At 71.1% G+C, this 57,008-nt stretch carries 49 protein-coding genes and 1 pseudogene (1 of these 50 running past the window's edge); 15 read left to right on the forward strand and 35 right to left on the reverse strand.

Going from position 1 to position 57,008, the window contains the following annotated elements; genetic code table 11:
• The first annotated feature begins 275 nt into the window (after window positions 1-275).
• Window positions 276-872 carry an aminoacyl-tRNA hydrolase gene (pth, locus tag ACZ7LS_RS29765; protein WP_129767007.1) on the forward strand — a complete coding sequence of 199 codons (597 nt, stop codon included), beginning with the start codon at window positions 276-278 and terminating at the stop codon, window positions 870-872.
• Between the two features lie 98 nt (window positions 873-970).
• Here the strand turns inward: pth and ACZ7LS_RS29770 are convergent, their stop codons facing one another.
• Entirely contained in the window at window positions 971-1,408 is a 438-nt protein-coding gene (locus tag ACZ7LS_RS29770) for a VOC family protein (RefSeq protein ID WP_382521935.1), read from the reverse strand.
• 96 nt (window positions 1,409-1,504) lie between these two features.
• Window positions 1,505-2,938, reverse strand: a complete 1,434-nt coding sequence (locus ACZ7LS_RS29775) for a diacylglycerol kinase family protein (protein ID WP_385131491.1) — start codon at window positions 2,936-2,938, stop codon at window positions 1,505-1,507.
• 197 nt (window positions 2,939-3,135) lie between these two features.
• Here ACZ7LS_RS29775 and ACZ7LS_RS29780 point away from each other — a divergent pair.
• A pseudogene (locus ACZ7LS_RS29780) lies at window positions 3,136-3,618 on the forward strand (helix-turn-helix transcriptional regulator); the annotation flags it as partial.
• A gap of 50 nt (window positions 3,619-3,668) precedes the next feature.
• A complete protein-coding gene (locus ACZ7LS_RS29785) occupies window positions 3,669-4,166 on the forward strand; it encodes a hypothetical protein (protein WP_382671525.1) in 498 nt (165 codons plus the stop codon).
• Window positions 4,167-4,259: 93 nt separating this feature from the next.
• Here the strand turns inward: ACZ7LS_RS29785 and ppc are convergent, their stop codons facing one another.
• On the reverse strand, window positions 4,260-6,989 hold the full coding sequence (gene ppc, locus ACZ7LS_RS29790; protein ID WP_385131494.1) for a phosphoenolpyruvate carboxylase: 2,730 nt from the start codon (window positions 6,987-6,989) through the stop codon (window positions 4,260-4,262).
• Between the two features lie 253 nt (window positions 6,990-7,242).
• On the opposite strand from ppc, the gene ACZ7LS_RS29795 reads away from it, so the two are divergent.
• Together ACZ7LS_RS29795 and ACZ7LS_RS29800 are read left to right on the forward strand one after the other, a co-directional pair.
• A complete protein-coding gene (locus ACZ7LS_RS29795; RefSeq protein WP_382521947.1) occupies window positions 7,243-8,250 on the forward strand; it encodes an acyl-CoA desaturase in 1,008 nt (335 codons plus the stop codon).
• Window positions 8,250-8,945, forward strand: coding sequence for a TetR/AcrR family transcriptional regulator (locus tag ACZ7LS_RS29800; protein ID WP_385317640.1), 696 nt, complete (start codon window positions 8,250-8,252; stop codon window positions 8,943-8,945). Before ACZ7LS_RS29795 ends, ACZ7LS_RS29800 begins: the two co-directional genes overlap by 1 nt.
• A 30-nt stretch (window positions 8,946-8,975) precedes the next feature.
• On the opposite strand, the gene ACZ7LS_RS29805 is transcribed toward ACZ7LS_RS29800, so the two are convergent.
• Window positions 8,976-9,845 (reverse strand): trans-aconitate 2-methyltransferase, encoded by an 870-nt coding sequence (locus ACZ7LS_RS29805; protein WP_385131498.1) that lies wholly within the window; start codon window positions 9,843-9,845, stop codon window positions 8,976-8,978.
• A 129-nt stretch (window positions 9,846-9,974) separates the two neighbouring features.
• On the opposite strand from ACZ7LS_RS29805, the gene ACZ7LS_RS29810 reads away from it, so the two are divergent.
• The gene (locus ACZ7LS_RS29810) at window positions 9,975-10,469 is read left to right on the forward strand and encodes a MarR family winged helix-turn-helix transcriptional regulator (protein WP_129766999.1); all 495 of its coding nucleotides are present in this window, start codon (window positions 9,975-9,977) and stop codon (window positions 10,467-10,469) included.
• Here the strand turns inward: ACZ7LS_RS29810 and ACZ7LS_RS29815 are convergent.
• Window positions 10,431-11,360, reverse strand: coding sequence for a LuxR C-terminal-related transcriptional regulator (locus ACZ7LS_RS29815; protein WP_382970236.1), 930 nt, complete (start codon window positions 11,358-11,360; stop codon window positions 10,431-10,433). The genes ACZ7LS_RS29810 and ACZ7LS_RS29815 overlap by 39 nt on opposite strands.
• Before the next feature lie 245 nt (window positions 11,361-11,605).
• Between ACZ7LS_RS29815 and ACZ7LS_RS29820 the strand changes: the two genes are divergently transcribed.
• Entirely contained in the window at window positions 11,606-12,052 is a 447-nt protein-coding gene (locus tag ACZ7LS_RS29820) for a GNAT family N-acetyltransferase (protein ID WP_382521959.1), read from the forward strand.
• On the opposite strand, the gene ACZ7LS_RS29825 is transcribed toward ACZ7LS_RS29820, so the two are convergent.
• The 4 genes from ACZ7LS_RS29825 to galT form a co-directional block, all read right to left on the reverse strand.
• Window positions 12,036-12,242, reverse strand: coding sequence for a type II toxin-antitoxin system Phd/YefM family antitoxin (locus tag ACZ7LS_RS29825; protein WP_382882310.1), 207 nt, complete (start codon window positions 12,240-12,242; stop codon window positions 12,036-12,038). The genes ACZ7LS_RS29820 and ACZ7LS_RS29825 overlap by 17 nt on opposite strands.
• A gap of 168 nt (window positions 12,243-12,410) precedes the next feature.
• Window positions 12,411-13,559, reverse strand: coding sequence for a galactokinase (gene galK / locus ACZ7LS_RS29830; RefSeq protein ID WP_385131672.1), 1,149 nt, complete (start codon window positions 13,557-13,559; stop codon window positions 12,411-12,413).
• 119 nt (window positions 13,560-13,678) lie between these two features.
• Window positions 13,679-14,683: a UDP-glucose 4-epimerase GalE gene (gene galE / locus ACZ7LS_RS29835; RefSeq protein WP_382521965.1), complete on the reverse strand. Its 1,005-nt coding sequence runs from the start codon at window positions 14,681-14,683 to the stop codon at window positions 13,679-13,681.
• Complete coding sequence (gene galT, locus ACZ7LS_RS29840) at window positions 14,680-15,723, reverse strand: galactose-1-phosphate uridylyltransferase (protein ID WP_385131504.1); 1,044 nt, start codon at window positions 15,721-15,723, stop codon at window positions 14,680-14,682. Before galT ends, galE begins: the two co-directional genes overlap by 4 nt.
• Window positions 15,724-15,994: 271 nt before the next feature.
• Here galT and ACZ7LS_RS29845 point away from each other — a divergent pair, with 271 nt between their 5' ends.
• Together ACZ7LS_RS29845 and ACZ7LS_RS29850 are read left to right on the forward strand one after the other, a co-directional pair.
• Entirely contained in the window at window positions 15,995-17,665 is a 1,671-nt protein-coding gene (locus ACZ7LS_RS29845) for a sodium:solute symporter family protein (protein WP_382521972.1), read from the forward strand.
• A 54-nt stretch (window positions 17,666-17,719) separates the two neighbouring features.
• On the forward strand, window positions 17,720-18,049 hold the full coding sequence (locus ACZ7LS_RS29850) for a hypothetical protein (RefSeq protein WP_385131507.1): 330 nt from the start codon (window positions 17,720-17,722) through the stop codon (window positions 18,047-18,049).
• Between the two features lie 22 nt (window positions 18,050-18,071).
• Here ACZ7LS_RS29850 and ACZ7LS_RS29855 read toward each other — a convergent pair whose 3' ends face one another.
• The 15 genes from ACZ7LS_RS29855 to rsmI all read right to left on the reverse strand — a co-directional run bounded on the left by ACZ7LS_RS29855 (window position 18,072) and on the right by rsmI (window position 35,736).
• The gene (locus ACZ7LS_RS29855) at window positions 18,072-18,791 is read right to left on the reverse strand and encodes a response regulator transcription factor (RefSeq protein WP_382521976.1); all 720 of its coding nucleotides are present in this window, start codon (window positions 18,789-18,791) and stop codon (window positions 18,072-18,074) included.
• 247 nt (window positions 18,792-19,038) lie between these two features.
• Window positions 19,039-21,027 (reverse strand): outer membrane protein assembly factor BamB family protein, encoded by a 1,989-nt coding sequence (locus tag ACZ7LS_RS29860; RefSeq protein ID WP_385131510.1) that lies wholly within the window; start codon window positions 21,025-21,027, stop codon window positions 19,039-19,041.
• A 142-nt stretch (window positions 21,028-21,169) separates the two neighbouring features.
• On the reverse strand, window positions 21,170-23,029 hold the full coding sequence (locus ACZ7LS_RS29865) for an outer membrane protein assembly factor BamB family protein (protein WP_385131513.1): 1,860 nt from the start codon (window positions 23,027-23,029) through the stop codon (window positions 21,170-21,172).
• Between the two features lie 239 nt (window positions 23,030-23,268).
• Window positions 23,269-25,128 (reverse strand): ABC-F family ATP-binding cassette domain-containing protein, encoded by a 1,860-nt coding sequence (locus ACZ7LS_RS29870; protein WP_385131516.1) that lies wholly within the window; start codon window positions 25,126-25,128, stop codon window positions 23,269-23,271.
• Window positions 25,129-25,287: 159 nt separating this feature from the next.
• A complete protein-coding gene (locus ACZ7LS_RS29875) occupies window positions 25,288-25,980 on the reverse strand; it encodes a methionyl-tRNA formyltransferase (RefSeq protein ID WP_385131519.1) in 693 nt (230 codons plus the stop codon).
• A 183-nt stretch (window positions 25,981-26,163) separates the two neighbouring features.
• Complete coding sequence (locus ACZ7LS_RS29880) at window positions 26,164-26,787, reverse strand: DUF6879 family protein (protein WP_382521991.1); 624 nt, start codon at window positions 26,785-26,787, stop codon at window positions 26,164-26,166.
• Complete coding sequence (locus ACZ7LS_RS29885; protein ID WP_382521994.1) at window positions 26,780-27,049, reverse strand: hypothetical protein; 270 nt, start codon at window positions 27,047-27,049, stop codon at window positions 26,780-26,782. Before ACZ7LS_RS29885 ends, ACZ7LS_RS29880 begins: the two co-directional genes overlap by 8 nt.
• A gap of 119 nt (window positions 27,050-27,168) precedes the next feature.
• Window positions 27,169-29,313 carry a tetratricopeptide repeat protein gene (locus ACZ7LS_RS29890; protein WP_385131523.1) on the reverse strand — a complete coding sequence of 715 codons (2,145 nt, stop codon included), beginning with the start codon at window positions 29,311-29,313 and terminating at the stop codon, window positions 27,169-27,171.
• Window positions 29,310-29,720, reverse strand: a complete 411-nt coding sequence (locus tag ACZ7LS_RS29895) for a hypothetical protein (protein WP_382521999.1) — start codon at window positions 29,718-29,720, stop codon at window positions 29,310-29,312. The genes ACZ7LS_RS29890 and ACZ7LS_RS29895 overlap by 4 nt, the downstream gene beginning before the upstream one ends.
• 102 nt (window positions 29,721-29,822) lie before the next feature.
• Window positions 29,823-30,761, reverse strand: coding sequence for a 4-(cytidine 5'-diphospho)-2-C-methyl-D-erythritol kinase (locus tag ACZ7LS_RS29900; protein WP_385131526.1), 939 nt, complete (start codon window positions 30,759-30,761; stop codon window positions 29,823-29,825).
• Window positions 30,762-30,802: 41 nt separating this feature from the next.
• Window positions 30,803-31,675: a 16S rRNA (adenine(1518)-N(6)/adenine(1519)-N(6))-dimethyltransferase RsmA gene (gene rsmA, locus ACZ7LS_RS29905; protein WP_382522263.1), complete on the reverse strand. Its 873-nt coding sequence runs from the start codon at window positions 31,673-31,675 to the stop codon at window positions 30,803-30,805.
• Between the two features lie 77 nt (window positions 31,676-31,752).
• Window positions 31,753-33,042 (reverse strand): ubiquitin-like domain-containing protein, encoded by a 1,290-nt coding sequence (locus tag ACZ7LS_RS29910; protein WP_385131528.1) that lies wholly within the window; start codon window positions 33,040-33,042, stop codon window positions 31,753-31,755.
• A gap of 231 nt (window positions 33,043-33,273) precedes the next feature.
• Window positions 33,274-34,143 carry a TatD family hydrolase gene (locus tag ACZ7LS_RS29915; RefSeq protein WP_382522005.1) on the reverse strand — a complete coding sequence of 290 codons (870 nt, stop codon included), beginning with the start codon at window positions 34,141-34,143 and terminating at the stop codon, window positions 33,274-33,276.
• Between the two features lie 74 nt (window positions 34,144-34,217).
• On the reverse strand, window positions 34,218-34,703 hold the full coding sequence (locus ACZ7LS_RS29920) for a hypothetical protein (protein WP_382522008.1): 486 nt from the start codon (window positions 34,701-34,703) through the stop codon (window positions 34,218-34,220).
• Between the two features lie 127 nt (window positions 34,704-34,830).
• Window positions 34,831-35,736, reverse strand: coding sequence for a 16S rRNA (cytidine(1402)-2'-O)-methyltransferase (gene rsmI / locus ACZ7LS_RS29925; protein WP_382522011.1), 906 nt, complete (start codon window positions 35,734-35,736; stop codon window positions 34,831-34,833).
• A 62-nt stretch (window positions 35,737-35,798) separates the two neighbouring features.
• On the opposite strand from rsmI, the gene ACZ7LS_RS29930 reads away from it, so the two are divergent.
• From ACZ7LS_RS29930 to ACZ7LS_RS29945, 4 genes are all read left to right on the forward strand, one after another.
• Window positions 35,799-37,517, forward strand: a complete 1,719-nt coding sequence (locus ACZ7LS_RS29930) for a dolichyl-phosphate-mannose--protein mannosyltransferase (RefSeq protein ID WP_382522014.1) — start codon at window positions 35,799-35,801, stop codon at window positions 37,515-37,517.
• A 206-nt stretch (window positions 37,518-37,723) separates the two neighbouring features.
• The gene (locus ACZ7LS_RS29935; protein ID WP_385131533.1) at window positions 37,724-39,367 is read left to right on the forward strand and encodes a penicillin-binding transpeptidase domain-containing protein; all 1,644 of its coding nucleotides are present in this window, start codon (window positions 37,724-37,726) and stop codon (window positions 39,365-39,367) included.
• The gene (locus tag ACZ7LS_RS29940; RefSeq protein WP_382522020.1) at window positions 39,364-40,215 is read left to right on the forward strand and encodes an EamA family transporter; all 852 of its coding nucleotides are present in this window, start codon (window positions 39,364-39,366) and stop codon (window positions 40,213-40,215) included. Before ACZ7LS_RS29935 ends, ACZ7LS_RS29940 begins: the two co-directional genes overlap by 4 nt.
• 233 nt (window positions 40,216-40,448) lie before the next feature.
• The gene (locus tag ACZ7LS_RS29945; RefSeq protein ID WP_385131537.1) at window positions 40,449-41,564 is read left to right on the forward strand and encodes a DUF1259 domain-containing protein; all 1,116 of its coding nucleotides are present in this window, start codon (window positions 40,449-40,451) and stop codon (window positions 41,562-41,564) included.
• 200 nt (window positions 41,565-41,764) lie between these two features.
• On the opposite strand, the gene ACZ7LS_RS29950 is transcribed toward ACZ7LS_RS29945, so the two are convergent.
• The 5 genes from ACZ7LS_RS29950 to ACZ7LS_RS29970 all read right to left on the reverse strand — a co-directional run bounded on the left by ACZ7LS_RS29950 (window position 41,765) and on the right by ACZ7LS_RS29970 (window position 46,411).
• Complete coding sequence (locus ACZ7LS_RS29950) at window positions 41,765-42,535, reverse strand: SDR family NAD(P)-dependent oxidoreductase (RefSeq protein WP_385131540.1); 771 nt, start codon at window positions 42,533-42,535, stop codon at window positions 41,765-41,767.
• Complete coding sequence (locus ACZ7LS_RS29955; protein WP_385131542.1) at window positions 42,522-43,736, reverse strand: serine hydrolase domain-containing protein; 1,215 nt, start codon at window positions 43,734-43,736, stop codon at window positions 42,522-42,524. The genes ACZ7LS_RS29950 and ACZ7LS_RS29955 overlap by 14 nt, the downstream gene beginning before the upstream one ends.
• Window positions 43,737-43,813: 77 nt before the next feature.
• Window positions 43,814-44,596 carry an energy-coupling factor ABC transporter ATP-binding protein gene (locus tag ACZ7LS_RS29960; RefSeq protein ID WP_382522032.1) on the reverse strand — a complete coding sequence of 261 codons (783 nt, stop codon included), beginning with the start codon at window positions 44,594-44,596 and terminating at the stop codon, window positions 43,814-43,816.
• Entirely contained in the window at window positions 44,593-45,354 is a 762-nt protein-coding gene (gene cbiQ / locus ACZ7LS_RS29965) for a cobalt ECF transporter T component CbiQ (RefSeq protein ID WP_382522035.1), read from the reverse strand. The genes ACZ7LS_RS29960 and cbiQ overlap by 4 nt, the downstream gene beginning before the upstream one ends.
• Before the next feature lies 1 nt (window position 45,355).
• Entirely contained in the window at window positions 45,356-46,411 is a 1,056-nt protein-coding gene (locus ACZ7LS_RS29970; RefSeq protein WP_382522037.1) for an energy-coupling factor ABC transporter permease, read from the reverse strand.
• 270 nt (window positions 46,412-46,681) lie between these two features.
• Here ACZ7LS_RS29970 and ACZ7LS_RS29975 point away from each other — a divergent pair, with 270 nt between their 5' ends.
• Window positions 46,682-47,095: an SsgA family sporulation/cell division regulator gene (locus ACZ7LS_RS29975; RefSeq protein WP_382522040.1), complete on the forward strand. Its 414-nt coding sequence runs from the start codon at window positions 46,682-46,684 to the stop codon at window positions 47,093-47,095.
• Between the two features lie 134 nt (window positions 47,096-47,229).
• On the opposite strand, the gene ACZ7LS_RS29980 is transcribed toward ACZ7LS_RS29975, so the two are convergent.
• Window positions 47,230-49,467, reverse strand: coding sequence for an MMPL family transporter (locus ACZ7LS_RS29980; RefSeq protein ID WP_385131546.1), 2,238 nt, complete (start codon window positions 49,465-49,467; stop codon window positions 47,230-47,232).
• Window positions 49,468-49,574: 107 nt separating this feature from the next.
• On the reverse strand, window positions 49,575-50,147 hold the full coding sequence (locus ACZ7LS_RS29985; RefSeq protein WP_382522045.1) for a TetR/AcrR family transcriptional regulator: 573 nt from the start codon (window positions 50,145-50,147) through the stop codon (window positions 49,575-49,577).
• Between the two features lie 198 nt (window positions 50,148-50,345).
• On the opposite strand from ACZ7LS_RS29985, the gene ACZ7LS_RS29990 reads away from it, so the two are divergent.
• Window positions 50,346-53,786 (forward strand): S41 family peptidase, encoded by a 3,441-nt coding sequence (locus tag ACZ7LS_RS29990; RefSeq protein WP_385131548.1) that lies wholly within the window; start codon window positions 50,346-50,348, stop codon window positions 53,784-53,786.
• Between the two features lie 119 nt (window positions 53,787-53,905).
• Here ACZ7LS_RS29990 and ACZ7LS_RS29995 read toward each other — a convergent pair whose 3' ends face one another.
• The 4 genes from ACZ7LS_RS29995 to ACZ7LS_RS30010 all read right to left on the reverse strand — a co-directional run.
• Complete coding sequence (locus ACZ7LS_RS29995) at window positions 53,906-54,244, reverse strand: hypothetical protein (RefSeq protein WP_382522051.1); 339 nt, start codon at window positions 54,242-54,244, stop codon at window positions 53,906-53,908.
• 93 nt (window positions 54,245-54,337) lie between these two features.
• Window positions 54,338-55,273 (reverse strand): SDR family oxidoreductase, encoded by a 936-nt coding sequence (locus ACZ7LS_RS30000; protein ID WP_382872127.1) that lies wholly within the window; start codon window positions 55,271-55,273, stop codon window positions 54,338-54,340.
• Entirely contained in the window at window positions 55,270-56,217 is a 948-nt protein-coding gene (locus tag ACZ7LS_RS30005; protein WP_382671591.1) for an alpha/beta fold hydrolase, read from the reverse strand. The genes ACZ7LS_RS30000 and ACZ7LS_RS30005 overlap by 4 nt, the downstream gene beginning before the upstream one ends.
• Window positions 56,214-57,008, reverse strand: partial view of a flavin-containing monooxygenase gene (locus ACZ7LS_RS30010; protein ID WP_385131552.1) — the 3' end only. It continues 885 nt past the right edge of the window; the window shows 795 of its 1,680 coding nt (coding positions 886-1,680); its start codon lies beyond the right edge, outside the window; its stop codon occupies window positions 56,214-56,216. Before ACZ7LS_RS30010 ends, ACZ7LS_RS30005 begins: the two co-directional genes overlap by 4 nt.

The following is a 57,008-nucleotide window of genomic DNA, read 5'->3' on the forward strand; positions in this document are numbered from 1 at the left end:
CCTCCATCCCGCCTCTGCCCAAAAAGGCGGAGGAACCGCCCGGAGACAAGCCCGAGGCGGCCGGGGGCGCCGAGGGCTGATCCGTACGCTGTGCCCCACGGGGTGGCGGGCCGAGGCCCCGCCACCCCGTTCGGCTGTCCGTACGCCCGGTCGACCCTGGTCCACGCCGGGTCCACCCGGTCCACTTGATCCAGCCGACGCACCTTGATCAACCTGATCCACCCTGATCCACCTGATGCACCTGATGCACCTGATCCAGAGGAGACGCAGCGCGGATGACCACGGATGCCAACGCCCCCTGGCTGATCGTCGGCCTGGGGAACCCCGGGCCCGGTTACGCGGCCAACCGGCACAATGTCGGGTTCATGGTGGCCGATCTGCTGGCGGAGCGCATCGGCGGCTCCTTCAAGCGGGCGCAGAAGGCACAGGCGCAGGTGATCGAGGGCCGGATCGGGCCGCCGGGTCCCGCCAATCGCCGGGTCGTGCTCGCCAAGCCCGCCTCGTACATGAATCTGTCCGGTGGTCCGGTCACCGGGCTGCGTGATTTCTACAAGGTCCCGACGGCGAACATCGTCGCGATCCATGACGAGCTGGACATCGACTACGGCGTGCTGCGGCTGAAGCTGGGCGGTGGGGACAACGGCCACAACGGTCTGAAGTCGATGACGAAGGCGATGGGCCCGGACTACCACCGGGTACGGTTCGGGATCGGCCGGCCGCCGGGCCGGATGCAGGTCGCGGACTTCGTCCTGAAGGACTTCTCGTCGGTGGAGCGCAAGGAACTGGGGTACTTCGTGGACCGCGCAGCGGACGCGGTGGAGGCCCTGGTGATCGAGGGACTTGAGCGCGCGCAGAGCACGTACAACTCCTGACGTACGTACGACTCCTGACGCGGCTCCCGACTCGACTCCTGGCACGGTTCCTGACACGACTCCTGACGCGGCTCCTGTCGGGCTGCCGAATTCCGCTGTCAGACCAGGCAGAACTCGTTTCCTTCCGGATCGGCCATCAGCACATGATCGGGCCTGCCCGCCAGGTCCTCCTCACGAACCACGGTCGCCCCCGCGGCGGTCAGCCGCTCCACCGCCTCGACCACGCGCGGCCATCGCACCTCCCACGGTGTCTCACGGCCGCCACCGACGTGTATGTCCAGGTGCACGCGGTTCTTCACCGCCTTCGGCTCCGGCACTTTCAGGAAGGACATGGTGGGGCCCGTCCCCTCGGGATCACAGAGGTAGGCGCCGTCGTCCCACTCGTCCTCCGGGACCCCGTGCTCGGAGAGCCATTCCTCCCAGCTCCCGAACCCTGTGGGCGCGGGCTTCTCCGCGTAGCCCAGTGCCCGAGCCCAGAACTCCGCCAGCTTCGCCGGGTGCGCGCAGTCGATCGTCAAGCTCCAGGTGGTCGCCATGCGGCCCTCCTTGGTCGGATGCGATGACCGTATCGGGCACCTCTGACATCCGGTTCGGCGAGCCCTCCCGCCGGTGGGCGGCGAGGCCGTCGCCGGTCAGCGCGGGGCACGCCCCGCCGCGGCCCGTCCCACCGTCAGGGCCTGCTCGCGCACCCTGCGCCAGTTCAGCGGGGGCGTACCGCGCGGCACACCCGGACGGTGACGGGGCAGCCGTACGCGCAGCGCGCCCGGCTCGATCCGGCAGCGTACGGGAACGGACACGGTGAGGGCCTCGCCATCGACGCCGGCCGGGACGCGGGGCGCGTCGGCGTCGATGACGACCTGACGAGCGGTGGCCGAGGTCAGCCCGGACCCGCGTCGGCCGCGCAGCATCGAGGCCGCCTGGACCGCGTTGTCGACCTTGACACCGAGCACTCCCAGGACGCCGGAGTCCAGCCGGTCCCGGTATCCCAGGCCCGCGGGATCCCCCAGCCGGTAAGGGTTGTTGCTCACCAGGACGGCCTGGGGTCCGTCGATGGCCACGGAATCGGCGCGCACCGTCAGGCGCGGACCGGTGTGGTGGGTGAGCAGGTCCGGCAGCAGCTGAAGGGTCGTACGGGCCTTGTCGTCGCGATAGCCCGGACTCTGCACCACGGCCGCGTACGCCCCGAAGGAGGCGTTGTTGACGAAGACGCGCTCCCGGCCCGCTGCCGAGGGCCCTCCCGCATCTCCCGCATCTCCCACGTCACCTACGTCACCTACGTCTCCCGCGTCTCCCCCGGCGATGAAGCCGAGGTCGACGCGGATCTCGACCCCGTCGGTGAGCGCCTGGAGGCACGCCGACGGGTCCTCTCGGTCGAGGCCGAGGTCCATGGCGAAGTGGTTACGGGTCCCGGCGCAGATGACGACGAACGGAACGTCGAACTCCATCGCCACGCCCGCGACGAGGGCCTGCGTACCGTCGCCGCCCGCGACGCCGAGGAGATCCGCGCCGTCGTCCACGGCCCGCCTCGCCAGCTCGGCCACGTCCTGCGGATGCGCGGGGTCCAGCACGACGACTTCGGCGCCGAGAGCCCTGGCCCTGTCCACCAAGCGGAACCTCTCGACCTTCCCGCCGCCCGAGCGCGGGTTCATGATGAGGAACGGCCGTCGTGGAGGATCGACCCGGCGTTCCGGCGTGCGCGGCGGGCCGGGCTCAGCAAGTGCCGTTCTGCCCGCGGATACGGCCAGCGTCCACAGGGCGAGCGAGACGAGCACCACCCACAGCACGCCGGCGACCGCGTAGAACACCAGGACGGCGACCGGTGCGCCCGTCGCCAGTACGAGAGCGAGCGCCCTGACCACACCCGTGCGCGCGAGCACCCACCACACGGCGGCGGCCGTGACCGCCAGTCCTGCCAGCCCCACCCCCACCAGCGCGACGCTCCGCAGCCCGGCGGACACCAGGAGAACCAGCAGGGCCGCGGTGCCCGCCACGAGTGCGAGGCGTGCGGCCCACCGCCTGTCCACGCGATCAAGCCTCCCGCCGATCAGACCGCTCTTGTCATTCATTCCACCGGCTCGTCCATTCCACCGGCCCGTCCATTCCACCGGCCCGGTCCGCGGAACGCAACGCCCGGCACGGGTGACCCGTCTTCGGGCAGCCGCGTGGCGATCAACGGCTGAGCGCATGACCATGGAAAGGGCGGTTTCCCGGCCGTGAGCCGTCCGAGGGCCAGAGCCGTCCATCGCCACCTGGGGTGGTACGTATGCTTCCAGCCCGTGCCACAGGCGCGGAAGACGACGGAAACGCTCTCGTCGCGTCGTCCGGCGCAGCCGGGGCGCTGGATCCGTCCGGTGACCCCCTGCTCGCGGCCACGTTCTCGGTCCCGCCGGTCGCCCGCGGCCTCCTCCGCAGGAAGCGGCTTCTGGACCGGCTCACCGAGGGCACGAACGGGCCGCTGACGCTCGTCACGGGCCCGGCGGGAGCCGGCAGGACGACCCTCGTCTCTTCCTGGACACGGTGGGGCACGGCCCCCGGCCCGGTGGTGTGGGTGACCCTGGACTCCGGCGACACCCCGGGCGTCTTCTGGACCTACGTCGTGGACGCGTTCCGTCGTGGACTCGCCGGGCTCACCGGTGACATCGGCGCGCCCGTCTCCGCCGGGGCTGTCGGTCATTCGCTGCTGGTCCGCCTCTGCTCCGCCCTGGAGCGGCTGCCCGAGCCGGTGGTCCTGGTGCTCGACGGCATGGACAAGGTGGAGTTGACCGGGCGCATGCCTATGGCCAAAGATCCCGCCCTATGGGACGGACGACAGAGCGGAAGCGGCGCAAGAGGCACCCCTCCGGGCGCGTGCTCTCCTTCGGCCGGCGGGCCGCGATGGGCTGCGTCGCCGCGCTGCTGCTCGTCGCGGCCGTCTGGACCTCCTGGGACTCCGCCCACCACATCGTGCTCTCCAAGGGCCGTGAGCACGGCACGCTCACGGTGTCCCGCTGCGCCGACGGGACCTGCACCGGGCCGTACGATCCCGACGGCCCGGACGGGCCCCGCGCGGGGATGGCCATCGAGCAGTCGGTCGCCGTCAAGAAGGGCGAGCGGCTCCCGGTCGTCGTGAAGCCGGGCACCGATGAGCTGGTCCGTACCGGCACGGCGGGGCTGCTGTACGCGTGGGTGCCGCTGGGCGGGGCGCTGCTGCTGGCCTCGCTCGTCATCGGCGGCGGTCTGCGGATGACCCGGACGGCGTGGGGGACGGCGCTGGCGGGCGCCGCGCTGCTGCTGGCCACGTTCTTCGCGCTCTGAACAGCGGGCACGTCGTGGGTACGACGCCGCCCCCGGCCGGGAGACCCGGGCCGGGGGCGGTCGTCGCGTCCGCGCGTACCGCGGCAAGCCGGATCAGCCGGTGTTGCGCAGCCCCGCCGCGACGCCGTTGACCGTCAGCAGCAGCGCCCGCGCCAGCAGCGGATCGGGCGCCTCCTGCCGTTCCGCCGCCGCGCGCTGGCGGGCGAGCAGCGAGACCTGGAGGTAGGAGATCGGGTCGAGGTAGGCGTCCCGGATCGCGAAGGTCTGCTGGAGCGCCGGGTTGGAGTCGAGGAGCTTATCGCCGCCGGTGATCCGCAGCACCTCCTGGACGGTGAGCGCGTGCTCGGCCTCGATGGCGCCGAAGACGTGCTTCAGCTCGTCGGGCACGAGGGTGTCCACGTAGTGGCGTGCGATGCGCAGGTCGGTCTTGGCGAGCGTCATCTCGACGTTCGACAGGAAGTTCTGGAAGAAGTGCCAGTGCTCGTACATCTCGTCGAGCACCGTGTCGGGTCCGGCCTCGCGCAGGGCCTTCAGGCCCGAGCCGACCCCGTACCAGCCGGGCACGATCTGCCGCGACTGCGTCCAGCCGAAGACCCAGGGGATGGCGCGCAGTCCGTCGAGACCCGCGCCGGAGTCGGGCCGCCGGGAGGGCCGGGAGCCCAGGTGGAGGTCGGCGAGCTGGTCGACGGGGGTGGAGGCGAAGAAGTACGCGGGCAGGTCGGGGTCCTCGACCAGCGCGCGGTACGTGGCGTGCGCGGCGTCCGAGACGGTGTCCATCGCCGAGTCCCAGCGGGCCAGCGCCTCGTCGGACTGGCGCGGCGCGGTGTGCAGGGCCGAGGCCTGGAGTGTGGCGGCGACGGTCAGTTCCAGGTTCTCCCTGGCCAGGGAGGGGATCAGATACTTGTCGGAGATGACCTCGCCCTGCTCGGTGACCTTGATCTCGCCCTCCAGCGTGCCCCAGGGCTGGGCGAGGATCGCGTCGTGCGAGGGGCCGCCGCCGCGGCCGACGGTGCCGCCGCGGCCGTGGAAGAGGCGCAGCCGTACGCCGTGCCGGTGGGCGACGTCGCGGAGCCTGCGCTGTGCGCGGTGGATCTCCCACTGCGAGGTGGTGATGCCGCCGAACTTGGACGAGTCGGAGTAGCCGAGCATGACCTCCTGGACGTCGCCGCGCAGCGAGACGAGCCGGCGGTAGGAGGGGTCGGCGAGCATCTCGTCGAGGATGACGTCGGCGGCGCGCAGCTCGTCCGTGGTCTCCAGCAGCGGCACGATGCCGATCTTGGCCCAGCCGCCGTGCAGGTCGAGGAGTCCGGCCTCGCGGGCCAGTACGGCCGCCGCGAAGACGTCGTCCGCGCCCTGGCACATGGAGATGATGTACGACTCGATGACCTCGGGCCCGAACCGTTCGAAGGCCTGGCGGACGGTGTGGAAGACGCCGAGGGTCTTCTCGCCCGCCGCGTCGAGCGGCGCGGGGGTGGGGGCGAGCGGCCGGCGGGAGCGCAGTTCCTTGGCGAGGAGCTTCTGCCGGTATTCGCGCGGCATGTCGGTGTAGCGCCAGGACTCCTCGCCGAGGCGGTCGAAGAGCTGTCCGAGCGCGTGGTGGTGGGCGTCGGCGTGTTCGCGTACGTCCATGGTGGCGAGCTGGAGGCCGAAGGCGGCGAGCGTACGGATCGTACGGTCCATGCGGCCGTCGGCGAAGAGGCCGCCGCGGTGCTGGCGCAGCGAGGTCTGGATGAGGGTGAGGTCGTCGAGGAGCTCGGCGGTGCCGAGGAAGTCGCGGCCGGGCTCGTGCGGGGTGCCCTTGGCGAGGCGTTCGCGGGTGTTGACGAGCTTCTGGCGGATGCAGGTGGCCTTGAGGCGGTAGGGCTCTTCGGCGTTGAGCCGCTTGTAGCGGGGGCTGATCTCCGGGAGGCGTGCCAGGTCGGTCTGGAGCGAGTCGAGCAGTTCGTCCGTGGCGCCGGTGTAGCGGATGGAATTGGAGAGCAGGCCGCGCAGGTAGTCGATGAGTTCGAGCGCGTCGGTGATGCCGTGCTCGTGCTGGAGGATCAGGACCTCGCGGGTGACCTCGGGGGTGACATTCGGGTTGCCGTCGCGGTCGCCGCCGATCCAGGTGCCGAAGGTGAGCGGCCGGGTGCCGGAGGGCAGTTCGACGCCGACGCGTTCCAGTTCGGCGACAAGGTCTTCGAGGACGTCGCCGACGGCGCCGACGTGGAGTTCGTCGAGGTAGTAGATGGCGTTGCGGGCCTCGTCGGCCGGTTCGGGCCGTACGACGCGCAGTTCGTCGGTCTGCCAGATCAGGTCGATGGACTCGGCGAGCCGCAGATCGTGGCGGCGCCGGTCGGAGGCGATGACGGGTGCTTCGAGCAGTTCGGCGATGCGGCGGAGCTTGTTGAGTACGGAGCGGCGCGCGGCCTCGGTGGGGTGCGCGGTGAACACGGGCCGTACGTTCAGGTTCTTGACGGTTTCGCGCAGATGCTCGGGATCGGCGTCCTTGAGGCGGTCCGCGGTGCGGGCGAGCAGGCCGCCCTCGGCGGCGCGCCGTTCGCGCATTTCCCTGCCGCGGTGTACCTGTTCGGTGACGTTGGCCAGGTGGAAGTAGGTGGAGAAGGCGCGCACCAGCTTGGCGGCGGTCTCCAGGTCGGTGTCACCGAGCAGCTCGGCGGCGGCTTCTCCGTTCTCGCGCGTCAACGCGCGTACTCGCTCGACGAGGTCGAGGAGCTCCGGGCCTTCCTGCCGTACGAGGGTCTCGCCCAGGAGGTCACCGAGACGGCGGATGTCTGAGCGCAGCTCCGCGCTGGCGGATGAGGTCTGGTCGGCACTGCTCACAGGTGCGGCTCCTTGCAGTGTTTAAGCACGTCTGGAGGGTTCTGGAGGCGTCAGACCTTCCGGGAGAAGGTCTCGCGGACCGCGCTGTCCGACGACAACAAGGATAGGTGCCCTTCGCTTGGTGTTATCCACAGGCCTCTTGCCGCGCCGTGCGGCGCTGCCATACTTACGATGCCGTAGGTTACGCACCCGTATCCAACGTTCTGCCCTATTCGTACTTCTGACCTACTCCTCACCCCCAGGGGACCCCCTCATGCCCACACCCCCCGATGTGATCGACGATCCCTCCACTCCCCCCACCCCTTCCACCGCCGTGGGCGCCGATGGCCCCGCGCTCCCCTCCGCCACGCTCGGCGGGGACAGCAAGGGGACCATCGAGCAGATCGCCCTGCTGCTCTTCATCGCCGTGCCCTTCGTGGCCCTGCTCGCCGCCGTGCCGCTGGCGTTCGCCTGGGGCGGCGTGAGCTGGCTCGATCTGGGTCTGATGGTGGCGATGTACTACATCGGCTGCCACGGCATCACGATCGGCTTCCACCGCTACTTCACCCATGGCTCCTTCAAGGCGAAGCGCCCGCTGCGGATCCTGCTCGCCGTGGCCGGTTCGCTCGCCGTGGAGGGCCCGCTGGTCCGCTGGGTGGCGGACCACCGCAAACACCACAAGTACTCGGACGCGGAAGGCGACCCGCACTCCCCGTGGCGGTTCGGCGAGACCCTTCCCGCGCTGATGAAGGGCTTGTGGTGGGCGCACATCGGCTGGCTCTTCGACGAGGAGCAGACGCCGCAGCACACATACGCGCCCGATCTGATCAAGGACCCGGCGATCCGCGCGGTCTCGCGTCAGTTCGCGCTGTGGACGGTCGTCTCGCTGTCGATCCCGCCGCTGGTGGGCGGGCTGGTGACGATGTCCTGGTGGGGGGCGTTCACGGCGTTCTTCTGGGGCTCGCTGGTGCGGGTGGCGCTGCTGCACCACGTCACGTGGTCGATCAACTCGATCTGTCACGCGGTCGGCAAGCGTCCCTTCAAGTCCCGGGACCGCTCGGGGAATGTCTGGTGGCTCGCGGTGCTGTCCTGCGGCGAGTCCTGGCACAACCTGCACCACGCGGACCCGACCAGCGCGCGGCACGGCGTGCTCAGGGGCCAGCTCGACTCCAGCGCCCGGATCATCCGCTGGTTCGAGCTGCTGGGCTGGGCGTCGGACGTCCGCTGGCCGAGCGCTTCCCGGCTGGACACCCGCCGCAAGAGCGCACCCGCCAAGGCATGATGGGCACCGTGGCGATCGACGGCAGTACGAGCGGCAAGGGCAGCACCGACAAGGGCCGGACCACGGGAGGGCGGCGGACCCGCAGGGTCCGGATGACCGGTGCGGAACGACGCGAACAGCTGCTGGACATCGGCCGCACCGTCTTCGCCGAGAAGGGCTTCGAGGCCGCGTCGGTCGAGGAGATCGCGGCGAAGGCCGGGGTCTCCAAGCCCGTCGTCTACGAGCACTTCGGCGGCAAGGAGGGCCTGTACGCGGTGGTCGTGGACCGCGAGATGCGCCAGCTGCTGGACATGGTCACCAGCGCCCTCACCGCCGGCCACCCCCGTGAGCTGCTGGAACAGGCCGCGTTCGCCCTGCTCGACTACATCGAGATGTATACGGACGGCTTCCGCATCCTGGTCCGCGACTCTCCGGTGGCGCAGTCCACGGGCACGTTCGCCTCGCTGATCAGCGATATCGCCACGCAGGTCGAGGACATCCTCGGCATGGAGTTCAAGGCCCGCGGCTTCGACCCGAAGCTGGCGCCGCTGTACGCCCAGGCGCTGGTGGGCATGGTGGCGCTGACGGGCCAGTGGTGGGTGGACGCGCGCCGCCCGAAGAAGTCGGAGGTGGCGGCGCATCTGGTGAACCTGGCCTGGCACGGCCTGGAGAACCTGGAACCGAAGCCGCGGCTCATAGGCCACCGCAAGATCTGAGACGACGGCGCCGCCGGCGCCCACGAGGCCTCACCCCGCCCTGTGCGCCACCGCGAAGACGCGGCGGAACGGGAAGACCGTGCCGTGCGGGCCCGGGGGGTAGGCGGCGCGGAGCAGGTCGCGGTATTGGGCCGTGAATTCCTCCGTGGCCGCCTCGTCGCCCTCCAGCGCGGTGAGGACGGGCCGCAGGGCGGTGCCCTTCACCCAGTCGAGTACCGGGTCCTCGCCGGTGAGGAGCTGCAGGTACGTCGTCTCCCAGACGTCCGCCGCGCAGCCGAGGTCCGAGAGGCGCATGAGGTAGTCCGCGGGCTCCAGGACGCGCACGGACCGCAGGGCCGGGAGGTCGAGCCGGTCGCGCCAGCGCGGGGTGGCGCACAGTTCGGCGAGCAGGGTGTGGCTGGGGGCGGTGAAGTTGCCGGGGACCTGGAAGGCGAAGGTGCCGCCGGGGGCGAGGGCGTCGATCCAGCCGGCGAAGGACTCGGGGTGGTTCGGCACCCACTGGAGGGCCGCGTTGGAGACGATCAGGCCGTACGGTTCGCCCGGCGTCCAGTGCGCGGCGTCGCCCTCCCGGAAGTCCAGCGCACCGCCGCCCGGGGTGGGGCCCTCGTACCCCTCGCGGGCCCGGTCGAGCATCTCGGGCGAGTTGTCGAAGCCGGTGATCCTGGCCGCGGGCCAGCGGTCGGCGAGGAGCGCGGTGACATTGCCGGGGCCGCAGCCGAGGTCGGCGATCCTGACGGCGCCGCCGCCCGCGGGCGGCTCGGGGATACGGGCCAGCAGATCGAGGAACGGACGGCCGCGGTGGCCGGCGTGCCTGAGGTACTGGCCCGGGTCCCAGGTCGGGGCGGGCGGCCCGGCGGGCGGCTGGTCGGACGAGGAGGAACGGGACGGTGCGGAGTGCATGGTGGAGCCCCCATCGCGGTCGCGGAGTACACCGCGGGAGCGGCCCACGGCGGTCGCCTCCCACCCTGCACCGCCATATATCTTGACGTCAAGAGACTTCATGTCGAGGCACCCTCTACACTGATCGTCATGGAGGACGAGGTCGACCGACTGGTCGCAGCATGGCGCCGAGAGCGCCCCGACCTCGACGTGGAACCACTCGAGGTGCTCAGCCGCGTGAGCAGGCTGGCCCGCCATCTCGACCGCGCGCGCCGTATCGCGTTCTCGGAGCACGGCCTGGAGCCGTGGGAGTTCGACGTCCTGACCTCGCTGCGGCGCGCGGGCGCCCCGTATCAGCTCTCGCCCGGCCAGTTGCTGACGCAGACCCTGGTCACCTCGGGCACGATGACGAACCGTATCGACCGGCTCGCCAAGAAGGGGCTGGTCGAGCGGTTGCCCGACCCCAGCGACCGGCGCGGCGTGCTGGTACGGCTCACCGCCGAGGGGCGGGACCGCGCGGATCAGGCGCTCGCCGGGCTGCTCGCCCAGGAGCGCGCGATCCTCGCCGAGCTGTCCCGCGCCCAGCGCGGTGAACTGGCGGGGCTGCTACGCCAGTTGACCGCCCCGTTCGACAACGTTCCCTAGCGGCGGCACCAGATCGACCGGCCCGACGCCCGCCCGGCGGGCCAGGGCGACGGCGGCCAGCGTGGAGTGCACGCCCAGCTTCCCCAGCACGTTCTGCATATGCGTACGGACGGTGTGCGGGGAGAGGAAGAGGCGTTCGGCGACGGCCTTGCGGCCCAGCCCCGCGACCATGCAGCGCAGCACCTCGCGCTCGCGCGGCGTCAGCGACTCGACCAGCCGCTCGCTCTCCGTACGGTGTTTGCGCGCGGCCGTCAGCTCGCGCAGGACGCCCGTGAGCAGCGCGGGCGGCAGATGCGTCTCGTCCCGCAGGACGCCCCGCATCACGGCGAGGAGCCGTTGCAGCGAGCAGTCCTTCGCGACCCATCCGGAGGCGCCCGCCTGGAGCGCCAGCGCGGCGCGGTGCGGGTCGTCCTTCTCGGCGAGCACGACCGTACGGACGGACGGCTGGGCCGAACGGACCCCGGCGACCAGCGAGATGCCGTCGACCAGGACGGCTTCGCCGTGGTCGGGCACGGCACGGGCGACCGGCACCTGAACCGGCCCGCCGCCCGAAGCGGAAGCCGGCCCCGTCACCGAAGCCGGTCCCGCCGTCCCGTTGGCCGAGCCGTTGAGCGAGCCGTTGAACGAGCCGTTGACCGAACCGCCCGCAGTCCCGTTGAGCGCGCCGTTGACCGAACCGCCGGCCGCGCCCGGGACCGCGCCCAGATCGGCGTCGACCAGCATCACATCGAACCTGCGCCCCTCCGTCGCCGCGCGTTCGAGACAGCGCAGCGCGGCGGGGCCGCTGCCCGCGGCCGACACGTCCACGTCGGACTCGGCCGCGAGCGCGGCGGCGAGCGACTCGGCGAAGATGCGATGGTCGTCCACCACGAGAACCCGGATACGTACCAATGGACACCCCCTGAAGGCGGGTGGCCGACATCGCGGGCACGGCGCCCGGTATGCGGGGCGACAGGTCAACGGCACGGCCGCCGCCGCCTGATGACCGCTGCCCCACCCCGGGCGTCGTACCCGACTTGTCTCCACCCCTGAACAGCACCGGCCCCCACCGGTGCTTTTCCCCAGCGTACGGGCGCGGGCCCGAAGCGGAAGGAAATTCGCAGAACTCGTTGCCCGCCCTGTTTATGGTGGGCCTCATGTTTCGTATGGAGACAGAAGTCGACAACGAACGGCACGCGGCGCTCGGCGAACGGCTGGGCGCGGCCAACTCGCGGCGCTCACCGGTCCTGCGCGCGCTGCGTACCAGTCCGCTGGGCGAGGAAGTCCCCCTCCACGTCTGGCTGCTGGACGACAGGACGGGCGAGCTGGCCGGCGGCCTGGCGGGACGCACCTGGGCCCGCTGGCTCCATGTGGATCTGCTCTGGGTCGACGACCGCCACCGCGGCGGCCGTCTGGGCAGCCGGCTGCTGGCCCAGGCGGAGCGTGTGGCCAGAACGGAACGCGCGTGCGCGCGGGCGCGGCTGGAGACCTGGGACTTCCAGGCCCCGGACTTCTACCGCAAGCAGGGCTACCAGGTCGTCGGCGAGGTCACGGACTACCCGCCGGGCGTGACGGAGTACATCCTGATCAAGTCGCTGGCCTGAGCAGGACACTCGCCTGAATCGTGCGCGCACCGACCGGCCGCACAAGCATGACCCGCACGCCGTAGTGCGGAATCCAGTTGTCGCGGGGCACGAGTGTCATCACGACTTCTTCGCCGGCGGCCACCTGCTCCGGGACGCGTGAAAAGTGCGTCTTCGCCTCGTGCACGGTGTGGTGACGCGCTGCTTCCATGGCTGCTGCCTCGCAGGCGTTCAAGGGCGGACCAAGCACTGGACCACGTCCAGCCGAGGCCCGGCGTACGTGGACGTACACAGACGTCACCCACCGTACGTGGAGGACTGAGACTCGGCGCTCCCCTCCCGTCCCCGGACCACCCCTCCCTGCCACCCGGCAGGTCTCTCAGGCCAGCCGGTGCGCGCCCCTCGACGGGATCGCCGGGAAGACGCGCGGGGCCGTGTGGCCCGCCGCCGTGAAGGCCTCCGTGACCGCCTTCGTCACGGACTCCGCGTCCGGCTCCTCGACCAGCACGATCGCCGAGCCGCCGAAGCCGCCGCCCGTCATCCGGGCGCCGAGCGCGCCGGCCGCGGTGGCCGTCTCGACCACCAGGTCCAGTTCGGCGCAGGAGACCCGCAGATCGTCGCGGAGCGAGGCGTGGCCCTCGACCAGGATCTCGCCGACGGCGCGGACATCGCCCGCGTCGAGCAGCGCGATGACCCGTTCGACGCGGTGGTCGTCGCTCACGACATGGCGGACGTAGCGGCGTACGGTGTCGCTCTCGCCCGCCGCCGCCAGCCGGTCGAGCGCCCCGGGCAGGTCCTCGTACGCCACATCGCGCAGCGCGCGCACGCCGAGCGCCCGCGCGCCCGCCTCGCAGCCCGCGCGCCGCTCGGCGTACGCGCCGTCGCCGAGCGCGTGCTTGACGCGGGTGTCGACGACCAGCAGCCGCAGGCCGTGGGCCGCCAGGTCGAACGGCACCTGGCGCTGGGAGAGGTCGCGGGTGTCCAGATGGAGCGCGTGCCCGTCGGTGCAGCACGCCGAGGCCATCTGGTCCATGACCCCGCACGGCACGCCGACGAAGTCGTTCTCGGCGCGCTGCGCGAGCACGGCCAGTTCGGGTGCCGACAGGCCCAGCCCGTACAGGTCGTTCAGGGCGAGCGCGGTGACGACCTCCAGCGCGGCCGAGGACGAGAGGCCCGCGCCGGTCGGGACGGACGACGCCAGATGGATGTCGGCGCCGCCGACCGGGTGCCCGGCCTGGCGCAGCGCCCAGACGACACCGGCCGGGTAGGCGGCCCAGCCGGTGTCGGAGAGCGGTACGAGCGCGTCGGCGTCGAGCTGGACGACGCCCTGCTGGACATCGGCGGAGTGCACGCGCAGGACCGAGTCCGTACGGCGGGACACCGCGGCGACCGCCCGGTGCGGCAGCGCCAGCGGCATCACGAAGCCGTCGTTGAAGTCGGTGTACTCGCCGATCAGGTTCACCCGGCCGGGGGCCGCCCAGACGCCCTCGGGCCCGGCTCCGTACAGCCGCCGGAACTCCTCGGCCACCGTCGCGCCGACGCCCGTGTCACGGACGGCCGCCTCACGGACGCCCCCGTCCCCGATACCCGTGTCGCCGACACCCGTGTCACCGACGGCCGTGCCGTCGACGCCCGTACCGCTGTGGCTCACCCTTGGTTCTCCTTCCGGCGTGCGAACGCCCACGCGTCCGTGACGATCCCCGCCAGATCGGCGCGGCTCGGGGTCCAGCCGAGGCGGTCGCGGGCCGCTTCGGCGGAGGCGACCAGGACGGCGGGGTCGCCGCCCCGGCGCGGGGCCACGACCTCGGGGACGGGGTGTCCGGTGACCGCGCGTACGGTCTCGATGACCTCGCGGACCGAGAAGCCCGCGCCGTTGCCGAGGTTGCAGATCAGATGCTCGCCGCCGGTGGCCGCGTCCAGCGCGCGCAGATGGGCCTCGGCGAGGTCGGCGACATGGATGTAGTCGCGTACGCAGGTGCCGTCCGGCGTCGGGTAGTCCTCGCCGAACACCGAGATCGCCTCCCTCTTGCCGAGGGCGACCTGCAGCACCAGCGGGATGAGATGCGACTCGGGGTCGTGCCGCTCACCGCAACTGCCGTACGCCCCGGCCACGTTGAAGTACCGCAGCGAGACCGCCGCGAGACCGTGCGCCGCGCACTCCCCGCTGATCATGTGGTCGACGGCCAGCTTGGTGGCACCGTACGGGCTGGTGGGCGCCGTCGGGTCGCTCTCCGTGATGGGGGTGGAGACCGGCTCCCCGTACGTCGCGGCGGTGGACGAGAAGACGAGCGTGCGCACCCCGGCCGCGCGCATCGCGGCGAGCAGCGCCATCGAGCCGCCGACGTTGTTGTCCCAGTACTTCTCGGGCTTGGCGACGGACTCGCCGACCTGCGAGGACGCCGCGAAGTGCAGCACCGCGTCGTAGGAGGGGTCGAGCCACTTCGCCGCGTCCTGGATCCGGCCCTCGATGAAGTCGGCTCCCGCCGGGACGCCCTCGCGGAATCCGGTGGAGAGGTCGTCCAGCACGGTCACCTCGTGACCGGCCTCCAGCAGATGTGCCGCGACCACGCTGCCGACATACCCCGCACCGCCCGTGACGAAGTACTTCCGGGGTACGGGGGTCGTCTCAGGGGAAGACACCGTCTTGCTCACTCGCTCGCTACCTCTCGCAGTCGCTCGGCCGCGGCCTCCGGCGGCACGTCGTTGATGAACACACTCATGCCGGATTCGGAACCCGCGAGGAATTTCAGCTTGCCGGAAGTGCGGCGGATGGTGAAAAGCTCAAGGTGAAGCGCGAAGTCGTGCCTCCCCTCGGCCCGGAAGGGCGCCTGGTGCCAGGCGGAGATGTACGGCGTCGGCGGTTCACCTTCGCCGAAGATCCGGTCGAAGCGCCTCAAGAGTTCCAGATAGATCTGTGGGAACTCTGTACGCGCGGCGTCGTCGAGCCCCCGCAGGTCGGGGGTCCGCCGGACGGGGTAGAGGTGCACCTCGTACGGCCAGTGCGCCGCGTACGGCACGAACGCCACCCAGTGCCGCCCCTCCAGCACCACCCGGCCGCCCTCGGTCCGCTCGCGCGCGACGAGGTCGTCGAAGAGGTTGCGGCCGGTCGCGGCGCGGTGTTCCCGTACGGAGCGGAGCATCAGCGCGGTGCGCGGGGTGACGAAGGGGTACGCGTAGATCTGCCCGTGCGGATGGCCGAGCGTCACGCCGATCTCCGCGCCCCGGTTCTCGAACGGGAAGACCTGCTCGACCTGCGGGAGTTCGGCCAGTTCCGCGGTGCGGTCGGTCCAGGCCTCCAGGACCAGGCCGGCCTGGTCCTCGGTGAGGTCGGCGAACGAGGAGTCGTGGTCGGAGGTGAAGCAGACGACCTCGCAGCGTCCCGAGTCCCCGGCGAGTGAGGGGAAGCGGTTCTCGAACACGGCGACGTCGTAGTCCGGCTCCGGGATCTCGCTGAGCCGGCCGTCCCGGGAGGGGCAGAGCGGGCACTCGTCGGCGGGCGGGTGGTACGTACGGGCCTGGCGGTGCGAGGCGATGGCGACCGCGTCACCGAGCAGCGCGTCGCGGCGGATCTCCGAGGTGGTGGAGATGGGGCCGAGGGGCCTGCGGTCGGCGGCGTCGCGCACGGCGTCGTCCCGCAGGTCGTAATAGACCAGCTCACGGCCGTCGGCGAGCCTTGTCACCGTCTTCTTCATCGGTTGCCTCCACGGCCGTGCACCCACACACCACTCATCAACAGAATCGCACATAAGAAATCACAAGTAAACAGATGCGTCAACGGCGGCTGGGTGGGCACACGAGATCACGCATGTTCGGGGCACCTCGGACGCCTCGGCGATCCCGACAGGCGCCTCGATCATCTCGATCAAGATTAAACAAAGAAAATCAACAGAAGTGTTCATTTTCTGAACACAGGAGCGTAGGTTCCGGCGGAGTCATCTTCTTGCGACGAAGCGAGTACCCCCCATGCGATACCTGGCCGAAGGGCTCCGGCTCCCCACCAACGGGCTCGACTACACCATCCTGGCGATCTACTTCATAGTCGTCCTCGGCATCGGCTTCGCGGCCCGTGCCAGCGTGAAGACCAGCCTCGACTTCTTCCTCTCCGGGCGTTCCCTGCCCGCCTGGGTGACGGGCCTCGCGTTCGTCGCCGCCAACCTCGGCGCCACCGAGATCCTGGGCATGGCGGCCAACGGCGCGCAGTACGGCGTCTACACCGTGCACTGGTACTGGATCGGCGCCATCCCCGCCATGGTCTTCCTCGGCCTGGTGATGATGCCGTTCTACTACGGGTCGAAGGTGCGCTCCGTACCGGAGTTCCTGCTGCACCGCTTCGGACCCTCCTCCCATCTGCTCTCGTCGATCATCTTCGCGGTGTCGTCCGTGCTGATCGCGGGCGTCAACCTCTACGCGATGGCGATCGTGCTGGAGGCGCTGCTCGGCTGGCCCGAGTGGGTCGCGATCGTCGTCGCCGGTTTCTTCGTCCTCGCCTACATCACCATCGGCGGACTCTCCTCGGCGATCTACAACGAGGTGCTCCAGTTCTTCGTCATCCTCGCCGCGCTGATCCCGCTGACCATCGTCGGTCTCAAGAGGGTCGGCGGCTGGGACGGGCTGACCGACTCCCTCACCAGCTCGCACGGCGGCGCCTTCCTGAGCGCCTGGGAGGGCACCGGCGTCGGCTCGCCCAACCCGCTCGGCGCGAACTGGCTGACCATCGTCCTCGGCCTCGGCTTCGTGATGAGCTTCGGGTACTGGACCACCAACTTCGCGGAGGTGCAGCGCGCGCTGTCCGCGAAGAACCTCTCCGCCGCCAAGCGCACCCCGCTGATCGCGGCGTTCCCCAAGATCCTCATACCGATGGTCGTGATCATCCCCGGTCTGATCGCGCTGATCATGGAACCGACGCTGGGCAAGGCGGGCAGCGGCCTCCAGTACAACGACGCGATCCCGGTCCTCATGCGCGATCTGCTGCCGAACGGTGTGCTGGGCATCGCCGTGACCGGTCTGCTCGCCGCTTTCATGGCCGGTATGGCCGCCAACGTCTCGTCGTTCAACACCGTCTTCACGAACGACATCTGGGGCGCGTACCTCAAGAAGGACCGCGAGGACGCGTACTACCTGAAGACCGGACGGGTCGTCACGGCCGTCGGTGTGCTGATCGGCATGGGTACGGCGTTCATCGCCTCCAGCTTCAGCAACATCATGAACTACCTCCAGACGCTGTTCTCGTTCTTCAACGTCCCGCTGTTCGTGGTCTTCATCATCGGCATGTTCTGGAAGCGGACCACCCCGGCCGCCGGTTTCTGGGGGCTGCTCTCCGGCACGGTCGCCGCGATGGTCAACTACTTCTGGCTCTACAAGGGCGGGATCGTCGACATCCCGAGCGACCAGGGCGCGAACTTCGTCTCCTCCATCGTCGCGTTCGTCGTCGGCGCCGTGGTGATGGTCGTCGTCTCGTACGTGACGAGGCCGAAGCCGGCCGAGAAGCTCGCGGGGCTGGTGTACGGCACCCGCTCGCCCGACATGGACGAGCTGCCGGCCGAGGGCGACGACGCCTGGTACCGCAGGCCGGCCTTGCTCGGCTGGGGCGCGATCGTCCTCGCGGCCATCTGCTACGTGCCGTTCTCCTTCTGACGTTTAGACGTTCTGACGCCGAGGCGCCGACGGCGCCGAGAGGAACACATCACCATGAGCGACTACCGCAACGACGTCGAGGAACTGGAGGCCAAGTCCGCCACCGCGGCACGGCTCTTCGACATCCGCCGCATCATCGGCGGTCTCTTCGTGGTCTACGGGATCATCGTGACCATCGCCGGGATCACCGTGTCCGACGCCGATCTGAAGAAGGCGCAGGACATCAACATCAATCTGTGGACGGGGCTCGGGATGCTGGCCCTGGGGCTCTTCTTCCTCATCTGGCTGAAGCTGCGCCCCACGGCGCCGCCCACTCCGCCCGCGCCACCCGCCTCACCCGCCTCACCCGCCTCACCCGCCTCACCCGCCTCACCCGCCGAGTAACGGCCGTCACGGGGGCCGGACCTCACCCACGACGCGTGCGGTGGTCCGGCCCCTCGGCCGCGTCCGCGGACCCCCCGGGCGGCGCGGCCCGGTCCAGCAGCCCCGTACGCGCCGCCAGCGCCGCGGCCTCCAGCCGGGAGCCCACCCCCAGCTTCATCAGCACCCGCTGCACATGCGTCCTGGCCGTGCTCGGCGCGATGCCCATCCCGGCGGCGATCAGCCGGGTGTCCTCGCCCTCCGCGACCCGTATCAGCACCTCCACCTCGCGCGGGGTGAGCATCCGCAGCAGCCGCTGGCCCTCGTCGTCCGGCTGGACCACCGGATTGAGCAGTTCGGTGAACGCGCCCTGGAGCAGCTGGGGCGCCACCGCGGCCTCCCCGGCACGCGCCTTGACCATGGCCCGCTCGACACCCTCGATGCGCTCGTCGTGGCGTACGTAACCGGAGGCGCCGGCCGCGAAGGCCGCGGCGATCCCGCGCGGGCTGGGCACCGGTCCGAGCACCACCACCGCCACCTGCGGGCGCTCCCGCTTGATCCGTACGATCGGGTCGAACGTGCCCGGTTCAGCGGGCGCCGCCGTGCCCAGCAGACACACCTCGGGCGCCCTGCTCACCACCAGTTCGGCGACGCCCGCCGTGGGCGCCGCCGCCGCGAGCACCCGGTGCCCGCGGAGTTTCAGCGCCGAGGCGAGCGCCTCGGCGAGCAGTCTGTGATCGTCGACCACCATGATCCGCACGCCCATGAGCAACCCTCCCCCCGTCCCCCGGTACCTGCCCGGCCCCCCGGCCCCCGGCCTCTAGACCCGGCAAGCTACACGCTTGTTCGACATCGCGCGCCCCCTACCGGTCAGAAGCCCCTCGGATTGCCGAATTCCCGGCCATTCGGGACTACTGACCGGCCGCAGCGGCTACGAAAGGGGCCCCGGCCCGTGGTGTCACCCACGGCCGGGGCCCGAAATGCCGTGTCCTCAGGGTCAGTTGACCCGAGCGCTACTTGGTCGTGAAGGACACCGCGAGATACGACTTCTCGTCCAGCGACGAATTCGACGGCTTGCTCAGCGTGGTGTCGGACATGAAGAGCCGGCCGTCCTGGTACAGCAGTTCCGCGTAGTCCGGCAGGAAGCTGGTCTCCGCGTCCCGCACGGCCTCGTCGGCCGGGTTCTCCAGCAGCACCGTCTGCTTGAACGTGCCGCCGTCGATGGAGACGATCTGGCCACCCTTGTCGTACGGAGGCCGCTTGTACGCGATGATGTTGCCGCCATCCATGCGCAGCGGCACCATCGTGTAGCGGTCGCCCGCGTCGGCGCGGTCCGAGGTGCCCTTGCCGGTGGCGAGGTCGAACGAGACGATCTCGTTGGTGTCGCCGTACTCCCCGCCGCCCTCGTGCTCCTCGGTCGGCAGATAGAGCCGGCCGTTGCCCACCGCCAGCATCTGGCAGGACTCGACCTCGGTGGAGCGGCACTTCGCCGCGTACTTGTCGGCGTCCGCCGGGATCTTGGCGATGAGCTTGCCGGTCTTCGCGTCGATCGAGAAGAAGTCGGAGATCCCGCTGCCGTCCCCCGCCGTGTCGCCGACGTCGGCGGCCACGACCAGCGGATCGGTCGAGATGACGCTCGCGTACTCGACGCCGGTCGGCATCTGGAAGGTGGAGATCGGGGCGCCGGTGGACGGGTTCAGGTTCTGGATGGAGACCTGCGGGTCGTCGTACGAGCCGCACTTGCGGGCCGCCACGAGCCCCGCGCCGCCGCCGTACCCCATGTCGTAGCAGCCCTCGGCACTGACCTCGGGCTTCCACCGGATCGAGCCGTCGGCCAGGTCGAAGGCCGCCCCGCCGTCGGTGCCACCGGCCGCGATGGTGTTCCCGCTGAGCGTGACCTCGCTGAACCTGACCTTCTCGTCGCCCACGTTGGAGCCCTTGACGGACTTGGACCAGAGCAGCTTTCCGGCCGTCAGGTCGATCGCGCCGACCTCCGTGCACTGCTGGTAGTTCTTGTCGGCCGTGGTCTTGGCCGCGGCGAAGGCGACCGCCGTCTTGTGGTCCTCGGAGGCGTGCGGCGACGCCGCGCAGACCTGGCCCGGGAGCGGGATCGACCAGAGCTTGGTGCCCTTGTCCAGGTCGTAGCCGACGATCTCGTTGACGCCGGTCTTCACATACGCCGTGTCGGTCATCCAGGAGCCGGTGACGCCGGTGACGTCGGTGACCTTGGGCGTCGGCAGCTGGAAGGCGACCTTGGACCTGGTGTTGCCCGGCGCCTTCTCCTTGCCCGCGCCGTCGGCGGCCTTCCCGCCGCCGCCGCCCGTACCGCCCTCGGTGGAGCCGGACGAGCCGCCCTTGGCGTCGTCGCCCGCCCCGCTGTCACCACCGGAGGAGGCGAACAGGATGCCGCCGCCGATGATCAGTACGACGGCGACGGACGCGGCGATGATGATCTGCATCTGACGGGTCAGCTTCTTGCCGCCACCGCCGCCGGCGCCTCCCTGCGGGGGCGGTGGGTACGGGTACTGCTGCTGGGCGCCCGGCTGCATGGGCTGGGCGGGGTAACCGTACGGGGACGGCTGTCCGGGCTGGCCCGGCTGCCCCGGATATCCGTACGCGGGCGGCTGGTTCGGGTATCCGTACCCCGGGGGCTGGCTCGGGTACCCGTATCCGGGCTGCGGCTGGTTCGGGTATCCGTATCCCGGCGGCGGGCCGGGCGGCGGTGCCTGCGGCGGCTGGGCCGGGGCGCCGGCCGGGGGACTCTGCGGCGGAGTCTGCGGATAGCCGTACGGAGGGTTCTGCGGGGGCGGCGTCGGAGCGCCGAAACCACCGGGCGGCGGGTCCTGCGGGGCACCGAAACCACCGGCGGGGGGCTCCTGCGGGGCACCGAAACCACCGGCGGGGGGCTCCTGCGGAGCGCCGAACCCGCCGGCCGGAGGCTCCTGCGGAGCGCCGGACCCTGCCTGCGGGGGCTCGTTGGGTGGCTGGGGCGGCTGCGTCATGACGTGCGTACCTCGGGAAAGTCGTCGGGGACGAAGAGAGCGGGGAGGACGGAGGGAACGGGGAGGACGGGAAGGACGGGGAGGACGGCGGCGAGGCCGTGGAGAACGGCTGGGCCGGGAAGGGCCGCTGGGCCGGGGCGCGTCATTTCCCGAAGGCCATCATCGTCTTCGTCTTCAGTTCCTCTTCGTCGTTGCTCGCGCTGACCCGGCCGCTCATCACATAGAAACGGCCGTCCACATAGGCGTACTTCGGCGAGTAGAAGGAGTTCTCGATCTGCGCCGTGGACGCCGGATGCTGCAACAGCGTGGTCGGGGCGCCACCGGTCGGGGCCACGGTCGCGACCGCGCCGCCCGTGTCGTACGTGGCGTCCAGATAGACCAGGACCTTCCCGCCCTCCATGCGCAGCGGCGTCATCGTGCGGCCCTCGGGCGCCTTGGCGCGCCACGTGGACTTTCCGGTGTCCAGGCTGAAGGCGACGATCTCGTTGGTACGGGAGGTGCCGTTGTTGTCGGGCGCGGTCGCCATGTAGAAGGTGTTCGCGTCGGCGGCGACACCGACACAGCCCTCCAGGTTCTGGCCGAAGACGATGAAGCCGCCACCGCAGTTCGGTGCGAACTTGTCCGTGCCGCCCTGGATCTGCGAGCGCAGGGTGCCGTTCGCGTTGAGCGCGACGACGCTCCAGGTGTCCTTCTCGTCGTTCTTCAGGGAGACCACCAGCGGGTTGACCGAGTAGACCTTGTCGGTGTCCCAGTCGGCGGCGAGCTTGTAGGTCCACTTGGCCCGGCCGGTCGCCGGGTCCAGCTCCTGGATCTGCTTCGCGCCGGAGTTGCAGTTCTCGGCGGCGATCATCTTGGGGCCGCCTGTGAGCGCGTACGGCTGGCAGTCACCGGGGAGCTTGCCGAAGAGTTCCTTGCCGTCGCTCACCCGGAAGGCGTTGACGGCGCCGGTGCGGGCGGCGGTCACCGTGTCGCCGCTGATCGCGAGGGTGATGTCGGAGAGCAGGTCGAAGGCGCCCGTCTCGGGTATCTCCTTCTTCCAGCCGGTCTTGCCGGTCGTCAGATCGATCAGCTGGAGCTGGTTGCAGTCGGCCTTCTCCGTGGTGCCGTTCTTGACCCCGATGACCAGCTTGCCCGCGGCCGTGGACGCGACGGGCGCCGCGCATATCTCGGCGGGCAGCGACAGCGTCCACTTCTTCTTGCCGTCGACGGCGGAATACCCCACGACCTGCCGGTACATGGCCTTGACGACGGTGTCGCCGGCGAACCACGGGCCTTCCACATCCGCGCCGTTGCGCGGCAGATCCACATCGTTGGTCTGGAGCCACTCGATCTTGGCCTCGCCGTCCTTGCGCCCGGCGTTGAGGTCGTCCGCGGCTTCACGGCCCGCCCCGCTGCCGTCGCCCTGGTCGACGCTGGGCGAACCGCTCGGCCTGGCGTCCCCGCTCTTGCTGACATCCGGCTTGCCGCCGCTGTCGTCGCCGCCGACGGCGAGCCAGATCCCGCCGCCGATGACCAGCGCTCCCGCGACGGCCGCCGCGATGATCATGCCGGGCTTGCCCTTGAAGGGGTTCTTGCCGCCACCACCGCCACCGCTGCCGGACGCGGTGGGCGGGCCGGGGAACTGCTGGGGCGGAAAGCCGCCGCCGTAGGGGCCGGGCTGCTGACCGTACGGACCGGGCTGCTGGCCATAGGGGCCGGGCTGCTGCTGACCGTACGGTCCCGGCTGGTTGTACGGACCGGGCTGCTGGCCGTACGGACCGGGCTGGCCGTACGGACCGGGCTGAGGCTGCCCCTGCCCGGCCGGTCCCGCCTGTGGATAGCCGTAACCGGGCTGCGCGGCCGGCGGACCCGGCGGCGTCTGCGGCGGCGGTGGCATCTGCGGCGGCTGCGCGGGCGGCGGCGGACTCTGCGGTCCCCCCTGTCCCGGCGGGCCGCCCTGCGGCTGGTCCTGCGGAGCTCCGAAGCCGCCCTGCGGCGGTTGCTGACTGGGCGGTTGGCTCATCAGCGCTTTCCCCCTGTTAGTTCGGTCCGCTACCCGGTCGGACTCCCCCGCGATTCCGGTGGCTGATAATCACCGGCCACCGGAATGGAGCGAATCGGGCACGGTTTCCGCATCGTCATATCAGTCGAGCGGGGCTTCTTTCTATCACTCGGGCATCCGTACGGGACGGGCCGGTCCGCCCCTGTTCCCAAGGGAGGACCGGCCCGTGATGTGCCCGTTACGCGCTCTGCACAGCGTCTCTACGCGTCCTCCGCGAGCTCCAGCCAGCGCATTTCCAACTCGTCGCGCTCACCCACCAGTTCGCGCAGCTCCGCATCCAATTTGGCCACTTTCTCGAAGTCTGTGGCATGGTCGGCGATCTGCTGATGGAGGGTCGTCTCACGGGTGGACATCTTGTCCAACTGCCGCTCGATTTTCTGCAGTTCCTTCTTCGCCGCGCGGCCGTCCTTGGCCGATACCGCCCCGGTACCGGCGCCCGTACCGGCGCCCGCTCCCGCACCTGCGCCCGTACCCGCTGAGCGTCCCTCGGCGGGGGCCTGCGCGGCGGCCGGAACCCCGGACTCGTTCAACTGGCGGCGGCGCTCCAGATACTCGTCGATCCCGCGCGGCAGCATCCGCAGCTTCGTGTCGCCGAGCAGCGCCATCACCTTGTCGGTGGTCCGCTCGATGAAGAACCGGTCGTGCGAGATGACGACCATCGAGCCCGGCCAGCCGTCGAGGAGGTCCTCCAGCTGGTTGAGCGTCTCGATGTCGAGATCGTTGGTGGGCTCGTCGAGGAAGAGGACGTTCGGCTCGTCCATCAGCAGCCGCAGCAGCTGAAGGCGGCGCCGCTCACCGCCGGAGAGATCGCCGACCGGCGTCCACTGCTTCTCCTTGGTGAAGCCGAACTGCTCGCACAGCTGGCCCGCCGTCATCTCCCGCCCCTTGCCGAGGTCGACGCGGTCCCGTACCTGCTGCACGGCTTCGAGGACCCGCAGCGACGGCTTGAGTTCGGTGACCTCCTGGGACAGATACGCCAGCTTGACGGTCCGGCCGACCACGACCTTCCCCGCGGCGGGCTGGACATCGCCCTGCGAACGGGCGGCCTCGGCGAGCGCCCGCAGCAGCGAGGTCTTGCCCGCGCCGTTCACCCCGACCAGCCCGATCCGGTCCCCCGGGCCGAGCTGCCAGGTGAGATGGGTGAGCAGCACCTTGGGGCCGGCCTGGACGGTCACGTCCTCCATGTCGAAGACGGTCTTGCCGAGCCGGGCGTTGGCGAACTTCATCAGCTCGGAGGTGTCACGGGGCGGCGGCACGTCCGCGATCAGCTCATTGGCCGCCTCGACCCGGAAGCGCGGCTTCGACGTACGCGCGGGAGCCCCGCGCCGCAGCCAGGCCAGCTCCTTGCGGACCAGGTTCTGCCGCTTGGCCTCCTCGGTCGCCGCGATGCGCTCGCGCTCGGCGCGCGCGAAGACATAGTCGGAATAGCCGCCCTCGTACTCATGCACCGCACCGCGCTGGACGTCCCACATCCGCGTACAGACCTGGTCGAGGAACCACCGGTCGTGCGTCACACACACGAGCGCGGACCGCCGCGCCCGCAGATGCTCGGCCAGCCAGGCGATGCCCTCGACGTCGAGATGGTTGGTGGGCTCGTCCAGCACGATCAGCTCGGGCTCGCCGATCAGCAGCTTGGCGAGCGCGATCCGCCGCCGCTCACCACCGGAGAGCGGCGCGATGACGGTATCGAGCCCCTGCGGGAACCCGGGCAGATCGAGCCCGCCGAAGAGCCCGGTGAGCACATCACGGATCTTGGCGTTCCCGGCCCACTCATGATCGGCGAGATCGCCGATGACCTCGTGTCTGACCGTGGCGGCGGGATCGAGCGAATCATGCTGCGTCAACACCCCGAGCCGCAGCCCGCCACTGTGCGTGACCCGCCCGGTATCGGCCTCCTCCAGCTTGCTGAGCAGCCGGATGAGGGTCGTCTTCCCGTCGCCGTTCCGCCCGACGACGCCGATCCGGTCCCCCTCGGAGACGCCGAGAGAGACACCGTCGAGCAGCGCACGGGTGCCGTACACCTTGGTGACTGCCTCGACATTGACCAGATTGACGGCCATTTCACTCCTGTACGGGGGGACGGATCGACATCCCAGGGTAATCGCCACCACGACACCCCGATCCGACCGGACCACCCCCCACCCCTCCGGCAGCCCATATCCCGACTCCCCCACCCGCCCACCGGACCTCCGAGGGCGGTCGGGCGAGCGCACGCGGGCTCAGACAGGCATCGATTCCACGATCCAGAGGGGACCGTCCGCACAGCTCACCGCTACGCCGTCGGCGGGTTCGAGGGAGGTCCGTACCACCCTGACCCATCTGTCCGCCACCAGCGCGGTCGGACCGGACGTGCCCGAACTGCCGAAACGGGTGGCGCGTACCTGATGGTGGATCCGGCTCCTTGTGTGCCCCCAGTCGATACGGGAGAAGCCGGGCTCCATCCATCCCGCGTAGGAGGCATGCGCGGCGCACTGCGCGGTACCCGGAAACCCGTCAGCCGCACGCTCAAGGGCCGTGGGGAGAAGGCGCGAGATGAACCCGTCGACGGCACCCCAGATCCGCGCCGGCTGTACGTCGTCGTCCAGTGCGATTCCGGACTCCTGGATCAGGATCCCACCCGAATCGAATCCCTCGTCCATCCAGTGGATACTTACCCCGATGTCCGGGTCACCGTTCCTGATCGCCCAATTGACGGGGATGGGGCCGCGGTATTTCGGCAGCATCGACGTATGAACGTTGATGGCTCCCAGCGATGTCGCCCGCAGGGCCGAGGGCGGGAACTTCCAGGGGAACCCGTAACAGATCATGAGGTCCGTGTCATATCCGTGCAGGGTTTTCGCCAGAACCTTCTTGCTGCCGGGCAGAAGAAGATCGACTCCCTGCGGAATCCTGTCGGTGATCTCGCCGATCACCTGTCCCGCGCCGGGCCTGGTCGGCCCGCCAGGCCTCAGAGATCGTGCGTGCAGGTACGCCACGGGCGTGTGCCCGGCCCGTTCACAGACAGCCTGCAGGACCGCGAATCCTTGCGCCGAATAGGACACCAGGATGACACGCATCGGCCCACTCCATTTTCCAGATACCGGAGGGTCCGGCCGCTATGTCTGAAGATGGCGCATGGCGGGGGCGGGCAGAGAGGCGACGCGGCGTCCGAAGAAGGTGTCGAGCCGCTCGCCCGATCCATGCAGGTCCAGAATGATGCGCTTGCACTCGGCGATCGTCCCGCTGTCGGTGTATTTCATACCGCCGGCAAGGTTTCCGTCGTCATCGTAAACGATCTCGTACAGCACGGATGATCCGATGATGGCGATTTCCGGTAATGCGTCATCGGATTCAAGTAACGCGATGTCGTCCACCCCCACGACCCGTGTGTCCTCTCCGCATTGCTCCTTCAGATGCAGAAGGTGGAGTTCCCATTGCAGATAGGGGGCGATGGGCTCCTCGACCACACGGACACGGTGCAGGCCGAAACCGTGGTCCGCGATCTTCCGGAAATATCTCTCGTAGTGGCCCCGCTGCTCGGAGATCAGCGCGAGAGCTGTTTCCCACTCGCCGCGGAAGAACGCTTCCCAGCTCTTCACCCCGGGCTCTCTGAAGGTCTGCTGGCGTTCGAGCTTCCAGAAGCCCGACCTGCCCGCGTGCCAGAAGTGCTTGTCGAAATCTTCCAGGTACGCATCCAGCTCAAGCCGGTCGCCGGTCGCATCCGCCAGGGCACTAAGCATCCGGAATATCCTCCTTCGCGGCCATTGCCGTCGTGCGAGGAATGATGACCAACCGCTCGTCAGGGGCGATTTTCGCGCCATCAGGAAGACGCGCCCGATAGGAGTCGGTGAGATCTCTGCCGATCACCGCGATATCGCCGTTCGCCAGCTCCCAGATATCGGGGCAGCCGGACTCACCGCCCGTCGTCCCCAATTCTTCGGGGGTCTTACCCAGACGACGGACCAGCGGCGATGAGGGATCTGCTTCCCACGCACGAATCACGCGAATCCTCCAGGTGAGTTGGCGCGATTATGACCGAGCACACATCGCGGTGCAACGCTGAGTGACGAGTTCGCGCCAGCTGCGGCCCTGCGCAGGTCCACTCGGCCCCGCGCCCGTGGCTACGCGTTTCTCCGGGAGTCCCGGTACGTGGCGAGCTTCTCCCGGGCCACCAACGTCCACGGGTGACTCGGGCCGAGTACCCGCTCTCTCCCTTCGATGACGGTCTCGATCTGTTCGACGGCCTCCGAGTACTCCCCCAGCGCGGCGAGGACACTGCTCAGCAGGCTCCGGGAGGCCATCGTGATCGGATACTCGGCTCCGTAACGCAGCTCATGAGCGGCCAGGGCCCTACGAGCCAGTGGCAGCGCTTCCGTCGGCTCACCGGTGTTGAACAAGGCGAGTGCGCAGTTGAGCTCGGCCGACAGCGTGATCGGGTGATCGGGCCCGAGTTCGCGGCGGCAGGCGGCGACCACACCGGGCCCTCCCGGGGCTTCCTCCTCCAACTCCGCTCCCGGCGGCAGCTCCAGCAGACACGCTCGCGCCTCCAGGGTCAGTGGGTGCCAAGGGCCCAGTCGCGCTGTCCGGCCCCTCGCCGCCCGGCGCATCAGCGCCACGGCCTCCGCCGTGTCACCGAGCCAGGTGAGAGGACGCGACAGATGCAGACAACTGGTCAGCGTGTCCAATGAATCGGCACCGTAGACGCGCTCCAGATCGGCGAGCACCCGGCGGTGCAGTTCCGCCGCCTCGGCGAGGCGTCCCAGACGATCGACGGACTTCCCCACGCGTTGGCGGAGCCTCAGCACGAGGAGGTGGTCCTCGCCCAGCAGGCGCCCGGCGAGTTCCGCGGCCCGGTTCGCGTCGGCGAGGGCCGACGTGTAGTCACCGGCACGGTGCTGAGCCGTCACCAGTCGCAGAGCGCACGCGACCGCTGCCTCCACTGTCGGCTGTCGCACGATGGACCAGTCCCGCACGCGTCGAAGGAGCCCAAGGACGTGCGAGGTGAGGAGGTTGAGCCGGGCGTCCCGTGTCCCGCGCTCGGGCATGTCGGGAAGGGCCGACGCCAGGAGACCGGCGGCCGTGGCGGCAAGCCGTTCGCGCTGGTCGTCGGGCATCCCCCGGGCAACGCTGTCGAGCAGCACCCCATGGGTGCGCAGGCAGCGCACGCCGCCGCCGCCGGCCACGAGCTCGGTGAGCGAGTGGTCGAGGAGCCCACGCAGCGTCAGTTCGACGCGCTCAGCGGGCAGTTCCGGGCCGAGGTCGACGCCGCTGAGCAGTGAGAGCGGGAGCGGGTCGCCCGACCAGCAGGCCAGCAGCCTCAGCAGCGGGGTGGCGTCCGGCAGTCCCTGTCCGACGAGAGCGTTGAGCGACAGCTGCCAGGTGCCGCTGATCAGATGGCGGGAGTCATTGCCGGCGGAGCCCGCGCCCTGGTCGATCAGTTCGATGGGGTCCTGACGGTCTTCGAGGCGCCGGCCGTACTCGGCCATGGTCCAGGGCTCGATCACCTGGTGGGCCAGGAATCCGCCGGCAAGCGTCAGTGCGAGCGGAAGGCGGCCGAGCCGGTCGGCGATGGCGCCGGCCTCCTCGACGGTCCCGGTGCCCGGTGCGAGGTCGCACAGGACCTGGGCGGCTTCGGGACGTGGCAGCACACCGACGTGGAGCAGTTCGGCGGCGGGCCACCAGTGGTTCGCCGACTGACGGGTGGTCACGAGAACGGTGCCGCGCGGACTCGTCCGCAGCCAGCCGCCATCGCGCAGCACCGCTGGATCGTCCGCGTTGTCCAGGACCAGCAACCAGGGCCGGTCGGAACGGTCGAGCCGGTCCCAGACCAGGTCCGCCGCCGCGCGAAGACCGTTGCGCGCGGCCATGAGCTCGCCCTCGCCCGCTCCTCGGTCGGCGGCCACGGCGAGCATTCCGGCGCGTAAGGAGGCGTGATCGGAGGCGTTGACCCAGAGACTCAGCCGACCGGCCTCGTTCACCGCGTACCGGAAGATCGTGTAGGCGACGGCGGTCTTTCCGCACCCTCCGAGACCGTGGAGAACGAAGACCCCGTTTCCCGCGCCTTCGGTGACAGCGGCCCGCAGACGCTCCATGAGCTCATCGCGGTCACGGAGTATCGCGGGCGCCCGGCCCACGGCGGGGTGGCGTACCGAGTCCGGTCCGGACCACGACGGGCTGTGGTGATGGTGCTCGGTGATGTGCTGGTCGCCCGAAGCCTGGTAGACACGCCCATGGTCGTCGGCCCGGCCGTCATTGCGACCGGTCACCGCTGATCAAGGCGGAGGTCACGGCCTGCCTGGTAGATCCGTGCCTCGCCGGAGGCAATGGCCTGTTGGGTCGGGACCGGCCGGGCGCCGGCGCCCGGGGCCAGTTCGGCGAGGAGCGCGCTCAGATCCTCGGCCAGTTCGGGGTGCGCGGTCAGCAACCGCCGCACCCGGCCTTGCCACTCCGCCCGGATCTCCGCCTCGGTCTCCCGGTCACCCGATGCCTGGGCGATGAGCAGTTCGTCCCGGGACGAGTCGAGTTCGCCGGCGATGGCCTGCGCACGGTCGGGCCGTGCCCGTCGCCAGAGCAGCAGTAACCCGTCTCTCATGCTCTGCCAGGTATCGGTCGCCAGCAAGGTGACAAGTGTTGTGCCCGCGGTGCCCGCCAGCGCGGCCAGCTCCGGTTCCATACGCGTGGCCCTCCGTGAAAGCGCGTGTGCCGCATCACAGTAGGTGTTGGCCAAGTCCACGTACAGTGAGCCGTTTTCGCTCCGCTGCCCGCCGCTCCGGCGTCAGGCGCCCGTCTCGTCCACCACCGTCGCCCCCCGCGCCGGGGCCGGGGCCACTCGGGTTGTGCGGCAGGTGCCCGAGGTGCGCAGCGCCTGGGCCACCTCCTCCGCCGTGTCCGCGTCCTTCGTCAGGAAGGCCGTCGTCGGGCCCGAGCCCGAGACCAGGGCCGCGAGGGCGCCCGCCGTCGTACCCGTGGTGAGGGTGTCGGCCAGGGACGGGCGCAGCGCGAGGGCCGCGGGCTGGAGGTCGTTGGACAGCGCGGCGGCCAGGGCGGTCGCGTCTCCCGTGCGGAGGGCGTCCAGGAGGGCGGGGTCGGCGGACGGGGCGGGGACGGGTGTGCCTTCCGTCTGGCGGTCGAACTCGCGGAACACCGTGGGCGTGGACAGGCCGCCGTCGGCGACCGCGAACACCCAGTGGAAGGAGCCGCCGACCTCCAGGGGCGTGAGCTGTTCGCCCCGCCCGGTGCCCAGCGCCGCCCCGCCGATCAGGCTGAACGGCACATCGCTGCCCAACTCGGCGCAGATGGCGAGGAGTTCATCCCGCGAGGAGCCCAGCGACCAGAGGGTGTCGCAGGCCAGCAGGGCGCCCGCGCCGTCCGCGCTGCCGCCCGCCATGCCGCCCGCGACGGGGATGTCCTTGGCGATGTGGATATGGACGCGCGGGTCGATGCCATGGCGTTCCGCCAGTGCCAGCGCCGCGCGGGCCGCGAGGTTGGTGCGGTCGAGGGGGACCTGCGCCGCGTCCGGACCCGTGCAGGTGATCCGCAGCTCGTCGGCCGGGGTGACCGTGATCTCGTCGTACAGACCCACGGCGAGGAAGACGTTCGCCAGGTCGTGGAAGCCGTCGGGGCGGGCCGCGCCCACCGACAGTTGTACGTTCACCTTCGCGGGCACCCGTACCCGTACACGTGCCCCCGCCGCCCCGGCTGCCCCCGCTGTCACCACTGTCTCCGCTGCCCCTGCTGTCTCCGCTGCCCCCGCGCTCACGCGCCCGCCCCCTTCGACTCCGCGATCCGCGCGAATTCCTCGACCGTCAGTGCCTCGCCGCGCGCCTGCGGCGAGACGCCCGCCGCGACCAGCGCCGCCTCCGCCGCCGGGGCCGAACCCGCCCAGCCCGCCAGCGCCGCGCGCAGCGTCTTGCGGCGCTGCGCGAAGGCCGCGTCGACGACCGCGAAGACCTCGGTCCTGGACGCCGTCGTCTTCACCGGCTCGGCCCTGCGTACCAGCGAGACCAGGCCCGAGTCCACATTGGGCGCGGGCCAGAAGACGGTACGGCCGATCGCGCCGGCCCGCTTGACGTCCGCGTACCAGTTGGCCTTCACGGACGGCACCCCGTACACCTTGCTGCCCGGCGCGGCGGCCAGCCGGTCGGCGACCTCCGCCTGCACCATCACCAGCGTGCGTTCGATCGTCGGGAAGCGCTCCAGCATGTGCAGCAGCACGGGGACGGCCACGTTGTACGGAAGGTTCGCGACCAGCGCGGTCGGCGCCGGGCCCGGCAGTTCCTGGACCCGCATCGCGTCGGAGTGCACGAGCGAGAAGCGCCCGGCGCGCGCCGGCATCCTCGCCTCGATCGTCACGGGCAGCGCGCCCGCCAGGACGTCGTCGATCTCCACGGCCGTCACCCGGTCCGCCGCCTCCAGCAGCGCCAGCGTCAGCGAGCCGAGCCCGGGGCCGATCTCCACGACGACATCGTCCGGGCGCACCTCGGCGGTGCGGACGATCCTGCGGACGGTGTTGGCGTCGATGACGAAGTTCTGTCCGCGCTGTTTGGTCGGGCGTACGCCCAGCGCCGCGGCCAGTTCGCGGATGTCCGCGGGGCCCAGCAGGCCATCAGGGCCACCGAGACCGCTCAGGCCGCGGGGGGCAGCGGCGGCATCAGGGGCGTCGGGCTCAGCGGCGTGGGGCTCAGGGGCATCGGGCTCAGTGGTGCTCACCCGGTCAGCCTACGGCCGCAGTGGGGCCAGGGGCTCGCCCCCCGCTGCACGTAGAGCTTCTTCGCCCGGTACGTCTGTTCCTCGGCCGGCGCGTCCTGCGGGCGTCCGCTGCCGCCGAGGGCGTGCCAGGTGCCCGTGTCGAACTGGTACAGGCCGCCGTAGTTCCCCGACGCGTCGACGGCCCCCGGCCGGCCCCCCGACTCGCAGGCGGCGAGCCCGGCCCAGTTGAGCCCGTCCGCGCCCGACACGGAGGCCGGCGCCGTCCTCGTGCCCACCCGCACCCGCTGGGTGACCGCCCGGCGCACCACCTCTTCGTGGATCTTCCGCGGCTTCTCCTTGACGCCGTTGACACTGCGCAGGGCGTACGTGACCCGCCGCGCGCCCGGCCTGCCCTGCTGGTCGATGACCTCGGTCCCCCGGAAGAGGCCGGGGTCCTCGGTCCGTACGGTGTCGTACGGGATGGGCTCGTCGCGTACCCGCTCACCGGCGGTGATCCGCATGACGGTGATCGTCGAGCCGTCGCGCGGGAAGCTGTCGGGCGGTACGGACGTGGTGTCCTGCCCGCGCAGCGCGAGGCCGGCCTGTGCCAGGGCCTCGGCGACGGTCGCCGCGTTGGTACGGATCGTGTGCTCGCGGCCGTCCGCCATGAACGTGACGGTGCGCTCGGTCCGTACGTCCAGGGCGAGTCCGGAACGGGAGATCGCGGCGGAGCGCGAGACGGAGAGGAACGCGCCCTCCGCGCGCACCCCGAGCTGGCGCAGCGCGCCCTCGACGGTGCGGGCCGTCGTCCATACCTGGCGCCGGTGCCCGTCGAGGGTGAGCAGGACGGGCCGCCCGTAGCGGACGACGACATCGTCGCCGTTGGCCAGCTCCGCGCCGGGCGCCGGGGCGACGATGTCGTGCGCGCCGACCGACACGCCCTCGCGCGCGAGCAGTTCCTCCACCTCTCCGGCGAAGGTGTGCAGGGTGCGCGGCTCGCCACCGTCGACGGTGAGTTTCACGGCCTTGTCGTTGACGAGGAACGCCGAGGTGCCACCGGCGAGGAAGGCGACGACGAGCGCCTGCGGGACGAGCCGGCGCAGCGCCTCGGGGGGCAGGGAGGCCGTGGGCAGGACGGCCCGGGGCGCCGGGACGGCTCCGGGTGCCGCGGCGACCCCTGGCAGCGCGCTCCCGTACGGCGTGACATCGGACGAGGCGGCTCCGGACGGGGCGGGTCCGGACGGGGCGGGTGTACGGCGGCCGAACCCGCCCCGTGCGGCACGGTGACTGCCCTGCGCATTGCTCACGACGCTCCACGACATCCGGTCCGGTCCACCACGGCCCGGATGCCCACGACCGCGGTGCCCCCGGAGACTAATGGAGGCGCCGTCACTCTCCAAAGCGACTCGACTACGCTGCGTACCGGCGCTACTCTGCGCTCCCCCGCACCCCCGCCGGGACCGCCGGGACCGCCAGGACCGCCGGGACCTGCCGATCCCCGCCCCGGACCGCCGGCCTCCGCCCCGGACCGTTATGCGTCAGTAACCGAACGCTCGCGCCGTGTTGCCGGAAACCGCCTCGGCCATGGCGTCCTCACCGATCCCCCGCACCTCCGCCATCGCCCGCAGCGTCACCGGAATGAGATAAGGCGCATTGGGCCGGCCGCGATAGGGCGCCGGTGTGAGAAAGGGCGCGTCCGTCTCGACGAGAACAAGCTCCAATGGCGCTACTGTGAGCGCGTCACGCAACGGCTGAGCGTTTTTGAATGTGACATTGCCTGCGAAAGACATGTAATACCCGGCCGCCGCACATACCGCGGCCATTTCCGCGTCACCGGAATAACAATGGAACACCGTGCGTTCCGGAGCGCCTTCTTCCGCGAGAATGCGCAGCACATCGGCGTGCGCCTCGCGATCATGGATCATGAGCGCCTTGCCGTGGCGTTTGGCGATCTCGATATGGGCGCGGAAGGAGCGCTCCTGGGCGGCCATGCCCTCGGGGCCCGTACGGAAGTGGTCGAGCCCCGTCTCGCCGACGGCCCGTACCCACTCCAGCGCGGCCAGCCGGTCGATCTCGGCCAGCGCGTCGTCCAGCGCCGGGTCGCCGCCACCCTCGCGGGCCCCCTGCCGCGACCAGCCGTCGGGGTCGCCGTGCACGATCCGGGGCGCTTCGTTGGGGTGCAGCGCGACCGCCGCGTGGACCTGCTCGTACGCCGCCGCGGTCTCCGCGGCCCAGCGCGAGCCCTTGATGTCGCACCCCACCTGGACCACCGTCGTGACACCGACCGAAGCGGCCTTGGCGAGACCGTCCTCGACCGTGCCGTCCTGCATGTCCAGGTGGGTGTGCGCGTCCGCGACCGGGACCCGAAGGGGTTCGGGCAGCGGTGGCGGGGCTTGTTTCGCACTCATGGGCGCGATCCTACGAGGGTCGCGTCCGGCGGATCACATGCGGTGGTACGGGTGGCTCGGTGACGCGCGGTGGGTCACGTGCGGTGGTGGAAGGGGTGCAGGAGGTCGGAGAGATGCCAGTGGTGCTGCCTGGCCGCCTTGTCCGCCCCGGTCGCCCCGTCCTCCCCCGACGGAGCGGCCCCGGCGGCCCCGGCGGCGCCGCCGGTTATCTCCTCGCCCGCCTGCGCCGGTATCCCCTCGCCCGCCTGCGCCGGTATCCCCTTGCCCGCCGCCCCGCGCTTGCCCTTCGCCGGGTGGTGGCGCTCCGCCATGAGCGCCCGTACCGACGAGACCTGGCCGGACCGCATGATGCGGACGAGGTGCCCCCCGCAGTTGGCGCAGTTCGGGCTGGACAGCGGGGAAGCCACCCGTACACCCTCGGACTTGTAGACGACGAAATTGTGGCCCGAGCCGTCGACGTGGTGCTCTATGTCGTACGCCTGCTCCCAGCCGTGCCCACAACGCATACAACAAAAGGCATATGCCTCGTGGGCGGTGGCTGTACCCGTGATCTCACTCATGCCAGCTCCTCTCCACTGACCAAGTGGACGCCTTTGACAGCGGGAGCGCATCAGCCCTGTCGATTAATGGATTGGTCTTGGCCTTCTCATGCCCAAAGAGCCCGGCACCCGGTCTGCGCTTTACATTTCACGAGAGTCCTTTGCCGTCCGCGGGGGACTTGTGCGCGGACGCCGAACCGGGGGCGGCGCGCGCCGCGTTCTTCGCCGCGACCACCGCGTCGAACACCTCGCGTTTGGGGAGGCCCGCCTCGGCGGCGACGGCGGCGATCGCCTCCTTGCGCCGCTCCCCCGCCTCCTCCCGCACCCGTACCCGCCGTACCAGTTCCTCGGGGTCCAGCTCGCCGGGCACCGGCTCCGGGGCGCCCTCCACGACCACGGTGATCTCTCCCCGTACGCCCTCGGCCGCCCAGGCCGCCAGCTCGCCGAGCCCGCCGCGCCGCACCTCTTCGTACGTCTTGGTCAGTTCGCGGCAGACGGCCGCCCTGCGGTCGGCGCCGAAGACCTCGGCCATCGCGGCGAGGGTGTCGTCCAGGCGGTGCGGCGCCTCGAAGTAGACGAGCGTGCGCCGCTCGGCCGCGGCCTCCCGCAGCCGGCCGAGCCGTTCGCCCGCCTTGCGGGGGAGGAAACCCTCGAAGCAGAAACGGTCCACCGGCAGCCCGGAGAGCGCCAGCGCGGTCAGTACGGCCGACGGGCCGGGCACGGCCGTGACCCTGATGTCCCGTTCGACGGCCGCCGCCACCAGCCGGTAGCCGGGGTCGGAGACGGACGGCATGCCCGCGTCCGTGACCAGCAGCACCCGCGCCCCGCCCGTCAGCGCCTCGACCAGCTCCGGCGTACGCGCGGACTCATTGCCCTCGAAGTACGACACGACCCGGCCGCGGGTCTGCACACCGAGCGCCTGCGTGAGCCTGCGCAGCCGCCGCGTGTCCTCCGCGGCGATCACATCGGCGGTCTCCAGCTCGGTGGAGAGCCGGGGCGGCGCGTCCGTGACATCACCGATGGGCGTCCCTGCGAGTACCAGCGTTCCAATCACATCCGCCATCCTCGCAGGGCGCGAGGCACCCCACGCACAGTGGCGTTCCCTACGATGGCGCGGTGACCAGTACTGCGCCAGAAGCCCTCCACGGGCACGACGCCGGCGACAAGCCGCCCTCATGGCCTCAGCGGCTGCGCCGATTCGGCCATGTGCCCCGGCCGGTGACCGGGCTGCGCGAGCGGCTGGTGCCGCCGTACACCCGGCCCTCGGAGCGGCTGTGGGCCGTGCTCGGGGTGCCTCCCCGGCTCGCGGACCGGATGATCCGCTGGTCCGCGTGGGGCGGGCCGCTGCTCGTGGCGCTGGTCGCCGGAGTGCTGCGGTTCTGGAACCTGGGCAGCCCCAAGGCGGTGATATTCGATGAGACGTACTACGCGAAGGACGCCTGGGCGCTCATCAACCAGGGGTACGAGGGCAGCTGGCCCAAGGACATCGACAAGTCGATCCTGAAGGATCCGTCCTCGGTCCCGGTGCCCGGCGATCCCGGCTATGTGGTGCATCCGCCGGTGGGCAAGTGGGTCATCGGCCTCGGCGAGCACTTCTTCGGGTTCGACCCCTTCGGCTGGCGCTTCATGGTGGCGGTGCTCGGCACGCTCTCGGTGCTGATGCTGTGCCGGATCGGGCGGCGGCTGTTCCGTTCCACGTTCCTGGGGTGCCTGGCGGGCGCGCTGCTCGCGGTGGACGGCCTGCACTTCGTGATGAGCCGCACGGCCCTGCTCGACCTCGTGCTGATGTTCTTCGTGCTGGCCGCCTTCGGCTGTCTGCTGATCGACCGCGACTGGGCACGGCGGAGACTGGCGGCGGCCCTCCCGGTGGACGAGGAGGGCGTGCTGCGCCCGGACAGGGAGGTCGCGGAGAATCTGCGGCTCGGCCTGCGGCCGTGGCGGATCGCGGCCGGACTGATGCTGGGCCTGGCGTTCGCGACGAAGTGGAACGGGCTCTACATCCTGGCCGCCTTCGGGATCATGTGCGTGGTGTGGGACCTCGGCGCGCGCCGGACGGCGGGCGGAGGGCCGTTCTGGGGAGTGTTCCGGCGCGATCTGCTGCCGGCCTTCTTCTCGACGGTCCCGGTCGCGATCGTCACGTACATCGCCTCGTGGACCGGCTGGATCGTCACCGACAAGGGCTACTTCAGGAACTGGGCCGAGACGGCGGGCAAGGGCGGCAACTGGACCTGGCTGCCCGACTGGCTGCGCAGCCTCTGGCACTACGAGAACGAGGTCTACAGCTTCCACGTCAATCTGACGTCGGGCCATACCTACCAGTCGAACCCGTGGAGCTGGATCGTCCTGGGCCGTCCGGTCTCGTACTTCTACGAGGACCCGGCGGCCGGCACCGACGGCTGCCCGGCGTCCACGGCCGGCAAGTGCGCCCGCGAGGTGCTGGCGATCGGCACCCCGCTGCTGTGGTGGGCGGGGGCCTTCGCGCTCTGCTACGTCCTGTACCGCTGGTTCTTCCGCCGCGACTGGCGCGCGGGCGCGATCGCCTGCGCGGTGGCCGCGGGCTGGGTGCCCTGGTTCCTGTACCAGGAGCGGACGATCTTCCTCTTCTACGCGGTCGTATTCGTGCCGTTCCTCTGTCTCGCGGTGGCGATGATGATCGGCGCGATCGTGGGGCCCGCGGGCTCGGACGAGAGACGCAGGACGATCGGCGCCGTCGGCGCGGGCGTGCTGGTCCTGCTGATCATCTGGAACTTCATCTACTTCTGGCCGCTGTACACGGGGACGGCGATCCCGCTGGACTCGTGGCGCAACCGGATGTGGCTCGACACCTGGGTCTGATCACGGCGGACGGGGCCACGGCGGACCGGGGCCACGGCGAACGGGACCACGGCGGACGGGACCACGGCTACCGCGGAGGCGCGCGTCAGTCCGATAACACTCACCGGCGCTCGCCCCCTGTGACGCACCGGTCCCGTAGGGTGCACATGTCATCTTCTTGAACGCGTTCAGATGTTCAGGGGACTCCTGGGGAGGGGACCGCACTCATGCGCAGTGGAACCAAGATCGCCGTAATAGGCGGGGTGTTCGCCGTGTTCGCGGGCGGGGTCGGGTACGGCGCGTACCACATCTACGGCGGGCTCACCGGCGGCGACGGGTCATCGGGCGGCGACCTCGCCACCGCGACGCGCGAGGTCAGGACCGGCCCGCTGAGCGCCGCCGAGGTCGACAAGGCCGCGAAGGACTTCCTGGCGGCGTGGGCGAAGGGGGGCGACCCGGCCGCGGTCGCCCAGCTGACCAATGCCCCCGCCACCGCCGAGACCGTCATCGGCGGCTACCGCGAGACGGCCGGTGTCAGCACCGCGGTGATCACGCCGGGCCCGGCGGTCGGCGCCAAGGTTCCCTTCACCGTGAAGGCCACCGTCGCGTTCGACGGGAAGACCAAGCCCTGGTCGTACACGTCGGAACTGACCGTGGTGCGCGGGCTGAGCACCGGCAGGCCGCTGGTCGACTGGGCGCCCTCGGTGATCCATCCGAAGCTGACGAAGGACACCGACCTCGTCACCAGCGAGGCTTCCGCGCCCCCGATCAAGGCCGTCGACCGCAACGGCGCGGAGCTGACGAAGGAGAAGTACCCCTCGCTCCGGCCCGTCCTCGACGAGCTGCGCAAGCGGTACGGCGACGACGCGGGCGGCTCCGCCGGTGTCGAGCTGGTGCTGAGGAGCGACACCGGGAGCGTGCCGGACGAGACGCTGCTCACGCTCTCCAAGGGCACGGCCGGCCGGCTGACGACCACCCTGGACGCGAACGTGCAGGCCGCCGCCGAGCAGGCGGTGAAGAAGTACAGCGAGGCGTCGGTCGCCGCCGTCAAGCCGAGTACGGGCGAGATCCTGGCGGTCGCCAACAACCGCAAGGACGGCTGGAACGCGGCGATGCTCGGCAGGCAGGCGCCGGGCTCCACGATGAAGATCGTGACCGCGGCGATGCTGCTGGAGAAGGGGCTCGTGGCCGCCGACCGGCCGGCCGAGTGCCCCAAGGAAGCGCTGTACCAGGGCCGTACGTTCACGAACCTGGACGGTTTCTCCATCACGGGCGGCACATTCACGCAGAGCTTCGCCCGCTCCTGCAACACCGCCTTCATCAAGCTGATCGACGACGCCGAGGACGACGCCGCGCTGAAGGCCGAGACCGAGGAGGTCTTCGGCATCGGCCTGGACAACTGGAAGACGGGCGTCGCGTCCTTCGACGGCAGCGTGCCGGCCGCGGCGGGCGGCGAGGCGGCGGCGCAGTACATCGGGCAGGGCACGGTCCAGATGAACGTCCTCAACATGGCGTCCATCACGGCCACCGCCAAGAACGGTTCGTTCAAGCAGCCCGTCATCGTGCCGCGTTCGCTGGACGACAGGGAACTGGCCACCGCCGCGCGCCCGCTGCCGTACGACGTGGCGCGCCAGCTGCGCGACATGATGCGGGTCACGGCCACGAGCGGTACGGCCGCGAAGGCGATGTCCGGGCTGGGCGGCGAGAAGGGCGCGAAGACCGGTTCCGCGGAGGTCGACGGCCAGGCCACCTCCAACAGCTGGTTCACGGGCTACCAGAACGACCTCGCCGCGGCGGCGGTCGTCCAGGCGGGCGGCCACGGCGGCGACGCGGCGGGCCCGGTGGTGGCGTCGGTGCTGGCCGCGGGGTGACACCGCTCGTCACCGCCGCGGTCCTCGTCGCCGCTCTCACCCACGCCGGGTGGAACGCCCTCGCGCACACGATCAAGGACCAGCTGGTCGCCTTCACCCTGATCGGCGGGGGCGCGGCGGTGATCGGCGCCGCCCTCGCCTGCTTCACGCCGCTGCCGCACGCGGCGGCCTGGCCGTATCTGGTCGTCTCCGCGCTGCTGCACATCGGCTACCAGGCGCTGCTGATGCGCTCGTTCAGTCTGGGCGACTTCGGCCAGATGTATCCGATCGCGCGCGGTACGGCGCCGCTCGTGGTGACCGTGCTGGCCGCCGTCTTCGTCGGGGAGTCGCTGGACGCCTGGCAGGCGGCGGGCGTCGCCGTCGCCTCGGCGGGGCTGGTCGGTCTCGCGCTCTGGGGCATCAGGGGCTCGGGGAGGACACCCGACTGGCCCGCGCTGCCGGCGGCGGTCGCGACGGGGCTGTCGATCGCCGCGTACACGGTGGTGGACGGTGCGGGGGTGCGCGCCTCGGGGTCACCGCTCGCCTATATCGCCTGGCTGATGATCCTGGAGGGCCTCACGATCCCGGCGTACGCCCTGTACGCGCGCCGTGGCCGGCTGCTCGCCCAGTCGCGGCCCCACGCGGCGCGGGGGCTGCTGGGCGCGGCCCTCTCCATGCTGGCGTACGGCCTGGTCCTGTGGGCCCAGACCCGCGCCCCGCTCGCTCCCGTCGCCGCGCTCAGGGAGTCGTCGATCATCGTCGGCGCGGCCATCGGGGCGGTCTTCCTCAAGGAGCGCTTCGGTACGCCGCGCATCGCGGCGGCGGGTCTGATGGTGGTGGGTATCGGGCTGATGCTGCACGCGGGCTGATACGCCCCGCTGTGCGCGTCACCCGGACGCCTCGCGGCTTTCCGGGGCGTCGTCGGCACGGCGGCGCGGGCGCTGACCGCCCCCTGAGGCGCTCCACCGGCCGCCCGCGGGCCTCCCCACCCGGGCTTTGGTCCGGACGGTGCCACTTTGGCAACACTCGCCGGACAGCGCTCGACAGATCCTGGTTTATCCAGCCGCTCATGGTCTCCTCTCGTCACGGAGGTATCGATGTGATGAGCGGACAACCACACGAAGAAGCGGACAATCACGGCACACCTGACAGCGACCGGGACCAGGACCAGGACCGGGACCGGGACACGGAAACGGACCGGGACACGGCCCACCGGTCGGAGACCCCGAGGCGCCTCCTGCTGACCACGGCCGCCGCGCTGGCGCCGCTGCTGGCCGGGATCGGCGCCACCACCGCCCGCGCCGAGGCCCAGGATCCGGCCCCCGCCGCGGAGCACGGCGGCGGTCATCCGCGCGAGCCGGTCCAGCCGGTGACCACCACCCCGGCCGACTGGGAGCAGGTCGCGCGGGTGCTGGGCCGTAAGGGTTTCATGGCGGGCGACAAGGCGTACAACACGCACTTCCCACGCCGGGACCTCCATGTCGTCTCCTACCAAGTCCCCGTCTCACCGGAACTCGCCCTGGGCTCGCACGTGGCCTTCGTCCGCTACGCCGACGGCAACGTGCTGGCCATGGGCGATCTCACGGTGACCGAGGGCGAGTTGCAGGAGGTGACGGACGTCCTCCAGGCGCACGGCATCGAGCAGACGGCGCTGCACAAGCATCTGCTCGCCCACTCCCCCGACGTCTGGTGGACCCATGTCCACGCGCACGGACGGGATCCGGTGGTCATCGCCCGCGGGCTGCGCGCGGCGCTCGACCGCACCGGGGCCCCGCCCGCCGAGCCGCCGCGGCCGACCGGGCCCATCGATCTGGACACCGACGGCATCGACGCCGCGCTGGGCATGAAGGGCTGGCAGGAAGGCAGGGTCTACAAGACCACCTTCGCGCGCCGGGAGGTCGTCGTCGAGAGAGGCATGGCGCTGCCCCTCGGCCTGGGCACGATCTCGGCCTTCATCTTCCAGCCCCTGGGGGACGGCAGGGCCGCGCTCAACGGCGATGTCGTGATGGTCGCCGAGGAGGTCCAGGACGTCATCAAGATCCTGCGGAGCGGCGGGATCGGTCTGGTCGAGCTGCACAACCACGGACTCAGGGAGGAGCCCCGCCTGTTCTTCATCCACCTCTGGGCCGTGGGCGACGCCCTCGACCTGGCGATGACCCTGCGCAAGGCGGTGGACGCCACCAACGTCGTGGGGGTCGCGCGCGGGCGCGGGGTGTAGGGCGCGGCGGGGTGCAGGTCGTCCGGCCCGCCGGGCGGGAGGGGGAGCGTCGCGCCACGGCGGCACGGGCCGCGCCCCGCCCGGCTCCCGCGCCCCGCCCGGCTCCCGCTCCTCGCCCGTGACACCGCGCGCCGCACCTCGCCCGCGATTCCGTGCGATTCCGTGCGATTCCTGAGATGCCGTGCGCTGCGCCTCGCGCGCTACGCCTCGCCCGAGAACACCCTCCGCAGCCCCAGATTGCTGGTCAGGATCCCGCCGTCGACCGGCAGCGTCACCCCCGTGATCCAGGAGGCGTCGGCGGACGCCAGGAACGCGACCGCCGCCGCGACATCGGCCGGCGTGCCCACCCGCCCCATCGGATAGTGGGCCGCCACGCGGTCCAGCACCGCTTCGCGGCCCGCCCAGGCGCCGGTGTGGATCGTGCCCGGCTCCACGAGGTTGACGCGGACACCGCGCGGCGCCGCGTGGCCCGCCAGCGTACGGGTCAGGCCCGCCAGACCGGCCTTGGCCGCGCTGTAGGCGTGGTTGCCGAAGTCCTGTTCGCCGTTGACCGAGCCGATCGAGACGATCGCGCCCCGGCCCGAGGCCGCCAGATACGGCAGCGCCGCGCGGGCGCAGCGGAAGGCGCCGGTCAGGGTGATGTCGAGGTCCAGCGCCCAGACCTCGTCCGGCTCGTCCTCGAAGAGCGGGGCGTCCTTGGCGCACGAGTACGCGTTGTTCACCAGCACGTCCAGCGAGCCGAAGGTCTCGGCCGCGTACGCGACCGCCGCCTCCACCGACGCCCGGTCGGCGACGTCGCAGCCGCGCGCGACCGCGCCCGGGATGGATTCGGCGGCCGTCATCGCCCGCTTCTCGTCCAGGTCCGTGACCAGGACGCGCGCGCCCTCCTCCGCCAGCCTGCGCGCGGTCGCCTCGCCGATGCCCCGGCCCGCGCCGGTGATCAGGACTCCGTATCCGTCAAATCGCTTCATCCGGCGATGATGTCGCCGTTCGCACCGCGCGCACCAGAGCCTGTGCGCGGGGGTCCGCCGTCACTCCCCTGCGCATCCCGTTCGTCACGTACCCCATCGCGATGCCCGACTCCGGGTCGGCGAAGCCGAGCGAGCCGCCGCGCCCCGGGTGTCCGAAGGAGCCGGGGCCGAGCAGCGGGGCGGCCGGGCCGTGCAGCATGAAGCCCAGGCCGAAGCGGGTGGCGACGACCAGGACCCGGTCCGGGCCCGCCGATTCCTCGGTACGCGCGAGGGTCAGCGTCGCGGGGGCGAACAGCCGGTGGCCGTCGACGGGGCCGATCATCGCGGCGTAGCAGCGGGCCAGCGCGCGGGCGGTCGAGATGCCTCCGGAGGCGGGGAGTTCGGCGGCGCGGTAGGCCGGGTCGTTCTCGTCGGGCCGGGGTTCGATGACGCCGAACGCGCGCCGCGTCAGGGAGTCCGCGTCGCGGTACGCCTCCGACACGGACCGTTTGGGCCGCAGCCTGAGTGCTCCGCCGACCGCCGCCGGCTCCTCGGCCGGTCCGATCCGGCCGACCCGGTGGGCCTCCTCGGCGGGCAGTCCCACCCAGAAGTCCAGGCCCAGGGGACGGGCGATCTCCTCGGCGATCCACCGGCCCACGCTGCGGCCGGTGACCCGCCTGACCAGTTCGGCGATCAGCCAGCTGTAGGTGTGCGCGTGATAGCCGTGGTCGGTGCCCGGCTCCCACTCCGGCCGCTGGGCGGCCAGGGCCCGCGCGCCCGACTCCCCGTCGATGGCCTCGGCCGGGGTGAGCGGCCGGTCGAGCACCGGCACCCCGGCGCGGTGCGACAGGAGGTGGCGTACGAGCGCCCGTTCCTTGCCCGCGGACTTGAACTCGGGCCAGTACGTGCCGACCGGGGCGTCGAGGTCGATCTGTCCGCGCTGGTGCAGGAGCAGCGGTACGGCGGCGGCGACGCCCTTCGTGGCGGAGCGCACGATCTGTGCCGTGTCGACGGCCCACGGCGCCGCGTCCACGCCGTCCGCGCCCCGGTCACCCGGCTCCTGTCCGGTGAGATCGCGGGTGCCCGCCCACAGGTCGACGACCTTGCGCCCGTCCCGGTACACGGCGACGGCCGCGCCCCGTTCCCCGAGCCGCTCGAAGTTCCGTACGAACGCGTCCCTGACCGGCTCGAAGCCCGCCTCCACCGTGCCCTGGACGTCCACGCCCGCACTCCCGCCCCGTCGGTACCCACGCCTCGTACCGCTCGTCGTCCCGCCACGCCCCGGCGGCGCGACCCCCTCTATGGTGCAACGTGCCCCGGCGATACGGAACGCGGGTCGAAACCGAACGGCAGCTCCAACCGGTGCGCGCCCATCAGCTTCCCGTCGCCGAGGAGTTGCCCCGTGGGCCCGTCCGCCACGATGACGCCTTCGCTGAGGATCACCGCACGCGGGCAGAGTTCGAGAGCGTACGGCAGATCGTGCGTCACCATCAGTACGGTGATGTCCAGCGCCCGCAGGATGTCGGCCAGTTCGCGCCGGGACGCCGGGTCGAGATTGGACGAGGGCTCGTCGAGGACGAGGATCTCCGGCTCCATGGCGAGGACGGTCGCCACCGCGACGCGGCGGCGCTGGCCGAAGGAGAGATGGTGCGGCGGCCGGTCCGCGTACTCCGCCATCCCGACCTGGCCGAGCGCGGCGGTGACCCGGGCCTCCAGTTCGGGGCCGCGCAGCCCCGAGGCCGCCGGGCCGAACGCCACGTCCTCGCGCACTGTCGGCATGAACAGCTGGTCGTCCGGGTCCTGGAAGACGATGCCGACCCTGCGGCGGATCTCGGCCAGGTTCCGCTTCGCCACTGGCACCCCGGCGACCGCGACCGAACCGGCCCCGGCGGTCAGGATGCCGTTGAGATGCAGGACGAGCGTGGTCTTCCCGGCCCCGTTGGGCCCCAGCAGCGCCACCCGCTCCCCGCGTCCGACGGTCAGATCGACGCCGAAGAGGGCCTGATGGCCGTCGGGATACGCGTACGCGAGCCCGCTGACCTGGAGGGAGGCGGGCACGGCGGGGGCGGAGGGCTCGGTCATAGGGTCCAGCCAAGCAGACAGACGGCGAGTGCCGACACGGGGAGGGCGGCGGCGTATGTCCACTGCGCCCGGGACGCGGTCACGTCGTCGATGACCGGCATGGTGCCCGCGTACCCTCTGCTGACCATCGCCAGATGCACCCGCTCGCCGCGCTCGTAGGAGCGGATGAAGAGCGCGCCGGCGGACTTGGCGAGGACGCCCCAGTGCCGGACGCCCCGGGCCTCGAAGCCGCGCGAGCGCCGGGCGATCGACATCCGCCGCATCTCGTCGGTGATGACATCGCCGTAGCGGATCATGAAGGACGCGATCTGCACGAGCATCGGCGGCAGCCGCAGCCGCTGGAGGCCGAGCAGCAGGGAGCGCAGCTCGGTCGTGGAGGCGAGGATCACGGACGCGGCGACGCCCAGCGTCCCCTTCGCGAGGACGTTCCAGGCGCCCCAGAGCCCGGGGACGCTCAACGACAGCCCCAGGAAACGGACGTGATCGCCGGGGACCACGAAGGGCATGAGGAACGCGAAGGCCACGAACGGGATCTCGATCAGCAGCCGGCGCAGCAGGACGCCGGCGGGGATACGGGCCACGCGCGTGACGGCCGCGAGCAGCACGGCGTACAGCGCGAACGCCCAGACGGCCTCGCGCGGGGTCGAGACGACGACGAGCACGAAGCAGAAGACGGCGGCCAGTTTGCAGTGCGGGGGCAGTGCGTGGACCGGTGAGTCTCCGTGCCGGTAGAGCGTGTGGGCGTGACCCGCGCCCATGTCAGACGTTCCCGCCGGCCGTGGCCGTGGTCGTGTCCGCGGTGGTACGGCGCCGTCGTACCACCCAGAAGACACCGGTGCCGACGGCCACCGTCGCGCCCACCCCGATCACACCGGCGAGCCCGCCGGAGATCCGGGCGTCGTCTACGTCCCTGACGCCGTAGTCGGCGAGCGGGGAGTCGGCGGTGTGGTGCGGCTCGGTCTTCCGGTCGATGCCCTGGTCGGCGGCGACCTTCTCCAGGCCGTCGGGGTTCGCGGAGGCGTAGAAGGAGACGAAACCGGCCAGGACGAGCGCCGTGACCAGCCCGGTCGCCCAGACCTTGCGGGTGGAGCGCGCGGCGGCCGGGACAGGGCCGGACGCCGGTGCGGCGTCGACCAGTTCGCCGTCCACCCGCAGCTTCAGCGGCGCGGACAGCCCCCGGGCGCCGTACACGAGGTCGGGCCGTACGGCGATGACCGCGCCGACCGTCAGCGCCGTGATCGCGGCCTCGCCGATGCCGATGAGCACATGCACCCCGACCATGCCGGTCAGCACCTTGCCGATCGGGATGTCGGTCGTCCCGCCGATCCAGTAGAAGAAGGTGAACCCGAGGGCCGCGGCCGGTACGGAGACGAGGGCCGCCACGAACGACGAGACGGTCACCGAGCGGCGCGTACGCGGCAGGAGCTTCACCAGAGCGCGGAAGAGCGCGTACGAGACGACGGTCGTCACCACGGCCATGTCGGTGATGTTCACCCCGAGCGCGGTGAGCCCGCCGTCCGCGAAGAGGATGCCCTGCATCAGCAGGACGACGGAGACACACAGGATCCCTGTATACGGGCCGACGAGTATCGCCGCGAGCGCCCCGCCCAGCAGATGCCCGCTCGTCCCCGCGGCCACGGGGAAGTTGAGCATTTGTACGGCGAAGATGAACGCGGCGACGAGTCCGGCGAGCGGTGCGGTGCGCTCGTCCAGCTCCCGGCGCGCGCCGCGCAGGCTGACCGCGACGGCGCCCGCGGCGACGGCGCCGGAGGCGGCCGAGACGGGCAGATCGATGAATCCGTCGGGGACATGCATGGCGGGGGCTCCGCTTCCTGCTCGTATGGCGCGGTGATGAGCCGTTCGATGATAGGGCCCTCTTGCGAACAGCTCGCAAGAGCATGTGCCATGCAGGGTGCCGGAAGGATGGTGCGCAGGTGTACGAACAGCAAAGCTATGGACAAATGCGGGAGGTTTTGTATGATTAGTAGCTAAATGTCCGGTTCTTCACGGAACCGCGCTCCCGATCCCGCCCAGCCACCGGCAGTCACGAGCAGCCGTCGCAGCAGCCACCGAGGAGCCAGGTCGATGCCACCCATCGTCTCGCAGCCCGCCACAGCGTGTCTCATCACGGACGCCCCGCACCCCAAGACCGTCTCCGTCACACTCCGCTACGACGGCGCCGATCCGCTCGCCATACGTATCGTGTTCCCTCCCGAGGTCTCCCTCGACGACGACGAGGTCGTCTGGGCCTTCGCCCGCGATCTCCTCGAATCCGGCCTGCGGCTCCCCTCCGGTGAGGGCGACGTCCAGGTATGGCCCTGCGGACGGGCCCAGATCGTCGTGGAGTTCCACTCGCCGGACGGGGTGGCGGTGGTCCAGTTCGACACCGCGCCGCTGCGCCGGTTCCTGGACAGCTCGTACGCGATGGTCCCGGCCGGCCAGGAGCAGCACGACATCGAGGTCGAGACCGAGCTGAGCAAGCTCCTCCACAGAACCTGAGACGCACCGCGGCCCGGCCGCCGCCCCTCGGGGCGTACGACCGGGCCGCGTTGACGCTCCGGCTCCCGTCCCCACGGCCGCCGGCGCGATCCGGGGCCGCGCGCCGCTCACGCGGCGGCCCCGGGGTCTGTGGGTCAGACGCGCACCAGTTCACGGTCCTGGCCGGGACCGCCCTCCGGACCGCCCGAGGCGTCGTCCCCGAGCCGGTGGCGCAGCGCCTCGCCCTCCACGTCCACGTTGGGCAGTGCCCTGTCCAGCCAGCGCGGCAGCCACCACGCCTTGTCGCCGAGCAGCGCGAGCACCGCGGGCACGATCGCCATCCGGACCACGAACGCGTCGAAGAAGACCGCGATGGCCAGCCCGAAGCCGATCATCTTGATCATCGACTCGCTGGAGCCGATGAAGCCGGCGAAGACCGCGATCATGATCACCGCGGCGGCCGAGACCACCCGCGCGCCGTGCCGGAACCCGGTGACGATCGCCGCGCCCGGCCGCTCCCCGTGGACATACGCCTCCCGCATCCGGGTGACGAGGAAGACCTCGTAGTCCATGGCGAGACCGAAGACCACGCCCACCATGAAGATCGGCATCATCGACATCACGGGACCGGTCTGCTCGACCCCGAGCAGACCCCCGAGCCAGCCCCACTGGAAGACCGCGACGACCGCGCCGAGGGCGGCGACCACGGAGAGCAGGAAGCCGAGAGCGGCCTTGAGCGGCACGAGCACGGAGCGGAAGACGAGCATCAGCAGCAGGAAGGCGAGTCCGACGACGAGCGCGAGATAGGGCAGCAGCGCGTCGTTCATCTTCTGCGAGAAGTCGATGTTCATCGCGGTGGCACCGGTGACCAGGACCTGTGCGCCGCTGTCCGCCTTGATCTCCCCGCCGGTGTCCCGGATGGAGTGGACCAGGTCCTCGGTCGTGACCGAGGAGGGGCGGTCCTCGGGGATCACCGTGATCGTCGCGGTGTCACCCGCCCTGTTGACGGTGGACGGCGTGACGACGGCGACACCGTCCAGCTTCTTCACGATGTCCGACAGCTCGGTGGCCGCCGCCTTGGCGTTGTCATTGGCCTTGCCGTCCACGACGACCATCAGCGGCCCGTTGAACCCGGGCCCGAAGCCGTCGGAGAGCAGGTCGTACGCCTTGCGCTGGGTGGTGCTCGTCGGCTGTGAGCCGTCGTCGCCAAGCCCCAGCTCCAGCGAGGTGGCCGGGATCGCGATGACCCCGAGCCCCAGCACGGCCGTGACCAGGACGGCGACCGGACGGCGCAGCACGAAGCGCGCCCAGCGGGTGCCCATGTTCGGCTTTCCGGTCTCCTCGCCGCCCGCGGCCTTGGCGTCCATGGCCTTGCGGTCCTTGCGCCCGTGCACCCGCTTGCCCGCGAAGCCCAGCGTCGCGGGGATGAGGGTGAGCGCGATGAGGACGGCGATCACGACCGTACCGGCGGCGGCGAGGCCCATCTTGGTGAGCATCGGGATATTGACGACGGCCAGCCCGGCGAGCGCGATCACCACGGTGAGACCGGCGAACACCACGGCCGACCCGGCGGTGCCGACGGCCCGTCCGGCCGCCTCCTCGCGCTCCCGGCCCTCGGCCAGTTCGGCCCGGTAGCGCGAGACGATGAACAGCGCGTAGTCGATCCCGACCGCCAGACCGATCATCATCGCCAGGATGGAGGTGGTGGAGCCCAGGTCGAGGACGCTGGCCAGCGCGGTGATCGTGGAGACTCCGACACCGACCCCGATGAGCGCGGTCACCAGCGGCAGCCCCGCCGCGACCAGCGAACCGAACGTGATGACCAGCACCACCGCGGCCACGGCCACACCGATGATCTCCGTGGACCCCATCTCGGGGGTGGCCTGGAGCGCGTCCCCGCCGACCTCCACCGTCAGCCCCTGCGCCCGCGCCCCGGCGCCGGTCTCCTCAAGAGCGGTACGGGTCTCGTCGGTCAGCTCCATCGAGGTGACCTTGTACGAGACCTGGACGTACGCCGTCGAGCCGTCCTTCGAGACGGCGTTCACGGTGTACGGATCGGTCACGGAGCCGACCTGGTCGGATCCGTCCGACAGCTCATCGACGATCTTGCCGACCTCGGCCTTGTGACCGGCGTCGGTCATCTTCTCGCCGGCCGGCGCCTTGAAGACGACCCGAGCGGTCGCACCGTCGGCACTGGCTCCTGGGAAGCGCTCTTCCAACAGGTCGAAGGCCTTCTGGGCCTCCGTCCCCGGTATCGAGAAGGAACTGGACGTGGGCGTGGACGCGGAGGCGGCTCCGACACCGGCGAGCGCGAGCAGTGCCACCCATACGAGGGCGACAACGTTGCGGCGCCGGAAGGCGAACCGTCCGAGTTTGTAGAGGAACGTGGCCACGAGGGCGTACTCCCGGGTCTGTGAATGGATCTGAGGGCATGGGGAGCCGGCCCGACGGCGAGAGAGCGGCACGCGTCAGGTACTGCGGGTGCTGAGGAAGGGGACTGTCAGACGCCGAGGGCGGGGAGGATCACGGCGTCGAAATACGAGGTGAGGAAGTCCCGGTCGGGCGACTGGTCCTCGATCAGCTGCCGGGCGACGATGGCGCCGACCAGCATGTGTGTGACGTACTTCAGCGCGGGATTGTCCGGGGAGACCTCACCCCGGTCCACAGCGCGCTGGAGGACCTCCGCGAGCCCGTTGAGCTCGGGCTCGATCAGGAGCTCACGGAGCGCCTGGTGGAGATCGGGGTTGTCGTGGACGGCATGGAAAAGGCCGCGCATCAGCGCGCTGTCCTTCTCCACCTGGCAGTCGTCGGTGTGTGCCATCACGGCGTGGAAGTCACCGCTCAGTGAGCCGGTGTCCACGTCGACGAGCTTGATCGGCTTGTTGTGCCGCATCGCATGGGCGACCAGCTCGGGCTTGCTCCCCCACTGGCGGTAGAGGGTGGCCTTGCTGGAACGGGCGCGGGCGGCGATGGCGTCCATGGTGAGGGCGTCATAACCGACCTCGCGCAGCAGATCGAGCACGGCGGCGTACAACTCTGCTTCACGCTCGGGGGTGAGCCTGCTGCGCGCCACGGTCTGCTCCTGCCAAACGAAACGGTTTCGTACAGTACGAAGATAACCCCACCCCCCAACGAAACGAAACCGTTTCGCTTGTGGGCTACGCCACGTTCCTGGCGTCGGCCACCGGCACCATCCGCCGCACCCGCACCACGCGCCCCGCAGACCCCCGCCGGGAGGCGCCACGCGTAGGGAAAGTGCAGCATTAGGTGGGTGAGTGACGACGTCGCGTATCTCCGCTTCCCGCACCTTCACGACGATTCCCTGTGCTTCGCCGCCGAGGACGACCTCTGGGTCGCCCCCCTCGTCCCGGCCGGGCACAGCCCCGCCCGCGCCTGGCGGGTCACCGTCGACCGCACGCGGGTCGGCCACCCCCGCTTCTCCCCCGACGGCCGCCATATCGCCTATACGACCTGGCGCAGCCTCGACCCGGAGATCCATCTCGTCCCGGTCGCCGGCGGGCCCGCCCGCCGGCTCACCTACTGGGGCGCCACCGACACCCGCGTCTGCGGCTGGACGCCCCCCGACAGGAACGGCGAGTCCCAGATCCTCGCGGTCTCCTCGCACGGCCAGCCGTTCTCGTACTTCGCCTGGGCCTACAGCCTTCCCCTCGACGGCTCCCCCGGCGGCGCGCTGCCCTGGGGCCCGGTCAACGACATCGCGGTCGCGGACCAGGACGGCGCGCACCGTACGCTCCTGCTCACCGGGAAGCCGCCGCACGAGCCCGCCGCCTGGAAGCGGTACCGCGGCGGCGCGATGGGCCGGCTCTGGCTGCACGGCGAACGGCTGCTCGCGGATCTCGGGGGCCATCTCGACTGCCCGATGTTCGTCGACGGCCGGATCGCGTTCCTCTCCGACCACGAGGGCGTCGGCAACCTCTACTCCTGCCGTCCCGACGGTACCGATCTGCGCCGGCACACCGACCACGACGCCTTCTACGCCCGCCACGCCTCGTCCGACGGGCGCCGGGTCGTCTACCAGTGCGCGGGGGACCTCTGGCTGGTCGACGCCCTGACGCCCGACTCGGTGCCGCGCAAGCTGGACGTACGGCTGGGCGGCCAGCGCGCGGGGCGGCGCGGCTACCAGGTCCCCGCCAGCAGCCATGTCGCCGGGATCTCCGTGGACATGACGGGACGGGCGAGCGCCGTCTCCGTACGCGGCAGCCTGTACTGGCTCACCCACCGCGACGGCCCGGCCCGCACGATCGCGGACACCCCCGGCGTCCGGGTCCGGTTCCCCGTGATGCTCGGCGACAGCGGCCAGGTCGCGTATGTCACCGACGCGGAGGGCGAGGACGCGATCGAGATCGCGTATCTGCCCAGGGCGAGCGGTGAGCGGCAGCCCCGGCGGCTGGCGTCCGGACGACTGGGCCGCGTACGGGAGATGGTGGCGGCCCCGGACGGGGAGCGGATCGCGATCGCCTCGCACGACGGCAGACTGCTGCTGATAGACACGGCGGAACCCGAACCGGAGCCGGAGCCTGAAGAGCCGGAGCCTGGAGAGCCGGAGCCGGAGCCCGCGTCGGATTCGGCCCCCGAACCCGCATCGGACACCGGACCGGCCACGGACACCACGGACGCCACGGAGTCCACCGCCGACGCCACGACAACGGCAGCCCCCGCGCCCGCCCCGGCCCCGGACCCCGTCACCGAGCTCATCCGCTCCATCAACGGCGCCGTCACCGACCTCGCCTTCTCCCCCGACGGCGACTGGCTGACCTGGTCCCACCCCGGCATCGGCCGCTCCCTCCGCCAGATCAAGCTGGCCAAGATCACCGGCAGCTTCGCCCGTACGGTCGTCGACGTCACCAACGGCCGCTTCGAGGACGAGAATCCGGTCTTCACCAGCGACGGCCGCTATCTCGCGTTCCTTTCCTGGCGCGGCTTCGACCCGGTGTACGACGTGCACACCGGCGACCTCTCCTTCCCGCTGGGCTGCCGCCCCTATCTCGTACCGCTCTCCTCCGCGACCCCGTCGCCCTTCGCGCTGTCGCCGGAGGGCCGCCCCGCGGCAGGCGGACTCGACCCGTCCATCGGCGAGTCGGGCGACGGCACGGTCACCGTCGAGGTCGAGGGGCTGGCCGACCGCGTCACGCCGTTCCCCGTCACCGCGTCCAAGTACTCCGCGCTGTATCCGGTCAGCGGCGGCGGTCTGGTCTGGCTGCGCTGGCCGATCTCCGGCGCGCTCGGCGAGACCTTCGCCAACCCCGCCGACATGTCGGGCCGCCCCACCCTCGAACACTTCGACATCACGAAGGCGCGCAAGAGCGAACTCGTCGGCCATCTGGACTGGTTCGTGCCGAGCGGCGACGGCTCCCGGCTGGTCGTCGTGGACGACGGCGAGCTGCGCGCCGTACCCGCCACCGAGCCCGGCGACGGCGATTCGACCGTCTATCTCGACATGCGCAGGATCCTGCACGACGTCGACCCAGGGGCGGAGTGGCGCCAGGCGTTCGACGAGGCGGGGCGCGTCATCCGCGCCTATTTCTGGGAGCCGGACATGTGCGGCATCGACTGGGACGGGGTGCTCGACCAGTACCGTCCGCTGGTCGAACGGGTCTGCTCCCCCGACGAGTTCGCGGATCTGCTGCGCGAGGTCCTCGGCGAACTGGGCACCTCGCACGCGTATGTCACCCCGGCCCGCCGCAACGAGGGCCCGCCCCACTACCAGCGTCCCATCGGTCTGCTCGGCGCCAATCTGGTCTGCCGGGACGGCGAGTGGATGATCAAGCGGATCCTGCCCGGCGACTCCTCCGACTCCAAGGCGCGCTCACCGCTGGCCGGTACGGGCATCCGCGAGGGCGCGGTCCTGACCCATGTGGACGGCCGGCCGGTCGATCCGGTGGCCGGTCCCTATCCCCTGCTGTCCGCCGCCGGCGGCACGACCGTCGAGCTGACCTTCCGGCCCGCGGAACGCGACCGTCCGTCCCGTCGCGTCGCGGTGGTCCCGCTCATCGACGAACGCCCGCTGCGCTACCAGGACTGGGTCGCCAAACGCCGGGAGGCCGTACGGGAGATCAGCGGCGGCAGATGCGGCTATCTGCACATCCCCGACATGGGCGGCTCCGGCTGGGCCCAGTTCAACCGGGATCTGCGGCTTGAGGTCTCGCGCCCCGCGCTGATCGTGGACGTACGGGGCAACGCGGGCGGTCACATCAGCGAGCTGGTCGTCGAGAAGCTGACCCGCCGGATCATCGGCTGGGATCTGACGCGCGACGCCCAGCCCGTCTCGTACGCGTCGAACGCGCCGCGCGGCCCGGTCGTCGCGCTCGCCGACGAGGCGACCTCGTCCGACGGCGACATGATCACCGCGGCCTTCCGGCTGCTGAACCTCGGCCCCGTGGTCGGCCAGCGCACCTGGGGCGGGGTGGTCGGTATGACGGGACGGCACCGGCTCGGCGACGGCACGGTCATCACGGTGCCCATGAACGCCGCCTGGTTCGACGCGTACGGCTGGTCCATCGAGAACCACGGCGTGGAGCCGGACATCGAGGCACTGCGCACCCCGCTCGACTGGGCGGAGGGCCGGCACGCCCAGCTCGACGACGCTGTCTGGGTGGCGCTGGACCTGCTGGCCGGTCATCCGGCCTCGACACCGCCGGGGTACGGAGCGGTCCCGGACCTGCGCCGCCCGCCCCTCCCGCCCCGCGCGTAAGAAGCGCACCAGCACACCTGCGTGCACGCACACACGCGCACGCGCACACAAAGAGGGCGCACACAAAGAAGGCGCACCCGGCGGAACCGGGTGCGCCTCGCGATCATCAAGCCATTCACTCAGGCGTCAAAGCGGTCATCCAGTTCATCGCGCGCGCTCTGCGCCCTGCTCTGCGCGTTCTGCTGCGCGTTGTTGTGCTGGGCGTCGTGCTGGGCGTCGTGCTGCGCGTTGTTGTGCGCGTTGTTGTGCTGGGCGTCGTTCTGCTGGGCATCGTGCTGCGCGTTGTGCTGCCCCTGGTTGCGGTCCCTGACCGGCGAACCGGGCTGCGCACCGCGGTCGGGCTGGCCGGGGCGGCCGGGCTGCTGCGTCCGGTCGTCCTTCTTGTCGCCCTGCCGCGACTTCGCCTGCTGGGCGGCGAGCTCTTCGGCCTTGTCCCTGAACTGATCGGCAATAGCCATGGAATGTCACTCCTGAAGGGGTGTGGGGAGCTTGGGGGGACCCGAGTGGGGCCTCGACCAGACTTACATGGCCCGACATTCCGCGCATTTCGATCAGTAACGCTGTGTGCGTTCCTTTTCGTCGGCCGCCCCGCCCGCCCCGACCAGCCCCTTTCGCACGCCCGCCAGACGTGGTCCGAGGCGGCGCATCTCGCGTTGCCCGGCCGCCGCGATGACGGCCGGCAGATATCCGCGTACGGACTGCATCCCGCGCAGCCACCACTGCGCGTACACATGCGCCGAGCGCCGCTCGATCCCGGCGACGAGCCGGTCCACGGCGGGGCCGAGCGGATAGGTACGGTTCGAGGGCCACGGCAGCCGCTGCCGCAGCTCCCGCATCACCTCGTCCCGGTCCGCGCCGCGCACCATGTCGGTGTCCGTCCAGGACAGATAGCCGACGCCGACCCTGACCCCCTGGTGGGCGACCTCGGAGCGCAGACTGTGCGCGAAGGCCTCGGCCCCGGACTTGGACGCGCAGTACGCGGTCATCATCGGCGCCGGCGTGATCGCGGCCAGCGACGCTATCTGGAGGAAGTAGCCGCGGCTTTCCCGCAGGACGGGCAGGAACGCCCGCGCCGTCACCGCGCCTCCGATCAGATTGACCTCGATGACCCGCCGCCACGCGTCCGGGTCCGAGTCCGCGAAGGGACCGCCCGCCGCCACACCCGCGTTGGCGACGACGATGTCGACCTTGCCGAAGCGCGCTTTGACCTCCTGGGCGACGCGCGCCATCGCGGTGTCGTCGGTGACATCCGCGTACCAGTGTTCGCGGTCGGCGTGCAGCCGGGCGGCGACCCGCTTCAGCCCGTCCTCCTCCAGACCGACGAGGGCGACCTTCGCGCCGCGCGCCGAGAGCTTGCGCGCCAGCAGTTCACCGACGCCGCGCGCCGCGCCCGTGACGACGGCGACCTGACCGTCAAGATCGCGGAAACCCCGCCGGCCCGCCCGTGCTCCTGCTCCTGCCCCTGCCCCTGCCCCTGCCCCGCTCATGCCACGTCCTCCTTCGCACCCATGGCGCTCTTCGCGCTCCCGGCGCTGTCGGTGTCGGGATACGTGTCGAGATACGTACCGGTCAGGGACCGGATCGCGCCGGTGACGGCCTCCGGGGCCTCCACGGGCGTCATATGTCCCACCCCGGTGAGTTCGGTGAGCCCGGCGCGGCCGGGCAGCGCGGCGGCCAGCGCCCGCGCCTGCACCGGTGGGGTCAGCCGGTCGTCGCGCCCCACGATGACGACGGCCGGCACCCTCAACTCCCTTACCTCCGCGTCGAGATCGAGCGCGCCGAGGACATGCGACCAGGCCACCCGCACGGGGCGCGGACACGCGTGCACGATCCGGGCGCACTCCGCGACCCGGTCAGGCGCGGCGCCGGGGCCCATCGTCCCGTAGCGCAGGATCCGCTTCGACAGCGGTGTGACCGGCCCCAGCGGGGCACGCGCGCCGAGGATGTGCCGGCTGATCCAGGTACGGGTCCTGCCGGGCCGCATGGGTACGACGAGCGCCTCCGGGATCAGCCGCGAACTGCCCGTGCTGCACAGCAGTACGGCGGCCGCGTGCTCCCGGAAGACGGGCCGCCGGGCGGCCGCCATCAGCGTCATCCCGCCCATGGAGTGTCCGGCGAGCACGGCTCGCTCCCCCGGCTCCAGCGTGGCCGCGAGGACGGCCTCCAGATCGTCGGCGAGGGCGTCCGTGGAGTAGCCCGCGGAGTGACCGGCCGGCGCCGGCGTACGGCCGTGGCCGCGCTGGTCGTAGACGATCACCCGGTGGTCGGCGGCCAGGTCCGCGAGTTGCGCGGCCCAGAACCGGACCGAGCAGGTCCAGCCGTGGACGAGAACGACGGCGGGCCGGCCGTCGTCGCCGTGGATCTCGGCATGGACACGGGTGCCGTCGGCGGAGACGGCGGTCAGTTCACGCTCTCTGTGCGGCTGCCTCACCGGACGGTCTCCTTCGCAACCGGTGTCCCGGACCGCGCTCCGGACCGCGCCCCGGCGGGCCTCCCGGACGCCCGCCCCTCGGACACCCGCGTCTCCGCGGCCGGCTTCTCCGCCTGCCGCGGCACGCGTACGGGCGCGGCCGCGGCGCGGATCACCTCGTACTCCGCGAGATCGACCTCACGGGTGGCCCGGCGGAACTCCGCCGTCGTACCCGGCCAGACGGTGGTGTTGCGGCCCTGCTCGTCCAGGTACCAGCTGGTGCAGCCGCCGGTGTTCCACACGGTCCGCTTCATGCGCTCCTGCACCCGGTGGTTCCAGGCGCGTACGGCGGCGGGCCGCGGCCCGAGCGCCACGCGCCCGCTCCCGCCGACGCCCCTCGGGCCGCCCCCGCGGCCCCCGAGCCCGTCCAACTGCCGCAGATAGTCGGCCATGTAGTTCAGCTGGGACTCGATCATCAGGATCATCGAGGAGTTCCCGAGACCGGTGTTGGGGCCGATGATCGTCATCCAGTTGGGGAAGCCCGCCGCGGTCGCGCCGCGCAGCGACCGCATCCCGTCCTTCCACGCCTCCGCGAGCGTGATCCCGTCGGCGCCCACCACCCGATCGGCGATCGGCATGTCCGTCACATGGAAGCCGGTCCCGAAGACGATCGCGTCGGCCTCGGTCTCCGTACCGTCCGCCGCGACCAGCGTGGAGCCGCGCACCTCGGCCAGCCCCGAGGTCACCAGGTCCACATTGGGCCGCGCGAGCGCCGGATAGTAGGTGCTGGAGAGCAGGATGCGCTTGCACCC

This window comes from Streptomyces sp. NPDC039430 (assembly GCF_055639435.1).

Excerpts from the sequence above, each read along its gene's own strand:
- pth (WP_129767007.1), top strand. The coding sequence starts at position 276 with ATGACCACGGATGCCAACGCCCCCTGGCTGATCGTCGGCCTGGGGAAC.
- ACZ7LS_RS29770 (WP_382521935.1), bottom strand. The coding sequence starts at position 1,408 with ATGGCGACCACCTGGAGCTTGACGATCGACTGCGCGCACCCGGCGAAG.
- ACZ7LS_RS29775 (WP_385131491.1), bottom strand. The coding sequence starts at position 2,938 with ATGAATGACAAGAGCGGTCTGATCGGCGGGAGGCTTGATCGCGTGGAC.
- ACZ7LS_RS29785 (WP_382671525.1), top strand. The coding sequence starts at position 3,669 with ATGGGACGGACGACAGAGCGGAAGCGGCGCAAGAGGCACCCCTCCGGG.
- ACZ7LS_RS29795 (WP_382521947.1), top strand. The coding sequence starts at position 7,243 with ATGCCCACACCCCCCGATGTGATCGACGATCCCTCCACTCCCCCCACC.
- ACZ7LS_RS29800 (WP_385317640.1), top strand. The coding sequence starts at position 8,250 with ATGGGCACCGTGGCGATCGACGGCAGTACGAGCGGCAAGGGCAGCACC.
- ACZ7LS_RS29805 (WP_385131498.1), bottom strand. The coding sequence starts at position 9,845 with ATGCACTCCGCACCGTCCCGTTCCTCCTCGTCCGACCAGCCGCCCGCC.
- ACZ7LS_RS29810 (WP_129766999.1), top strand. The coding sequence starts at position 9,975 with ATGGAGGACGAGGTCGACCGACTGGTCGCAGCATGGCGCCGAGAGCGC.
- ACZ7LS_RS29820 (WP_382521959.1), top strand. The coding sequence starts at position 11,606 with ATGTTTCGTATGGAGACAGAAGTCGACAACGAACGGCACGCGGCGCTC.
- ACZ7LS_RS29825 (WP_382882310.1), bottom strand. The coding sequence starts at position 12,242 with ATGGAAGCAGCGCGTCACCACACCGTGCACGAGGCGAAGACGCACTTT.
- galT (WP_385131504.1), bottom strand. The coding sequence starts at position 15,723 with ATGAAGAAGACGGTGACAAGGCTCGCCGACGGCCGTGAGCTGGTCTAT.
- ACZ7LS_RS29845 (WP_382521972.1), top strand. The coding sequence starts at position 15,995 with ATGCGATACCTGGCCGAAGGGCTCCGGCTCCCCACCAACGGGCTCGAC.
- ACZ7LS_RS29850 (WP_385131507.1), top strand. The coding sequence starts at position 17,720 with ATGAGCGACTACCGCAACGACGTCGAGGAACTGGAGGCCAAGTCCGCC.
- ACZ7LS_RS29855 (WP_382521976.1), bottom strand. The coding sequence starts at position 18,791 with ATGGGCGTGCGGATCATGGTGGTCGACGATCACAGACTGCTCGCCGAG.
- ACZ7LS_RS29860 (WP_385131510.1), bottom strand. The coding sequence starts at position 21,027 with ATGACGCAGCCGCCCCAGCCACCCAACGAGCCCCCGCAGGCAGGGTCC.
- ACZ7LS_RS29865 (WP_385131513.1), bottom strand. The coding sequence starts at position 23,029 with ATGAGCCAACCGCCCAGTCAGCAACCGCCGCAGGGCGGCTTCGGAGCT.
- ACZ7LS_RS29870 (WP_385131516.1), bottom strand. The coding sequence starts at position 25,128 with ATGGCCGTCAATCTGGTCAATGTCGAGGCAGTCACCAAGGTGTACGGC.
- ACZ7LS_RS29880 (WP_382521991.1), bottom strand. The coding sequence starts at position 26,787 with ATGCTTAGTGCCCTGGCGGATGCGACCGGCGACCGGCTTGAGCTGGAT.
- ACZ7LS_RS29895 (WP_382521999.1), bottom strand. The coding sequence starts at position 29,720 with ATGGAACCGGAGCTGGCCGCGCTGGCGGGCACCGCGGGCACAACACTT.
- ACZ7LS_RS29915 (WP_382522005.1), bottom strand. The coding sequence starts at position 34,143 with ATGAGTGCGAAACAAGCCCCGCCACCGCTGCCCGAACCCCTTCGGGTC.
- ACZ7LS_RS29920 (WP_382522008.1), bottom strand. The coding sequence starts at position 34,703 with ATGAGTGAGATCACGGGTACAGCCACCGCCCACGAGGCATATGCCTTT.
- ACZ7LS_RS29935 (WP_385131533.1), top strand. The coding sequence starts at position 37,724 with ATGCGCAGTGGAACCAAGATCGCCGTAATAGGCGGGGTGTTCGCCGTG.
- ACZ7LS_RS29945 (WP_385131537.1), top strand. The coding sequence starts at position 40,449 with ATGAGCGGACAACCACACGAAGAAGCGGACAATCACGGCACACCTGAC.
- ACZ7LS_RS29950 (WP_385131540.1), bottom strand. The coding sequence starts at position 42,535 with ATGAAGCGATTTGACGGATACGGAGTCCTGATCACCGGCGCGGGCCGG.
- ACZ7LS_RS29960 (WP_382522032.1), bottom strand. The coding sequence starts at position 44,596 with ATGACCGAGCCCTCCGCCCCCGCCGTGCCCGCCTCCCTCCAGGTCAGC.
- cbiQ (WP_382522035.1), bottom strand. The coding sequence starts at position 45,354 with ATGGGCGCGGGTCACGCCCACACGCTCTACCGGCACGGAGACTCACCG.
- ACZ7LS_RS29970 (WP_382522037.1), bottom strand. The coding sequence starts at position 46,411 with ATGCATGTCCCCGACGGATTCATCGATCTGCCCGTCTCGGCCGCCTCC.
- ACZ7LS_RS29975 (WP_382522040.1), top strand. The coding sequence starts at position 46,682 with ATGCCACCCATCGTCTCGCAGCCCGCCACAGCGTGTCTCATCACGGAC.
- ACZ7LS_RS29995 (WP_382522051.1), bottom strand. The coding sequence starts at position 54,244 with ATGGCTATTGCCGATCAGTTCAGGGACAAGGCCGAAGAGCTCGCCGCC.
- ACZ7LS_RS30000 (WP_382872127.1), bottom strand. The coding sequence starts at position 55,273 with ATGAGCGGGGCAGGGGCAGGGGCAGGGGCAGGAGCAGGAGCACGGGCG.